Genomic DNA, 57,671 nt, shown 5'->3' on the forward strand with positions numbered 1-57,671 from the left:
GCTCTTCATAGAGTCTGTTTTTTTTATATTTTCTTTTAAAAGAAGGAGCCCCACTCACGAATGAGTAGGGCACATGTAAACAAGTAAATTAAATGGTAAACAAAGTGTATCACATAATATAAAAATAAGCACCCGATTATTCGGATGCATACTTAATTATACCATGTAAATAAACTGAGTATTCTCTCTGTACATATTCTCTTAATTTAATTTTTTGTTCAATCTCTAATACTCTAACCAATTCTTGAATCTTCTTTTCATCTTCTTTTGTAGTAGGAATCTCTAATGAAAACATATTACCTCGACTACCACTTAATAATCTTTTTAATAACTCAACTTTATTCATTGGGTCATCCCCTTTAGCTGTTATATTCGACATAAAGTGGACTTTTTCCTTTGAATATCTTACATTGTTTCAAATTTTACCGACTTTCCCCTAAAGGAATTTACAGAGTCATTAGACATATACAGTCCCAAAACCCATGTGATTAATGGCAAATGGACAGATCATCAAGATTGTGAAAGAGTGTAAAGGGGGCGATTGTTCAATAGAAGCAGTCGCTTTTTTACTCATTGGGAGGTTAATTGAAGAAGGAATTACTCTTTTATTGGGAGAATTTAATAAAGATAATGTGTAAAAGTAACATGGAAATGGGGCATTTTTTTGTTGTTAATTATTATCGCAGCTTTATTTTTTCTAGGGATTACTTCTATTTCCTACCAACAAGAAGGTTTTTGTTTATTTGTATTTATGGGATTAGTGATTTTGTTATTACTTGTTAAAAAAGAAGAACGATTCGTTATATCATTACTGTTATCGTTTCTAATCGGTTTTGTGATATTTATGATTTCTAATCATTTCGTTGGAACGATGAACATATCAAAAGAAATAAAAATCATTCTTAATCGTCTTTTTCTTGTTTTTATCATTATTGGAATCGTTTTTAACCATCTCTTATTTAATAAAAAGGTTACTTGGCACAATAACAAACCTGATTGGAACAATCCTATCGTCTTACCGTTTCATAAAATTAATACATTTTGGTTTTGGTTGATTGGAATAATCGTTAATGTAATAATATATGTGTTTTTTATTGTTCAAAAGGATATAGAGTATATTCAAACACTATTATTGTTTTGTTTATTTTTTTCACTTATTAATGCAGTTTTTGAGGAAGTTATTTGGAGAGGGATATTGCTTTCTGCTCTTAAGGAACACACATCAACAGGATTTGCTGTTATCGTTACAAGTGTTGGTTTTGGACTTCTTCATCTCTCAATTGGTTTTAGTATTTTTCTTGGTTTGTCAATTTCAGTTGCCGGGGTAATTTATGCCTTAATAACACTTAAAACAAACAGTATCTATCCGAGTATCGTTTTTCATATCGTAATAAATATTGGAATGGTATATAGCGGATTTATAATCTAACACAATAAGACTACAAATGAAAATGGAGGAACTTTACGCTGTTACCAAATGCTTCGTGTGTAAAGACAAGAAAACAGGTTAAAAATGGTCAACAAAAAGCAAATTGCTTCATGTAATAGGAGTCCTTTTGCGAAAATTCTTTAAAATTATGAAGTGTAAGAGATTCTCACGTAACTACCACCAATTTTTTTTAGTGAAATCTTCAAGCGGATAAGAGGGTAGGAGAATTTTTTATTTCTTTTCTCCAGTTGTTCCAACTTCTTTGAATCCACAACCTGCTAACAAGAAGAAAAAAGTTAGAACAGAGGTAGATTTAAGTGTAGATATTTTTATAAATCACTTTTTTGCTATAGTTAAATTTTTTTATAGAATGCTATAAAACGAAATAGTTAGGTTATACATTATGAAATAAAATTATGAGGTTGTAAATAAATTTAGGAATCATTTCGATTTATATTTTTAAAAGGTGCAAACAGGTTTTGGCAGGACTTTTCCTCCGGAGATCTCCATCTAGATAGAAACGAGGCTGTATGTGAAGAGGTTAAAAGAAGTGTTACGGACTTATTTATTGACTAAATTGAGTAATGTGATTTCTTAATCCTTAATAAATGCGATTTCTTGAAGAGGAAAAATTAATTCAACTGGAGGTTTTTTTAAGAAAGTTACAGCCTGCAGCGAAGTTTCATTATTCCATAAAGGGGAATATTCACCTATCAGAGATTTTAAATACAGGTTTGTATAATTTTGAAGATTGCCAGAAGAAGAGATGTTAGACGCTTTGAATAAAGTTGGTGAGCCATTCGTATGGAATATTACTACAGTTAAATTAAATGAACGAGCCTACAAAATATGAATGTAGGACATTGATTTTATTTTAGAGACCGTCCTTTCAATTTTATTCTTGATAAAGAAGGTCTACATTTAGCCATCAAAACACTTCAAGGAGGAATTAAATTTAATAAAGTAAGATTAAGAAAAACTGGAGAATTGTACATTCCTAAAACTCTTATTAACATATTAAATATTGAAGCAGGTGACAGAATCAATATATTTATAGATGGTAACAATATTGTGTTAACAAGTAAAGCAGGGTTTGAAAAAGAAAATAAGTGTACTTATAATCAAAAAGGAACCATTCATATACCGGCAGAAATAAGAAGATTAAGTAATATCGAAACAGATACAGTTTTTACTATTAATTTCGATGAAAAGGAAAAACGGGTATACCTTATCCCGGATTTATCAGGTTGAATGGGATGGTGCTACAATCAGACTTACTCTCCAATGAGTCTGTTTTAAGACTCTCGAAATTTCGTTCTTCATGATTCTTCCCCTCATTTAATAACTCATCAAAAAGGATTCTTGTTTATTAATCTTATAACATTAAAAAATGTCATTAGAACGTGAAGAGCGAAGAGTAAATTAAACGGGGAGAGGGGAGCCAAAAGGATTCACCCCACCCCGAAGCACATTCTTATAAAGTAGATTCCCTTTCCAAATAAGAAGTCTTCATCTTTGTTTTAGTGATCTTCAGATTCCCTGCCATAATCCCGGCTAATATTAATACAACGCCGACCCATTGGGACATACTTACCTGTTCTGTTAAGACTAGCGCAGATAAGATAACAGCAATAGGCAGTTCTGCGGATGTTAAAATGGTCCCAAGACCTGGTCCGATATGTGGCATGCCGATGGTAAATAGAATTGGCGGCAAGACTACTCCTAATAATCCAAGATAAAAACCGTATGGCGCAATTTCCAATAAGACTGGTAATTGAAGTAAATCCGTTGGCGGACTAAGGAGGAAAACGGTAATCATACCTCCGGTGGTAAATAGCGCACTTTTTTGCACGGCGGGTGTATCTGTCTCTACACTACTACTAAGAAAGATGAAAGTAGTATACGTTAGTGCAGAAAGCATGCCCCAAATGGTACCTTGCCATGTCATTCCTCCACTGCCTTCGGCCATAATTCCTGAAGCAAATATTGAACCAATTACCAATATGCTAATGGAAACGACTTTCCCCATGGTTGGTTTCTTTTTATAAAAAAACCATTCAAATAAGCTGCCAATCCAGACAAATTGAAATAAAAAGATAATTGCAAGGGAAGCATTTAGAGATTGCAGTGATTGATAATAAAATAGACTGGTTAACCCAAGCGGTATTCCCGATAATAGTAATTTTCCTATTTTTGGCAAAGTCAGTTTTTTCTTTTTCGAAAAGAAAGCTACAATCCAGATTAAGAGAGCCCCCATTAAGAATTGACTTCCTGTCACCGTGGAGGAGGTAAAACCTGCTGAATAAGCTAACTTTACAAAAGTCGATAATGCACCGTAACTGCACCCCCCCAATAAAACAAGTAGTGCGTAATGCCAAGTTTTCATTATTTATACCCCTTTCATTCTATAAAACATAAAAAGCCACACAGCTATAGCAGCTGTGTGGCGAAAATAGAGATTTCTCTAGAAAAGTCCACAAACAAATTTTTTGAGTTCAATATTACTTTGTCTATTTTAATGTGATTCATCATGAATGTCAATCAACAACTTTTCATGGCAAGATCTCTTCCGTGAAAAAATCAAGTACCATACATCCAGCTCCTTGAGCTACGATGTTGTAGGCAGCGGTTGATTTGATAATCTGAACATGACTTTTAGGATAGTGCAAGAGTCGATTCTGCGCTGTTTCTGAGGCTACCTCGTAAAAAAGAGGTTTCGGCACCAACGTACCTCCACAGACAACAATATCCGGTCGCAACAGCAAAATCAGATTACTAAGGCCAACGCCAAAATAAAAAGCTGCATCTTTCAAGACATCAAGGCAAAGAGGGTCTTCATGCTCTAAAGCATTTAAAATATGATGGAAATCGGTATCTTCTGTATCTTTAACTGAATCTTGAAGTATAGAATTATGACCTCGTTTAAGCCGCCGGACCACTTCGTTACGGATTGCAGGCAAGCTGCTGTATGCTTGTAGACATCCATACGAGCCACATAAACAACGCCGTCCATGTATATCCACTACCATATGGCCAAGGGTATCATCCATTTCCATATTTTGACGGACCAATCTACCTTGTAAAATAGTACCGCACCGAATTCCCATATCACTGGAGACAAAAACTAAATTGTCTGTTTCTTTCCAATAATTTTTACGGTATTCCGCTAATGCAGCCAGATTTGTTCCGTTATCGATGAATACCGGTGAATGATGATACTGTTGTAAATAGTCGACCATATTAAGATTATCCCAGCCCCCGGAAGGAAACAGAAGTGGGTTTAAGAAAACCCCTGTTTCTTTATCGATAGGATCAAGGACTCCTATTCCAATGCCCAGCAATTTCTCCCTTTGAATATTGTGTTTAGACAGAAGTTCATCAACACTTCTTGATACAAAGTTTAATGTATACTCTCCCGTGCATTGTGAATCCATCCTTAATTTCTCAACGTCGACCATATCTAATTTTAGATCAAGGAGTAACACTGTAGTATATAAGTTTGTGATTTCTACTCCAATTAAATAATAAGCGTCAGGTTTTATAACGTACATAAGTGGTTTACGTCCTCCACTAGATTCCCCAATTCCACTATCATAAATCAAGCCTTCCTGTACGAGCTCGTCCAGTAAACGTGTGCAGGTCACATGTTTATATCCTGTTATTTCAGTAAGTGTATTAATCCTGACGGGACCTAACTTACGAACAAGGCTATATAAAAGTTTTAGGTTCTTTGTTTTAGGTGATAGTAAGCCCGTAAATTGCTTTAACATAAACTGCCTCCAGAATGAATAAGGGTTATTTTACATTTTAGCGGATTCCTTCATAAAGGAGAAGGTCATACAACAAACTTTCTTCCTTTTTGAAAAAAAGGAATTTGATAAATAAGGATGAATAGTTTATTTTAAGATGATTATTAGAAACTTTTTTTCAAAATGATTTTTAGTGATTTACAATCGCCTCAAAATCTATTAAACTTTCTATATAAATTGGTTTGAAAAAAGGAGATAATTTTAATGCATTTGATGCAAGATATTTTAGAAGCTAGAGATTTCATCATTAGTAAGACTGGTGTTACTCCAACAATTGGTATGATTCTAGGATCAGGATTAGGACCGCTTGCAGATGAAATTGAGAACCCTGTCACCATTCCTTATAGCGAGATACCTCACTTTGCAAAATCGGAAGCGATCGGCCACTCAAATGAATTAATAATTGGGAATCTAATGGGTAAAACGGTAGTTTCCATGAAGGGACGCTTTCATTATTATGAAGGTTTTACTTTAGATGAAGTCACTTTTCCAGTACGTGTAATGAAGGCGCTGGGTGTAGAGAATCTACTTATCACGAATGCATGCGGTGCGGTTAATACAAGCTTTAACCCTGGAGATTTAATGTTAATTACCGATCATATTAATTTAGTCGGTACCAATCCATTAATTGGTCCAAATAATAATGAATTAGGAACCCGTTTCCCTGATGTTTCTCAAGTATATAATCGTGATTTACGAGGTATTGCTGTAAATGTAGCAAAAGAACAAAACATCACCTTACAAGAGGGTGTGTATGCTTGGTGGAGTGGACCGGCGTACGAAACTCCAGCTGAGATCCGTATGATTCGAACATTAGGAGCGGATGCTGTTGGTATGTCAACTGTCCCAGAGGCGATTGTAGCGATACATGGGGGGATGAAGGTACTCGGTATTTCCTGTTTAACCAATATGGCATGTGGGATTTTGGATCAACCATTAAGTCATGATGAAGTCATTGAAGTAGCAGCTTTAGTAAGAGATAAATTTATCAAACTAGTGAAGGAAACTATTAACAGAATGTAATACACTTTTTCATGCTGACTTTTTATCATTTAGATAAAAAGTCAGCTGAAGATAAATAATCTTTCTCTACTATTAAGAAACTAGTTTTAGTCCAATGGTTGCACTCAAAATCAATGCAATACATGCTAACCTTCGCCAATCTTTTGATTCCCCGTATATTATGATTCCTAAGATGGCTCCGCCAGCTGAGCCGATTCCTGTCCAGATTGCATAAGCGGTTCCCATAGGCAGAGTTTTCATGGCGTAGGCAAGAAAAAGAAAACTTGCTCCAAATCCTAAAATTAATAGTAAGAATGATTGCCAATTACGACTGTTGTTTAATTTATTTATGGTAACCACACCAAATGCTTCACATAATCCAGCTATGATTAATGTTATCCACGCCATTAGGACTCAGCTCCTTCGTGAATATCGTCTTTTGTTAACAACTTCAATCCAAGAACTCCGACAAGCAAAAGTAATATCAACGTTATTTTTTCCAACTTGATAGGTTCTCCGAAGAACAAGATTTCAGAAATGACTGTTCCTGCAGTTCCTAATCCTACAAAAACTGCATATACCGTACCGACTGGAAGTTTTCGTCCGGCCATTATGATTAAGTAAAAACTCACCATAATCGAGATCACCGTACCAGTCCAAGTCCAAAAATCATCTGCATGTTTTAGACCTATCACCCAAAACACTTCGAAAAATGCTCCAACAAACACTTTCATCCAATTGGCATTCACATTCATCCCTATTACCTCCATTTAAAATGTTTAGAAAACAAAAAAGCCTGAGAGAACACTGTTTTAAAACAGTATCTCCCAGGCTTTTATCCTTCCGTGACACAGCATAAGCTGTGAGTTTTCTCTCGGACCAAACCAGTAAAGTGACTGCGGAACCCTAGAAAACATTTACATATACAATTACCATTCATTATAAACATATTAAACATTTATTCAATAGTAAAATGTGTAAAAATGGTGTTTTTCCATTAACAGCTATTCTTTAATTGTGATTTTCCGGTTTTTAAATGATCCCGCATGCTGAAGTGTGATGTGCACTTCAAAGGATTTTATACTATCTTCACGGAGCAGGGTATCCTGGTCATTTTGCTTTTTCCATTCGAGGTTATATTTGCGGTAAAGCTGGTGCTGCAAGTTTAGAAAATCTATATTATGTTCTAACCCTAATTGATAAAGTTGCCGTATTTCCGATATGATTCCTTTCCTTACAAACTCCTCCATTGCTTCTACATGAATCGTGTTGTTTCTCATGCGATTACTTACTATGCCATTCGCAAAGTAGAGGATGTTGAAGCGAAAGTCCCCATTTTGCATAACTGGTTGGATTTGGAACATTTGATCTTCAAGTACCGTAATAAATTCAGGGTTATTTTTAGTTGGTAATAGGATCGCAGCACGAACCGTTTCGGGGGTCAGCCAGCGCAACCCTTTCAATTTCTCAAGTGCAAAAAAACCTTTATACTCGTTATCGTGTAAAACAAAAGCTCCATCAATGGCTAGTTTCGCTTCGTTCTTTTTATTATTCTTCCACTGGGTATCATCCACCGTGAGGGAAGGTAAATAAGTGGTGCGGGCAGGCTCAAAAAATTCACGTGCAAATCGATTTAACTTTATAGGCCTTAGGGATGAACTTTGCTCATATGAACTTTCTGGACTATGCAAAATGGTATCCAATGGGCTTTGATTAAAAAATCCAGTCGTTGAGAGTATGTCGACGACGGAATCCTTAGTCCCGAACATCCATGGAGTTGGTCGGAATTCATAATAACGAGTCAACCCATCAAAGACACTCCCCATTCCTTTTTTTAGTACATTTTCGCTTAAAACAATCGCTGTCACATTTGCCCAAAGAAACCGTTCTTGTGCCGTGTGATAAGCCTTGAAAAATCCATCAATAAATGTTTTTCCTCTTGTTTCTGAAACATAAACCTCAGGTGGCGCTTTATCAATGCCTTCCTTTTTGGCAACAGCACTCAATCCGATCATTTGAATATAAACATAATACTCCCCATCTCGATAGTCGACACCAATGGCCGTTGCAAAGTTTTGGTTTTCAATCTCACCGATGTCATGCGAACAAGCATTTAAAAAGAGGAGACAAAGAACAAGAATGGTCAAGTAATCCATCATTGATTTTCGTTTCATGCTATTTTCTCCGCTTCTGGATAAATGAAATTCCGAATTTTTTTCGATCATATGGATTCACAAACAATGCTGCTAAATATTCACTGAATGTTAACGAGGCAATCGGTTCCAGATAAGCGATTTTAAATGATTCCAAAGTAGAAAGGTAAATAAGAATGCTAAAGAATCCAATCACTAGCCCGTACACGCCTAAAAAAATGGATAGAATTAAGGTATATACACGGAGGATACTTACGGTTCCAACCAATGATTGGTTCACCAGTGTATAACTTGCCACCGCTGTTAAGGCAATCACCACAATCATCGTTGGGGAAGCGAGCCCTGCACGAATTGCCGCATCACCAATGATTATACCTCCGACAATGGAAACAGTCTGTCCAAGAAAAGTAGGCATTCGGATCCCGGCTTCTCGTAACAATTCAAACAAACCTAGTATAAAAATCGCTTCTAGACCTATAGGTAACGGCAGCCCCTCACGCGAGACAACAACAGTGGCTAGTAAGGCAAACGGCAATTGGTCAATATTGACGGAAGAAAGTGAAACCCAAAATCCAGGGAGGAAGATTGCTACCCCTAGGCCAATCATTCGAATTAACCGTCCAAAAAGAACAAAATAGTAAGGGAAATGAACATCTTCAGGCGATTTAATTAACTCAAAAATATTAACCGGCCCAATTAATACAGAAGGTGAGCCATTTACTATTAAAATAAATCTTCCTCGGAGCATGCTTTCAATGACAAAATCTGGGCGTGTTACATAATCGAATAATGGAAACAAAGAAAAGGTGTAATCGGATAGCCATTGCTCTAGTTGACCACTGCTCACAATACTTTCGCCTCTAAAATCTGTAAGTCGCTTTCTGATTTCCTGAATTAGATTTTGATTGGTTTTATCATTTAGATATAGCAGCGACACTTCTGTTTTACTTAGTGAACCTAGGATAAACGATTCAGAGTAAAGCTGTTCCGACTTCAATCGCTTGCGAATTAAAGCAATGTTTACATTTACTTCCTCAGTAAAACTATCCTTCGGTCCTTTAATGGAAACCTCTGTATTCGATTCTTGCGGATTCCGCTGAGGGATTTTGCTAATATCAAACACATGAAAAAACGGCGTCCCTTCCTGAAACACTATCAGCGAACCTGAAAATATAAGATTCACGAGTTCATTCATTTTTTTGATATGCTGGACGGGTGGGAGCATTTCGGAATGACTACGTGGTTCTTTGTTACTAATACTAAGAAGTATACGGTTAAAATACTCATTTAATTGCGTTGAATCAAGCATTCCTTTGCAATAAAAGGCTTGCAATTTTTCGTCTATTTCATTTGTTATAAACCTTACATCGGCATAATGATAAAAAAAACTCTTTACCTGATCGCAAGTCAATGTCCCTTTTGCTAAATCCTCGTTTAAAAGTTCAGTGTTCATATGTGCTCAGATTCCTTTCTTGTTGGCAGGAGGCCAATGATTAATAGCGCCAACGAAATCAGAACCGCACTTATTAAAGCAGTTGGATAAAAGTACCTTCCGACTATGGTTTGCACCCATATATCACTTAACGGAATGATTGTGATTAATCCTAAAAGAAGTGTAGAAACGGAATACACATGTTTTTTGTTTGAAGTTGAAAGTCCCTTCATCATATCTGCAAGCAGAAATAGTCCTAATGAAACCCGGATGAGTTCGCCGCTTAAAAATTGAAATACCGCTAAAAAGTCCACATGAGATATATATTCTCCTAAGGTAATAAGTCGCCATTGTTCAAAAGCTGGGAACCGCATATCAGATGCAACAGCTGGTCCAAATGAAGACAAGGAACCCATGGTGGGACCAAGAATTAGACCTGCTAAAATGGTGATAAGAATGAAAAGGTTGAGTAAGGTAAATGATTTTTTTAAATGTTGCTGAAGGAGTAAAAGAACAAGCAAATCTGCGCTTCCACCAAGAATAATGATGGTCCCTTTTATTACGGGGTGATAGCCATTCACAAGTATTGGAAACAGATAGGAATAATCTTTCTCACTCATAGTAAAAAAAGCGACAAATATGCCAAGCATCCAAACAAATGGCAATAGGACAGCTGAAACATAGACAATTGATTTTAAACCACTATAGGCTGACCACGCACAAATCAGTAAAAATGGCAGCATTATGATAAAAGCTGGTGTTCGTGGCAGAAAATAAATATTAATGGATTGAATTAAATCATAGAAAGATATCGCACTGATCGCAAAAACATAGGCCGCAAAAATGCTGATGAGAAAAGTAGAAATGGTCCTTCCTGCACGTTCTTTTACCCATTCAAATAGACTTAGGCGCTGTTGGTTTTTTTTCATAATCAAATAAAGGATAAATCCCCAAAACAGTAGGAAAACATAAGAAACCAAAACACATAACCATGCGTCTCGTTTTCCGGTCGCCAGCAAATGAGGCATGATGAGTACATGATTAGAAATCCCAATAAAAAGGATGATAACAAATGATAATTGAGCCCGAGAAAACTGCATATATACACCACCATAAATTCCACTCTAGTTAGGTTTTGTTAGTGCTTCCAAATTATGCATAAGAGGGCAGGAAGACAAAACTTTAGTACGCTGGGTTATAATATCTAACGGAAGGTTTAAGCAAACTAACTTGTTACAAGCATACGAATGCATACTATTATTGATCAATTACATAACGTTTATGTGAAAGAGGGATATGATGAAACTATCAGGGAATACAGTGCTCATTACGGGCGGGGCAGCAGGAATCGGGTTTGCATTTACCGAGAGATTCATAAAAGAAGGCAATAAAGTCATTGTTTGCGGCCGACGTGAAGCAAAGCTCCAGGAAGCAAAGGATAAATATCCTGAACTGATTACACGCGTATGTGATGTCACTAAAGAATCTGACCGGATTGCTTTGTTTGATTGGATAACGAGTGAGTACCCGGATGTGAACGTACTTATAAACAATGCAGGCATTCAGCAGCGCTACCATGTTCTTAAAACGAACGGGAAGGAAGATTGGAACTATTACAGTCAAGAAATAGCCTCCAACATCGAGGCGCCATTTCATTTTGCGATGCTATTTGCACCGTACTTTGCCAATAAAGCCTATGCCGTGATCCTTAATGTATCTTCAGGTTTAGCCTATACCCCAATTGCGATTGCACCGATTTATTCAGCTACAAAAGCGGCGGTTCATTCTTTTACCATGAGCTTACGGCACCAGCTTGAAGATACGCCCATTGAAGTGATCGAAATAGCGCCGCCTGCTGTTAATACCGATTTAGGCGGAGCAGGACTGCATACCTTTGGCACTCCTGTAGATGAATTTGCCGATGCGATATTTAAGGACCTTGAAGCTGGAAAAACCGAAATTGGATACGCACGTGCTGAAAAAGCGATGAGGATGTCGCGAGATGAAATTAATGAGACTGTAAAGGCGATGTACGCCAATATGAAAAACACAATACTTTAATAATATTTGGAGCTACCCATGAAAGTAGCTCCTTTTTGTTTTATTAACCAATTATTTTATTTTTAGGTTGTGTATTTAATTTCGAATACATGAAATGGAAGGAGATACTATTTATATCCTTTTCAGATAGAATCCCAAACACTATTAGCTATGTTCACCAGATGTTTAATCTTGTTCCATTGATCTTCTTCTGTTAAAAGATTTCCTTCTTCTGTACTAGCAAAACCACATTGAGGGCTTAATGCTAGGTTTTCTAAAGGAATAGACTGGCATGCTTCCTTGATCCTGGCTTTAATGGTTTCAGGATTTTCCAGCTCTGGCGATTTAGAGGTAATTAATCCTAGAACAACAGTCATGTCAGGTCGTTTAAAGCTTTTTAATGGTTCAAAATCACCAGAGCGTTGATCATCATATTCTAAGAACAGTCCATCTACATTTAATTCAGCAAAAATCGCATCAGAAATCTGGTCATATCCACCACTTGTAATGTAGGTGGATTTAAAGTTTCCACGGCAGATATGCATGGTAATTAACAAATCATCCGGTTTGTCCGCAATCACGTCGTTGATACAAGATACTCTAGTTTTAATAATATCTTGTACGTCCATGCCTTCTTTTTCAACAACTGCCGAAATCCGTTCTTCCGAGACAAAATCAATCCAAGACGTGTCATCTAATTGCAAGTAACGACAGCCTGCATCATAGAATGCTTGAATTGCCTTTCTGTATGCAGCAACAGTATCGTCATAAAACTGTTCTTTATTGCCGTTATAATACTCATCACCTTGAATTCTAGTGAATAGCATGTTTGGACTGGGAATCGAGAACTTCGCTACTTGGCTTCCATCCCCATATTTTTCTACCACTTCTTTTAAAAATTGAAAGTGTTCAATCATATAGTGGTGATTGAAGTCGACCTTACCAACTACTTTAATTGCATTATTCCTTGTTTTCGCGCCTTTGAAGGCACTAACATATTGGCTTTCAAAGAATTCCACGCCTTTTAGACCGGCTAAAAAATCCAAATGCCACCATGAGCGTCTAAACTCGCCATCCGTGATGGATTTAAGACCTGCCTCTATTTGTTTTTGTACTAACTTCTCAATTTCTATATCCTCTACTTCCTTTAGGGCTCCTCTATCAATCTCACCGTTTGCAAAAGCCTTTCTCGCTGCTTTAATCGGTTCTGTTCGAAGGAAACTCCCTACATGATCGGCTTTAAACGGAGCTTTAACTAGTGTTTTTGTCATCATTCTTACCCTCTTTCTGAAATATAAAAAAAACCCCTCTTCTTTAAAATAAGAAGAGGGTGAAGTCCATAACTAAATCTCTTCTTATCTTCAAGTAATCACTACTGGAATTGGCACAGTACCATTGATAAGTCTGCTGCCGAGGCTTCACAGGGCCAGTCCCTCCGCCTCTCTTGATAAGAGTATTCTCGTATATTTAATTACCTGTAAAGTTACACGTATATAGATAATCTGTCAACAAATAACTTTTACGATATCGCTTTCGTTTCAAATTACGAACAAAATTATAATTTTATCAAACATCGTTCGTGTATTGATAAAAATATATGCTTGTAATCGGAAAAAATATAGGGTATTATAAGCAAAAGACAAACGATAGGGGTTGTATTTGGTGTTTGGTACCCAGAAAAAAAAGATAATGTTACTTGGATCAGGTGAACTTGGAAAAGAGACGATTATTGAGGCACAGCGAATAGGACTTGAGACCATTGCGGTTGACCGTTATGAAAATGCTCCAGCTATGCAGGTGGCTCATCGTTCTTATGTGGTGGACATGCTTGATGGAGAAGAACTTCGTAGAGTGATAGAACGAGAGAAACCAGATTTAGTGGTTCCAGAAATTGAGGCGATTGCAACGGAAACACTAGTGGAACTTGAGGATGAAGGATTTCATATCGTACCGACAGCGAATGCCGTGAACTTAACAATGGATAGAGAAGGAATCCGCCGATTGGCGAGCGAGAAACTAGGGCTCCCTACAGCGAAGTACGCTTTTGCAGACACACTTTACGAACTTAGGAATGCCGTCCAGAAAATTGGGACACCTTGCGTTATAAAACCGATCATGAGTTCTTCTGGAAAAGGGCAAACGATTTGCCGTTCCATGGAGGATGTAGAATGGTCTTGGAATGAGGCAATGGCAGGTGGTAGAGGCAAGAAAGCGCGAATGATTGTGGAGGAATTTATCCATTTTGAATCTGAAATCACGTTGTTAACTGTACGCTCCGCTTCCGGAACAACTTTTTGTGCACCTATTGGACACGTGCAAAGAGAGGGTGACTATATTGAATCCTGGCAGCCACATGACATGTCAGAGGCGCATATCCTAGAGGCGCAGGATATCGCCAAAAAAATCACCGATGCGCTTGGCGGGTACGGAGTTTTTGGAGTGGAATTATTTCTTTCCACACAAGGTGTCTATTTTAGTGAAGTGTCCCCACGGCCGCATGACACGGGGATGGTTACAATGGTTACACAAGATTTATCAGAGTTTGCCTTACATGTAAGGGCGATTTTAGGTTATCCGATTCCAGATGTTCAGCTAGTCAAATCAGGTGCAAGTCATACGATTAAGGCCACAAAAGAAAGTAAGAACTACCACCTATCTGGAATTGCAGACAGCTTAGCGGTTCCTCTTACACAGGTTCGTGTATTTGGAAAACCGGAAACAAAAGTGGGACGACGGATGGCGGTTGTGTTAAGCAACGGAGCAACTGTGAATGAGGCTAGAGAACGAGCTCAGACAGCAGCTTCTAAATTAATGTTAACCTATGAAGATTAACCTATTAGGATCATCAAGATTATACAATTTGGAAAGAGGGATGGTTGAATGCATACAAAAAATCGTTGGTTAATCGCCTTATCGGCGGTTGGCATACATATTTCGATTGGTTCGGTTTACGCTTGGAGTGTTTTTACAAAACCCATGCAACAAGAAATGGGATGGGGGTTAAAGCAAATATCCTTCACCTTTAGCTTGGCTATTCTTTTCTTAGGATTATCTGCAGCCTTTTTAGGACATTTTGTCGAGAAGTTTGGTCCAAGAGCAGCTGGAACATTAAGCGCTGTGTTTTTTGGAGTTGGAGTTGCAGGGGCAGGTTTTGCGATTCAAGTTGAATCATTGCTATTACTCTATTTATTTTATGGAATGATCGCTGGAATTGGGTTGGGAGTGGGATACATTACTCCTGTTTCTACGTTGGTAAAGTGGTTCCCTGACAGAAGAGGTCTTGCAACAGGACTCGCGATTATGGGATTTGGATTTGCTTCCATGATCAGCAGTCCGATAATGAATCATTTAATCGTGAACTATGGGATTTCTAACACTTTCTATATACTGGGAGCGGCTTACTTCATTATTATCTTTTGTTCGGCTCAATATCTTGCACCGCCAAAAGAGGGGTGGCTGCCGAAGGATATTAAGGCAGCGGGACAAAAATCAGGCGGTATGAAAGTAAAAGAGGATTTGCGTCAGTTAACCGCCAATGAGGCAGTCAGAACAAGACAATTTTGGGCTTTATGGTTGATGTTATTTATCAATGTTACATGTGGTATTGCGATTCTTTCGGTTGCATCACCGATGGCGCAAGAGCTAGTGGGTATGACAGCAACTGGAGCAGCAACAATGGTTGGAATCATGGGGTTATTTAACGGAGGGGGTAGAATTGTTTGGGCTACCATTTCTGATTACATCGGAAGACCAAATGTCTACACACTCTTCTTTGCTTTTCAAATTGTCGCCTTTTTCATGCTTCCAAATATAACAGTAGGGATACTATTTTCGATTATCGTTTATATGATTATGACCTGTTATGGAGGAGGTTTTTCCTCAATACCAGCTTATATCGGCGATTTGTTTGGTACCAAGCAGCTTGGAGCCATCCATGGATATATTTTGACAGCATGGGCAGCAGCTGGTCTAGCAGGACCAATATTTGTATCATGGGTCAGAGAAACTACAGGCAGTTATCAAGGCACATTAGTCATTTTTTCGGGAATCTTTATTGTCGCGCTAACGGTTTCACTCCTTATACGTCTTGATATCAGGAAAATAAGGGCTATGAGCGAAAATCAAATGATGAAAAATGTGGAAAATCTTTAGATTAAAATAGAATGAGAAAAGCTGCCGATTGGCAGCTTTTTATGTAGATTAAGGTGTAGGATCTCAAATATCCTGTGTCATTCCAAGCTCTATTTACTAATAATAATGGATAACTTGTAGTTAACATATTTGTTTAAGCGTACTAAAAATGCATCTAATACCTCATTGGAAGGAAATTTGCATTCTAATAGATAACAGCTATCTCCGCCGATTTTGTAGTTGTTAATTACGTATGGTTCCTGTGTTTTAATAAAAGATAAATAAGGTTCATGATGAGTGCTTTTTGTAAAGATGCTTATCATTGCGTGAACAACATACCCTAATTTTATTTGATTGATTTTAATGGTATATCCCTCTATAATTCCGCTATCCTCTAACTTTGCCACTCTTGCTGAAGTTGCTTGTCCAGTTAAATGGACTTTCTCACCCAACTCCTTCATTGTAATACGACTGTTTTTAGAAAGTTCATCTAATATACGTATGTCGGTAGGATCTAACATTTATTCAACTCCTTTCATTAATCAAGTAAAAACGGCCAAAGACTTGATTTAATCTATGTAACTGTTTATGGAGATAGTATAAACTACATCTAGATTATAGAAAAGGAGTTAAAAAACATGAATATACAACTAATTCGAAATGCTACCCTTGTTGTCCACTATGCGGGGAAAAAGTTTTTAATAGATCCATTTTTAGCAGAGAAGGGGACGTACCCGCCTTTTCCTAATTCATTAAGACAAGATCAAAAAAATCCTTTAGTCAGCTTACCAACATCGATTGATAACGTTCTTAAAAATATAGATGCAGTCATTGTTACGCATCTTCATTTAGACCATTGGGATGACACGGCTAAAGAGGTGTTGCCAAAAGATATAAAAATGTTTGTTCAGAATCAAGAAGATGCCAAAGCAGTTCGAAACGATGGTTTTCAAAATGTAGAAGTTTTACGGGAAGGTACAGTTTTTGAGGATATTAGGTTGATTAAAACATTAGGCGAGCATGGAAGAGGAGAAATCTTAAAACTTGCTGGTGAAGTGTGTGGCGTTGTTTTTAAACATCAAAATGAGAAAACGTTATATGTAGCAGGAGATACAGTTTGGTATGGACCTGTTCTAGAAGTAATTGAAACTCACAAGCCAGAAATTATTGTTGTAAATGGCGGCGATAATCAATTTCTACAAGGCGGCTCTCTTGTGATGGGGAAAGAGGATATCTATGAAGTCTGTAATGCTGCCCCGAACGCGATGATTATATCTGTCCATATGGAAGCTGTAAATCATTGGACTTTATCGAGAGTAGAACTAAAAAGCTTTATTAAAGAAAAAAACATTTCTTCAAATATTTTAGTTCCAGATGACGGGGAATCATACTCATTTTAAGTTAAGTAACGGAGAGTGTTCTAAACCAATACACAAAGCTAAAGGAACACTTGTAAGACACTAAGTCAAATCACGTGTAAAATACTCGCACAACTCCTATACTATATGTGAATAACGAATTGGAGGGACAAGTATGCATATTGAAATGTGGACTGACTTTGCTTGACCATTTTGCTATATTGGCAAAAGGCGTCTGGAGGACGCTATTAAACAGCTTGACCATCCTGTTGAAGTGACATATCGATGTTTCGAATTGGATCCGACAATGGGACGTGATATTAAAGAAAACATTTATGAAGGGTTAGCCAAGAAATATGGCATGAGTATCGCTCAAGCCAAGGCTAATACGCAAAGAATGGTACAGATGGCGAAGGAAGCTGGATTGGATTATCAGATGGATACGTTAATCTTAACCAATACCTTCGATGCGCATCGTTTGACCATGTATGCTAAACATAAGGGACTAATGAAAGAGATTACGGAACGGATACTACATGCGTATTTTACCGAATCCAAACATATTGGAGAACATAAAACCTTAACGGAGCTAGCGGTTGAAGTAGGGTTGAACAGGGAAGATGTAGAAAAAATGCTCGCCAGTGATGACATGAGTGATGTTGTCCGTGCGGATGAGCAGACTGCCAAACAATATGGGGTTACAGGTGTCCCGTTCTTCCTGATTAATAAAAAATATGCCTTGACTGGTGCTCAACCTACTGAGACATTTGTTCAAGCGTTGAAAAAAGTGATCGCAGAAGATCAAATCACCGTTTTAAACAGTGAAGACGGTCTAAATTGTGATGAGGATGGCTGTGAAATCCCTAATAAGTAACGTTTTGGTAGTGTAATGTGTCAATAAGCACTTTTCATAGCAAATATCTGTTTCTCTTGATTTTTTTGAAATGGTAAGGTATTATTTAAATTGGTAAAAGAAAACATAATAATTAAATATTCCCATTTGGAAGATGGTATAGACAATATTTATATTGAGCTCAAACATAAGCCAAAATAGATACACCCTGTAAAAGGGTTATTCTATTTTGGCTTTTTCTATTATCGGAATTAATTTAAACAGAGGTCGTCTTGAAATAACAAAAATGAGTATGGAACTTGGAATTGAACTCCAGAAAAAAGTAGCTGCATAGGTACATAAATCAGGTAATCAATGAGTACAAAACTGAATTAATTCTGATTAACAGAATAAGGAGAATTAGTAATATGATAAAAATCGGAATAATTGATGATAATGTTCCATTCACAGAGATACTTATAGATTTTCTCTCGACTATCAATGATATGGAGGTGATTGGAGTTGCGCACGATGGAAGGAAGGGGATGGAGTTAATAAAGAATCAGAAACCAGACTTAATCATTTTAGATTTGATTATGCCATTTTCCGATGGACTTTCTTTATTAAAAAATAGATATGAAGAAAACATAACCACAAAGGTGATAATACTTACCTCTTTAGGAACTGAGGATACCATAACACAAGCAAAGGAATTAGGTGCATCCTACTTTTTGATGAAACCAATTGAACTAAGCCATTTACCAAAAATGATATTGTCTATTTGTTCAGAGTATGTTTCAATGAAACCAGCTTTAAAAAAGGTAATACATAACCCAAATCATGATGAAAAATTAGAATTAAAAATCACAGATATTTTACGTTCCATAGGTATTCCGGCAAATCTAAAAGGATATTTTTTTTTAAGAGAAGCTATTCAAATGATAAATAATGGATCTGAATCTAGTTTTTCAAAGGTAATTTATCCTGCTATTGCATCCAAATTTCATACCACTCCAAGTCGTGTAGAAAGAGCCATAAGACATGCAATTGAAGTTGGATGGAATCGAGGAAGTATGGAGCAATTAAATTTTTTATTCGGAAATACAGTTAGTCCATTAAAAGGGCGTCCGACTAATGGTGAATTTATTGCTTTGATTGGGGAGCATTTAAGAGTGCAAAAAGGGTTGGAAGCCGGAGGTTTCACCTCTGTATAATCCCTCTTTTCCTGTATCGATTTTGTGTAGGTATGAGTATTCATAGGCGGAGAATTTCCTGCTAATGTAAATGGGGAAACTTAAGAAGCGGATATTGGCGGAGAAATTCCGATTAACTGCTCTAATAATGACAAAATCCAAAGATTTAGATAAGATAAACGGAAAAACTCCGGTTATTTTAAAGGAAATATGGGTATTTCCCAATTTAGGAGGAATTTTTCCGCTTATAATTTTTATCAACAATAGCTCAGTCCTACTTCGACTGAGCTACAGCTTCTTTTAGTAAACTGCTAATATTAAACTTCTACTTTTTGGAAAAATTGTGGTAAATGCTCTTTGTGTGCCTCTAGCATTTCATCCAAAATCACTTTACCCACTTTATCAGAAGGAACGAGTGGATTTATGGTCATAGCAAGTAAAGCGGTATCGTAGTTTCCTGTAACTGCTGCCTCAGCCGCTACCCGTTCAAATGATTTAATTTGTTGTACGAGCCCTCTAACAGCAACTGGTAAATCTCCATTGATGATTGGTTTTGGTCCCTCTTTTGTGATGACACAACTTACTTCAACGGCTGATTCATAAGGAATACTAGCAATCGCTCCATTATTAATGGTATTAACAGGCTGAATGTCTCGTTTATCATTATAAATGGATGAAATTAAACGAACGGCTGCATCACTGTAATATGCTCCGCCACGTTCTTCTAACTGAGGAGGCTTGATGGCCAAATTAGGATTTTTGTATAGCTCGAATAATTCTTCTTCTAACTTCTTCACGACTTCCGCTCTTGTCGTGCCCGCTTTAAAATTTTTTAGCTCTTTTTCGAGCATTTCGTCACTCTTATAATAGTAAAGATGATATGGACAAGTAAGTGCATTTAATGCGCGAATAAATTCTGGCTCCCAACCTTGACCTTCAACGTTTTTAACAAAGCTGCTGTTCTTTGGACTCGTTAACAGTTCAATTACTTTATCTTTTACACTTACCCCGTCTAAATACACATCTAATCCATAGACCATATGATTTAAACCAGCGAAATCAATCCGTATTCGAGAATGGTCGACATCCAATAACTTTGCCACTCCCATCTCAATTCCGATTGGAACATTACATAAACCAACGATTTTCTTGTGGTCCGTATAGCGAAGAACCGCTTCTGTCACCATGCCGGCAGGGTTTGTAAAGTTGATTAGCCAAGCATTTGGACATAGCTCTTTGATATCTTTTACAATGTCTAAAATGACTGGAATGGTGCGTAATCCTTTGAAAAGGCCACCAGGTCCATTTGTTTCTTGACCTAATACCCCGTGGCTTAAAGGAATTCTTTCATCTTTCGCACGAGCGTCCAATAATCCTACGCGAAATTGTGTTGTAACAAAATCGGCACCTTTTAATGCCGTTTTTCGATCAAGTGTTAAATGAACCGTAATCGGAAGACCTGCTTTTTCAATCATCCTTTTTGCGAGACTCCCAACAATCTCCAATTTTTCCTTACCTGCTTCTATATCAACTAACCATAATTCCCTTACAGGTAATTCATCGTATCTTTTAATAAAACCTTCCACTAATTCGGGAGTATAACTTGAACCTCCGCCAATCGTTACTATCTTAATTCCGTTACTCATGGTCATCCTCCTAATAAAAAACGAATTTATAAAACCTATTTTAGAAGAGAAAAAGGGGAATTGATATAGGGTTGAAAGCGATAGATTTCTTTTTCACCGAAAGAAATTTGTTTCACAAAAATAACACTGTGTTTCTCATTTGATGTATACTACTAACAAAAGATCCAATGTTCACATGAAGGGGAGAGAAGACTTTGTTTACAAATGAGGTCATTGCAACATTCAATGAACTTGAGTTGCTGCTTTACAAATACATCATGCAAAATAAAGAAAAAGTTGTATATATGCGTATACGTGATTTGGCGGATGAAGCGCATGTGTCCACTTCCACTATCATGCGGTTCTGTAGGAAATTGGATTGCGAAGGATTTTCGGAGTTTAAAGTAAAACTAAAGCTTTTATTTGATGAAAAAAGTACCCCAAAGATTAAAAGTGGTCAGCATGTGCTAACTGAGTTTTTTGAACGTACTCAAAATGAGAATTTCATTTTGAAGTTAGAGGAGGCTGCGGGAGCCATTTCTAAAGCAGAACATGTATTTTTCATTGGAATTGGCAGTTCAGGAATCCTTGCAGAATACGGTGCAAGATATCTTTCAAGTTTAGGGAAGTTCTCTACGTACTTAAAAGACTGGTATATGCCGGTTCATGCTGACTTACATAATAGTATTACAGTGGCACTTTCTGTTTCTGGAGAAAGTGAGTTTACCACCTCTCACGTACATAAATTAAAAGAAAAAGGCAGTATGATATTAAGTATTACAAATAATGCACAGTCCATGATTGCTAAAATGTCAGATAAAAATGTTTCTTATTATGTGACAGAGGAATTTTTTGACACTGCGAATATTACCACGCAAATTCCAGTTGTTTATATTTTAGAAGAAATGGCACGGATAGTGTATGAAAGGGGTAGAATGAATGATTGAGACGTCAGTAATGGGCACAAAATATTCATTAAAAATTACCTCACTTCAGAACTTATTTAGGTAAGATGATTTACTAAAACTTTACAAAATCACCTTGTTTGATTTGATTCTTTGCAAACCATCCAAGATTGACCTCAAGTGCATAATGATATAAAAGTTTAGGATCATAAGTAGGACAAATTTCTTCTTTACAGGGTACCATATCAAGTATTTTTAGAATTTTTCCTTCTGAATCTAGGAAAGCAATAGATAATGGTATTAAGGTGTTTTTCATCCAGAAACCGCCATATGTTTTTGTTGAAAATACAAATAACATCCCTTCGTTATCCGGTAATTTTTCAACAAACATTAAGCCTTTATCTCTTTTTTTAGGAGTATCTGCAATTTGAACGGTTAATTTGACAATCCTTTTTCCACTAAAAACGTCAATCATCTTTGTTTGAAGCCTTGCTTCTTTTTTTTGAGGAAAAAGAAAACCGATTAATTTTATTGTATTTTTTAACATATTGCACCCTCCTCTTTATCATAATAAAATGACTATTAAATTAGTTTACAAATATCCAGTCATTTTTGTTACATTGGTTCGTTGGATTTTTATAACACAATTTTTCGTGATATCCTAATGATGAGTGAAGAAAGTAGGAGGTAAGCTAATGGCAATTGTCGATATTACAGTGATTCCAGTTGGGACAGGCACACCTAGTGTTAGTGACTATGTAGCTGAAATACAAAAAGTGCTTCAACAGTATGAGGGACGGGTGAAGTATCAATTAACCCCCATGAGTACGTTAATCGAAGGTGATTTAAAATTATTGCTTCAGATTGTTCACGAACTTCATGAAGTTCCGTTTCAGAAAGGTTTACAGAGAGTATGTACGAACGTTAGAATTGATGACCGACGTGACAAGGAAAATACCATGGAGCGGAAGTTACAGTCGGTTCAAGCAAAATTATAAGTCCATCGTATTTAATTTAATTATATTATGTTAACTAAAAGGAAACGCTAGGATGCATAATGTTAAATTGGGGACTGGCTTTTTTTATGTATGGAAGTAATCCCAGATGAATCTGAACAAAAAGAAAATCGTTTTTTTCTTCCTAATAGTCATCTGCGAATCTTGTATCCAATGGGATATTTAAATCAAAATACTGTGTGCTTTGTAGGCAGCCGAAATCGTTTGTGAATTTCGGCTCTATTTCATTGATTAATAAACTTATATTCTTGAATAATCGAGTTAACAATATGCATAGATTCCCACTCTCCTGAAGAAAGAAAGGTGATGGGATATTTTTTTGGAAAAAGGGCTTTGCTAATTTGACTAGGTGTCAAACCATTATCATGAAGATTGATAATATTCCCCTGGAGTTCTAATAAATAATCTAGCTTTCTCTGTAACGACGTACGTCCATCCTTTAGAAAACCAGCATGGCAGCAAAAAACATCACCGAAATCACAAGTTAATACCCTCTTTATCGAAGCAATGATGGTTGGGATACTCTCCTCTCGTAATGCAACCTTTGTTTTTTCCTGGCAATATAGGTCTCCAGTAAATAGCTGGCCCGTTTCACGATTTAAATAAGCTAAATGGTCGATGGCATGACCTGGTGTGTCAATTACGTCCCAAGTAGCATGTCGCGAAGAAAAGGTTTTTCCAATGGGATTTGCTTGAAAAGGACGTCGCTTCCCCCAGAAAACCTTCCGATACATAGGATAATCCGGCTTTTTTTTACAGTAATCCAGCTTCCTTTTACTCATATAAATAGGAAGATTCAGCTCATTTTGTAAAAATGCTGCACACCCGGTATGATCTTCATGAAAATGTGTGATGACTACTTGATCGATATCTTGTTGTTTGAAAAATGGGTGAAACTCCTTTTCTAATGAAGCAGAACCCGTATCAATGAGAACTCCATCCACGACGAAGCAATGAACATTTAATTGTACCCCTTGAAATGAAACCGTGCCGTTTCCATCTTGAACACCATTTATCGTCTGTTGGTTAAAATTCTTCTTAAGCAACATAATATGAAACCTCCCATTACCGAACCCTTTGTAAAATTTTAACACAAAATGAATTGTTATTCATTAATTAATAAAAGAATATGAACATCGTTTTATAAATAATAATATTATGTTAACTAATAATTTTACTAGTGATGGTGTTAAAAGTTAGTCTTGTATGCGCTTTTTAATTTTTTTGAGTTGGAGATCTTAAATCATGCAACCCTGAAGTTACTTGTTCTTGACAAGCAACTTCAGGGTTGCTTATACTCTATATATGAATTGGGACAAAGACGTCATATTTAAAGCACTAAGTGATTCCACTCGACGGCTCATTTTAGACGAACTAACCGAACGTAACGAGTTGACATTGTATGAACTTACGGTTCGACTTATTATGAAGCACCACCTAGCCATTTCGCGACAGGCAATCGCTAAACATCTTTCTGTATTGGAAGGTGCAGCGCTCGTAAAATCAAAAAGAAAGGGAAAATATCGAGTAATTCAATTCAACAATGAACCACTTAAAGATTTGTTAAAAGGATGGATAGAGTAATTTATAGATCAGCATAGGACTTCTGACTAATGTATGGGTTTTATTACTTAATACCAGGTTATTAACACGGCACACTACCACATATCAAAGGAGACAGAAAAAGTATGAATATTATTGTTACTAGTATTTTTGTAGAAGATCAAGACAAGGCATTAGAGTTTTATACTACAAAGCTAGGCTTTGTAAAAAAGCATGATGTTCCCACCGGAGAATATAGGTGGATAACGCTTGTTTCTCCAGATGAACAAAATGGTACTGAACTTTTGCTCGAACCGAATGTCCACCCTGCAGCAAAGGAGTATCAAAAGAAGATATCTTCTGAAGGCATCCCAGCAACTATGTTTGGAGTTGCAGATATTGATGAGGAGTATAAACGGTTATTGGAAAACGGCGTGAAATTTACGATGGAGCCCACAAAAATGGGTGAGGTTAGAATAGCTGTCTTTGACGATACATGCGGCAACCTTATTCAAATAATTCAGCAATAACATCATGTCATTCTATATCAAAATAACCAGTTTACTTAACCCTGTCCTATATTAAAGACGGGGTTAAGTGAAGTATTTTTAAAATTATAGAAATAACTGAAATTATCTTCATGAAAAAGATATAGCTAGTCAGAAGGCTGTATCTTTAAGTTAATTAATTATTATCTAGGTTTAATAATTCAGAAACGTAAGTATAACAACGCTCAAGTTCATCAAGTGATACTAATGAAGGGTTATGCTCAAACGTTACATGGAATGAATTGTTTTTTTTAGCTAAGTACTTTAGATATGTAATGGAATCTCCATAAAAATCATTTTTCTGGTGAAAAGGAAGTACTGGTAAATGCCTTTTCACTTTATTCCCATAGTATGTATTACTATAATGAAGTAAATAGACAGATTGATGGATTTCATCAATAAGTGAACAAGGATTAAATCCTGGAAACGCCCTTTTATGATAATCCATCCGTTGTGTATCCAAAACTAATCCGATTTCTGGATACTTTTTGAACATTTCTACATATACCTCTTGAAATTCACCAAAAAAGTCATATTCTAATACGATTCTTTGTTTATATTTATTTTGAAATTTGATCAGGTTTTCAAATAAATAACAGCTATAATCTCTTAGTTGTTCTTTGGAATAGTCACTATACTCAAAGTAAGGATAGTCCTTTGGTGCTTCCCAAAGCATTTTGTTTTTCGCCTTAGGGAATATAGGAGGAAATGGATAATGAAATAAAATATATTCGGCATTCACTATAGTTGAATCTACTATTTGTCTCTCCAAATCCAAAATTGCATTTTCTCTTTCATGTTTGTTGGCACTTGAAAGCAGCGGATAGTCATGATTAGAATAAGTAGGTGCGTGTATGCCTATTTTCAAGTTTTGTTTAGTAGCAAACTTGTTTAATAAAATATAATCCTCCTTAGAATTGAATTGGGAGACTTCCAAGCCTGTAATGGAAGGATGACTGTATCTTTCCCATAAAGATTGATCGAAACGATGCCACATTCCAATTTGTAATCGCCTCATTTGTGAATTCTCCTCAAATGTAATATTTTTACACTTTTAACCTATCAATTGGATTATCTCAAAAACCTTATAATTAAACAATTCTTTTATGATTTATATGGGTGCTTCAAACAAGAAGACATTTTAACCCCAAATTAAAAGAATTTGGAAAAATCGGCTAGTAGAGGCCTCAGAAATTAAGGAGTCAAGTAAGGTTTTGAAAAATACAATAAAATGTATAATGGAAAAACTGTAAAAACAGTCACAAAGTTATACATACAAAAATTTAAAATGAATGGATGAGGAGCTGCTAAATACGGCGGCTTTTTTTGTGGTCTAATGGGACAGTGTAATCGAAGAACGTAAATTGTTATAGGAATCATAAAGAACTAAATAATCTAATTAATATTAGGTAGAATGATTGGAGATATTATTTAGAAAGGAGTGGAAAAAATGAGTCATCCAATAAATAAATTGCCTTTTATAGAATTAACCGCAAATGAGGTATCTAATCTATGGTCTTCCTATTTAATGAACAGTATGGAACAAAGACTTTTGCAATATTTTTTTGCAAGTACGGAAGATAGCGAAATAAGGCAAGTGATAGAACAGATGTTAAATCAATCACAAAAGAATATAAATGAACTCCAGGAGATTCTTGTCAAAGAGAATCTTACGGTCCCTATTGGTTTTACCGATGAAGACGTAAGGGTTGACGCACCAAAAGTATTTTCGGATACATTTATTATGCATTTTTGTTTTGATTTAACACACCTCTCAATGAGTACATATCCAGTTGCATTATCGGATTGCACCAGAAACGATGTTCGAGATCATTTTCAAGTAAACATTGCATTTTCTGTAAGAATACAGAATGAAATTGTCGACATAATGTTATCAAAAGGTATATATTTGAAACCACCACAAGTAGCAATAGATAGTAAGGTCGAAATTGCTGATAACTTCTTCTATCTTAATGGTTTTTTTGGTGCTTCAAGACCTTTAAATGCTCCTGAAATCGCTAATGTTTCAAGGATTATACATAGGGCACAGTTTTCAAAAATGGTTTTTGTCACTTTTAGTAAATTAGCCCAAACAAAAGAGCTGAAACAACATTTTGCTAAAGGGAGGGATGGAATCGAAAAAGTTTTAGATTCACTTCAAGAAGTTCTTGAAAAGGAAAATATTCCGATTTCATCCTCAGGGGACTTTCAAATCTCCAATGTTGAAATGTCTCCATTTTCCGATAAGTTAATGTTGTTTTTTGTGAATACATGCTTGGGTATATTTTGTTTTGCTATGATAAGTCAGGCAATGACTTCCAGTTTAAGAACGGATATAACCTCAAAATTAAGTAAAATATCAGATGATATGAAGAAGTTTTACGGAATCGGTTTACTTTTAGCGATCAAAGAAAAGTGGTTTGAACAACCTCCCCAAGCAGTGGATAGAAAAGTTTAGTTGTTAATAAAACAAATCCATCTATAACCTTAAAGAAAACCCCTAATTATTATGTAATGAAGATGAGGAATTTTCACTTAAAAGTTAATAAACAAACTGAGGCGACGTGTTAATAGGCGTCGCTGTTTTCTTTTAAACATGGTATTTATACATAGGTTTAATTATTTAAACACCAATACTTTTTTCTCTTTGTTGAATTAGAATAGAAGAAAAGTAATCTTTAAGGTTGCTTTTCTTTTTTGATAAAATACTAGAAAAATATAGTAAAACGTTATATAGTTGGAAAAAACAATTAAAATATTCTTAATATAGTAGACAAATAAAAAATAAGGAGCTCAAAATGAACACGAAAGACAAATGGAATTTAAAACATCTTGATCGAATCACTCAGCTAAAGGAACCACAACCCAATCCAAGATTAAAGAAGCTTGCATCATACTTTAAGGAAGGCGGTACTGCTCTAGATATAGCATGTGGTCTTGGTGGAAACAGTTTGTTTCTTGCAGGAATGAACAACCAAGTCGAGGCAGTTGATATTTCAGACGTTGCGATCAACTATGTTCAAGAACAGGCTGCCAAAGATAATTTAAGTGTGCAGCCTCGAGTAACGGATTTAACAAATTTAGATACGCTAAATTGGCCGAGTAATCCCTTTGACTTCATTGTTATGTCCTATTACCTAGATCGCTCACTTTTTCCAATTGTAAAGAACGTTCTAAAAGATGGGGGTTATTTCTTTATGGAAACCTATTATCGGTCACCGTTCACAGAGGAACAAGGAGTATCTGACCAATACAAGCTAAGGTCAAATGAGTTGTTAGAAGAATTTGGAGATTGGAAGGTTCTTTATTTTGAAGAGAACGAACAAGAAGGCTGGCAATCGATATTTTGTCAGAAACGTTAAGTATAGTTTGAACCGCATTTTTATATGCGGTTCCCTATTAGGACATTTTATTTTCGCTAAAATCAGAGGAGTCGTTGTAATCATAACGAAACCCATCTTCTTGTGCAGGAATACTCTTGTTTGTTTCCATGGTGTCTGATTCATTTGTTAAGATCGGTTTATTGTTTTCTTTATTTGATTTGCCACTCTTTGAATTCACCTTTGTTAGCCTCCTACAATCAATTTCAATCTCCTCTAGTATTCCTAAAGGTTTTCTTCTTATACATCCGTGTTTTTCCTAGAAAACGGCATTACCCAAATCATCGTATTATGATGAAAGAAGTTGGTATTGCTGATTCATTATCACTAACGCCCCGTGTAAAAGGTAAAGTGAACGACTTGAATGCAACACATCATTTTTGATTAAAAGGTATTTTTTTCTTTTAGGGGCGAAAACACATACAGTAAATTTTTTCATATTTTATTTTATAAATAGTGAGACAGAAGGGATGGACCAATGTGAAAATCTCACTTCGAGATCAAGTTTTAAAAAAGGAAGGTACGTCTTTTCCTTCAAAAACCTATACATCCATGGTGCTCCAACCTGCCTATGATGAAGCAAAGCACCAATTCATAGACTCAATGCTGGAAATTCATTACGCTCATTTAATCATGCTTGTGGAGCAGGGGCTGGTTGGAAAAGAAGAAGCAGAAAAAATTGCTAAAGCAGTTTCAAACTTAGATCAGGAGGATGTTAAAAAAAGAAGTTATACCGGTGAATTTGAGGATTTGTTTTTTGAAGTCGAACATTTTTTAATTCAAGACATAGGCGATATTGCAGGAAACCTTCATATCGCAAGAAGCCGAAATGATATGGGAATAGCCATTTACCGCATGACATTACGGAAAAAGCTATTATTATTGATAGAAAAGGCGTTAACACTTCGAGAGGGCCTTATTGAATTGACCAAAGAGCATAAAGAAACCGTGATGATTGGCTATACACATACTCAACAGGCGCAGCCAACCACATTAAGTCATTATTTAAATGCGATGACTGATATGCTTACACGTGATATTTATCGACTACAAGCAGCCTATAAAACGGTGAATCGGAGCAGTATGGGTGCAGCAGCATTAACAACATCGGGGTTTCAGATTAATCGTGACCGTATGAAGGCTCTTCTTGGCTTTGAGGATATGATTGATAATGCCTGGGATGCGGTTGCAGGTGCAGATTATATTGCCGAAACAGCGACTGCAGTTCAATTATCCGCATTAAATTTAGGAAGATCGATGCAAGACTTCTTATTATGGGGTACACAGGAGTATGGTGCATTTCTACTTTCGGACCCATACGTCCAAATTAGTTCCATTATGCCCCAAAAAAGAAACCCTGTTTCGATTGAGCATATGCGAGCTCTTTTATCTAGTGTAGCAGGAGATTGTCAAACAGTCTTACTCATGCTCCATAATACACCATTCGGAGATATTGTGGACACAGAGGATGATATGCAGCCCTATATATGGAAAGCAATAGAAAGATTAGGGGACATTTATGAATTGTTAACATCGGTTTTACTTACTATGGAGGTTAATAAAGATACCCTGCTGAAAAGAGCCAAAGAAAGCTTTGCGAACGTGACGGAGCTGGCCGATACCATTGTCCGTAAGGATGGATTGTCATTCCGTCAGGCACACCAAGTTGTAAGTAATATGGTTAAATCGTTAGTGAATAATGGAAATACTTCATTGAACTCATTAACATTGAAACTGTTAAATGAGCAATTCAAAATGGTAGCAGGCAAGAAATCTGCTCTTACGGAAGAAGAATTAAAACAATGTTTGAGTCCCGAATATTTTGTTAAAATCCGTGATTTACAAGGTGGACCAAGTCCAACAAGGATGGAAAAAACAATCAGAGTACGATTACAGGAGCAAGAAGAATTAGCAAGTTGGTTGAAGGAAAGACAAAAACACCTTCTCACCGCAGCTACAAATGTTAAGGAGATTATTACGAAATGGACGGGAGCAAAAAAATAACCCCCCCAAACGGCTTGCGGTCGATGGGGGAGGTACGAAACATTGACATTCTTGTCTGTATAGTTGGAATCATCCTTGGCAATAGGTTTCGCTAAATGTCCAATTATAATTTTATAAAAACTCAATTGATCCAACACAAGTGAGACACTTAAGCCTCTTTTGTCACTTCCTCACCTACTACCTGATAATATAAGCCCCTTCTTTACCTAAAATTTTTGGATTATTATGGTCATTGGACATACCGACAGACTTTTCACTATATACAAGCTTTTAAATAATTTATAATTATCATATAATAGTATATAGTTATTTTATAAATAATATAATTTCATATTGATAGTGTAAAAATAAAGAACTAAAAAGTGTGTGACTAGGTTGCGTCCTAAGCTTGGCGTTACCCTGTATCTTTCTAAAATTTTTAAAAGAAGGTTGGTAAAAATGAGCAACGGAGAAACTAAAACAGACGTCATATTAATAGGCGCCGGAATCATGAGTGCCACTTTGGGGACAATTTTAAAAGAATTAGTACCGGAATGGGAAATAAAAGTGTTCGAGAAACTCGAAAACGCAGGTGAGGAAAGTTCTAATGAATGGAATAATGCTGGAACGGGGCATGCGGCACTCTGTGAGCTTAACTACACGACGGAAAAACCAGATGGATCTGTAGATATTAGTAAAGCAATTAATATTAATGAACAGTTCCAGGTTTCCATGCAATTTTGGTCATACCTTGTAAACAGCGGTCTGGTACAGAATCCACAGGAATTTATCAGACAATTGCCACATATGAGCTTAGTGCAAGGAGAAGAAAATGTAACTTTTTTAAAGAAACGTTTTGAAGCGCTCACAAACAATCCGCTTTTCCAAGGAATGGAATTTTCTGAAGATCCGGAAAAACTGATGGATTGGATCCCACTTATCATGGAAGGCCGCGTATGGAATGAACCTATTGCAGCAACAAAAATTGACTCTGGAACAGACGTCAACTTTGGTGCATTAACGCGCATGTTGTTTAACCATTTAGAAAATAAAAATGTAGATATTAAGTATAATCATAGTGTTTCAGATCTTAAACGCACTAGCGATGGCTTGTGGGAATTGAAAGTTCAAAACCAGTTTAGTGGTAATGTCAAACGCCATACGGCAAAATTTGTCTTCATCGGCGGCGGAGGAGGCAGCCTGCATTTACTGCAAAAGTCTGGTATTCCTGAGGGGAAAAATATAGGTGGATTCCCTGTAAGCGGAATATTTATGGTATGTAATAACCCTGAAGTTGTGGAGCAGCATCATGCAAAAGTATACGGAAAGGCAAAGGTTGGTGCTCCGCCAATGTCTGTTCCTCATCTTGACACAAGATTTATTGACAATAAGAAATCATTGTTATTTGGACCATTTGCCGGTTTTTCACCAAAATTCTTGAAAACAGGTTCAATGCTTGATCTAGTAACCTCTGTTAAACCAAATAATGTGTTAACGATGTTAGCGGCAGGCGCAAAAGAAATGCCCCTAACCAAATACTTGATTCAGCAAGTAATGTTATCAAAAGAACAACGTATGGAAGAGTTACGTGAATTTATCCCGAGTGCTAAAAGTGAGGATTGGGATTTAGTCGTAGCCGGCCAGCGTGTACAGGTTATTAAAGATACTGAAGCTGGTAAAGGAACGCTTCAATTTGGAACCGAAGTCATCACTGCATCTGATGGATCCATTGCAGCATTGCTAGGTGCTTCTCCTGGTGCTTCTACTGCTGTTCACGTTATGCTTCAGGTAATTAAAAAATGCTTCCCGCAACATATCAATGAATGGGAACCGAAAATCAAGGAAATGATTCCTTCATATGGTGTATCACTGATGAAAAATCCAGAACTGCTTCGTGAAATTCACTCTTCGACTGAGCAGTCGCTCGGTTTAAAAGAAAAAGAACTCGCTTACAGTTAGTTCCTTAAATATTTGTTGCAATGAGCACAATATAGAGCAGAAAATTTGCAAATTTTTATTCAAAACTTGTAAATTTTCTGCTTTTTTATAACTATAATGAACTTAGCCTCCATAAAAGTAGAGCTTGTTCCAATTTAAATAAAATAAAAGAATTTCTGCCATTTTATGTTACTATAAGATTGCATATGAGTGGAATAAAATCCCCAGCGTCATCCCCACTGGTATCTTCCTGTCATCACTTAACTGTAAATTGGTACCAACCCTAAAAAAAAATTACATAGGTATTCCGTTTATTCAAATGAATTTAGAATCAGGAGGAACTTCATATGAAACCAACAGATAAATTCAATGGGAAGGCAGATGTGTATTCAAAATCCCGCCCTAGTTATCCCAATGAGTATATTGATTATTTATTATCAGCTAATATCTTTACTGAGACTAGTAGGATTGCAGATATCGGTTCAGGGACGGGAATTTTGACCAAGCAGCTATTGGAAAGAGGAGTCAGCGTGACAGCGGTAGAACCAAATGATGACATGAGATCAAAAGCAGAACATGACTTACATCGGTTGGAACAATTTACTTCAATTAATGGCTCAGCTGAGAAAACTACATTACCAGCCAATAGTGTGGATCTGGTGGTAGCAGCTCAGGCATTTCATTGGTTTGATAAGGAAAAGTTTAAATTAGAATGCAAACGGATACTGAAGCATGAAGCAAAGGTAGCACTGGTTTGGAATAGTAGAGATTTCAAAAGCCCTCTCATTAAGGAAAATGCTGAGATTTTTAATAAATATTGTCCGAACTTTTATGGGTTTAGCGGTGGAATTGGTGAGGATGAAGAAATTTTTAATCAATTTTTTCGGGAAGGTAAATACGAAATTAAAAGATTTCCCAATGATTTAGACATGGACTATGAAGCATTCCTTGGGAGGAACCTCTCAGCATCGTATTCACTAAAAGAGTCAGACAAGGATTTTAAGTTTTTTGTAGAAGCCATTGCAAATCTTTTTTATAAATACAGTCAAAATGGAACAATAGTTATGCCTAATTTTACTCGAAGCTACTTAGGTAACGTGTAAGGAATAAGCATTATTAATCCATAGTAAAAATATTTGCAGAGTAATTCAGATTTGCATTTGCTCTGCTTTCTTTTTGAATAAGAGGACAGATTTTATCTGGAATTTACTATAGCTCCTTCTCTAATCATTAAGTAGAAGATATTTATTCGTGCAATATTCTTTATTATGGACTATTGAACTGGATGGGAGAATTCCTACAATTGCTTGGTTTTGAATCTACTGGTTTAACAAAATATCAAACGGAAGAGGATACTGAAAATGAACAAACAGGAAAGCAGCTATAGATGGGTGGTTTTTAGTACCGTCTTATTGGCTTACTTTTTAATCATTAGCCAAAGAACGGCTCCGGGACTTATAACGGATCAGTTAATGAAGGATTTTCATGTTTCAGCTGCTGTTATAGGTCTTATGAGTAGTTTTCAATTTTTTGCTTATGCAGGATTTCAAATTCCGATTGGTTTATTATCAGACAGATACGGACCGAATCGCTTTCTTATTATAGGTACCATTCTTACTGGAATTGGCTGCGTAATTTATAGTTTTTCTCCAAATGAATATGTTTTGATAGTCTCTCGATTTATAGTTGGAACAGGGGACGCGATGATTTTTCTTAACTTGGTTATCATTTTAAGCCAATGGTTCAAAGCGCAGGAATTTGTAAAATTGTTGGGTATGGTTTCCCTTGTTTCGAGCCTTGGTTCATTAACAGCCACACTTCCTTTTTCTGTGTGGATTTCATTCGCAGGTTGGCGTACACCATTCTTAATTCTAGGTATCATTTTAGCGATATTCTCTTATGTACTATATACTATACTTGTTTTGAAACCTAACAAAATCTATAAAGATAGTATTGATATTAAAAAAAGGAACCAAAATCGAGAAAGTGTATGGAGGATTCTCCGACGAACCATTTCTGCACGTCAAGCTTGGGCAACGTTTTTATGTCACTTTGGGTTGGTTGGTGCGTATGTTGGGTTTATCGGTTCCTGGGGAGTGCCATATGGAATCCATGTACTGGAGTTATCCCGTTCAGAAGCAAGCCAGCTAATGATGTATGGTCTTTTTGGAGCCATTCTTGGAGGTCCGTTAATTAGCTGGATTACAAGCAGATTAGATTCTATAAAAAATGTTTATACCTATGTACACATCATTGCTTTATTAAGTTGGGGAGGATTGTTTTTTTTAGGTGTGAACCCTTCATTTATACTAGTAGTTATTTTATTTTTCCTCATAGGTTTTGGAAATGGTGCAAGTGCATTGACATTTGCAGTGGTACGGAAATCCTTTCCTATAGAAGAAGTAGGGGTTGTAACAGGATTCTCCAATATGGGAGGTTTTTTAAGTGCCGTTTTGTTACCTATTTTGTTCGGAAAGGTATTAGATTTATCTCCTCATGATTTTCATCTTGGATATCATTATGGATTTATCATTCCAGTCTTATTTTCTTTGATTGGACTGTTAGGAGTTATAATGATTAAAAAGGAACGAAGGGATGAAAAAAACGTCTTAAATGCAGTGTAATTCAGAAGAGAACACACCTTTTTCTATTGGGACTTTTTTACATATACTTCAATACTTTAATTTGAAACATTAAGGATATCAAATACGTCTAAATTTTGTTATATCCTTTTTTGGATGACATCGTTTGATCAAAATGGTAAGGAATAGTAAATAGATAGAAAGTAGGTAAGTTCGAATCGTGAAGGTTATTACATTATGCGGGTCAACGAAGTTTAAGGAACAATTTGAAGCAGCAAATGCTTATCTTACCTTACAAGGAAATGTTGTTATAAGTGTTGGATTCTTTGAACAGAGTGAAGGCATAAGCATTACAAAAGAACATGAAGCCTTATTTGAAATCATACATCTGCAAAAAATTGATATGGCAGATGAGATTTTTGTTATTGATGTTGATGGTTATATTGGCAGCAGCACGAGGAAAGAAATTGAATATGCGAACAACTGTGGGAAGAAAGTTAGTTACTTCTCAGAAAGTAAGTTATCTATAGGGGGATATATATATGAAAATTGTAGAGCTTCAAAAGGGGAATGAATTTTTGGAGGAAGGGATTGAGGTATTTTGGAACGTTTGGGGGACAGAAGATAATTATAAGTTTTACGAGGACTGTATTTATCATTCCGCTGAAACTTCAGAAGACCTGCCAAGATTTTTTGTAGCAGTAGAAGATGAAAATATTATTGGGACGTATGCCATCTTGAGAAATGATATTAATAGCCGCCAGGATTTATGTCCTTGGCTTGCATGCCTATTCGTTGATAGAGAAAACCGGGGGAGAGAAATCGGGGCGCAGCTATTGGAACACGGCTTAAGAGAGGCGGCAAAAAAAGGGTATAAGAAGCTTTATTTGACTACTGATCTAGAAAATTATTATGAAAAATATGGATGGGAACATAACGGGGTGGCCTATAGTCCAAGTGGTGGTCATTTGAAAATTTATGAAAAAGGCACCAATATTTAAGAGATGGGCGGTATGAAAATAGTTGATTCCAACACCATGCAACACTCCATTAGAAAACTACTTGCTTTAGCCACTTCAAAGGAAAAAGTCGAAATAGAATATGAGCGTTATTTAAAATACCCGAACAGGACTCTATTTGCATTTGAGTTGGAAGGTGAAAATGCAGGCTGTATTGGTGTTGAGATTAATAGTTTAAAGCTATGCGAAATTAAACATATTGCAGTTTCTTCAGAACATAGAGGTAAAGGGATTGGAAGTAAAATGATCCGTTTTATTTTGGAGATGCACCCTTCGGTATTTGCAGAAACAGATTCAGACGCTGTTGAATTTTATCGCAAATATGGCTTTAAGATAACGAGCTTAGGAGAAAAGTATCCTGGTGTCGAAAGATTTTTATGTGAGTACTAGGGGGAGTTTTTTAATATGAAAATAGTTGAACTCCTATTAAATTGAATAACGATTAAGAATGTGTACTTTATTATAAAGGGAGTCTCTAAAATATAGAAAGAGTGTTTCATCGGTGCCAGGCACCATGAAACACTCTTTTTTATTATTTAATTAAATTAAATCCCATGGGGAGTGTAAATCCTAGAGCAAAAAGGATAACAAGAACGATAGAAAATGCAATCCATATGATGTCCGTTTTCTTTCCTCTTTGTTTTCGGACAATCACGATTTCAAAAAGACCAATCATGACGACTCCAAGTATTGCTTTCAAATAGTAGGATAACGGAATGGAATAAGCTGCAAAGAAGAGTATACCTCCTGAAACGATAATAAGAATGTATGTAGCTCGTAAAACCATATGCCATATTTTGATGTTTTTTCCCTTGTTTTGCATAACCACAATGATGATTAGAAAAATAAGCGATAATACCAGTGATGATAAGTGTACGTGTGTCATTTAAGTTGACTCCTTTTTATATTGAATAATCCTTCTATAAACATAGTCTAATAGGAAAATATAAAAGGATTCTAAATTAAGTATTAAATTTTTCTTAAAAAGGTAAGGTTTAAAGAATCTAAATTTTCAAAAAATGGTTTACATGTGTTTTGACTATATGGTAATCTATTTGTATATATACCGTAATTAGATTTCATATATCACATATCGGTATTTTGTAAGCGTTGTTATTCTAACAAACTCTTTATCTGGAAAAAGCCCTACATATACTATTGTATCTAACTCTATTTTTCTAGATTCAACAGGAATTATGCTCCATCGTAACGAATGTATATGCTTTAATTAAAAGATGCTGCCATGCCAATTAGAAGTCTTTATTTAGCCGATTAAAGAAAATAATCAGTGTAAGGGGGATGATAAGAATGGAAAAGGAAGGAGTCATTCGCGGAGTGCACCATACTTCGTTCACAACACAAAATTTTGAAGGTATGTTGAGTTTTTATCGTGATTTATTAGGGTTTAAGGAACTAGCTAAATCGGAAATTCAAAGTGAGATTTTAGATAAAATCACTGGTATTCAAAATACAAATTTAAAAAATGCATTGTTATTGGCCGGTAATACGGTTATTGAAATTTTCGAGTATGTTAGTCCAGAAGGACAACCTGCTAACCTAAATCGTCCAGCCAATGATGTAGGTATTACCCATGTTTGCTTCGATGTCGTCGATATTTTCCCGTTATATCATCGTCTTAAGGAGGCTGGTGTCGAATTCAACTGTGAACCACAAAATTTTAAAGATAGGGTTATCGCAACATATGGTCGTGATCCAGACGGGAACTTATTTGAATTACAGGAAATTATTTTTGAAAACCACCCTGCCCGGTTGAACTGGGAGTAATTATAGGAGAAATTACGTGCTGGAGGGGAATTATGGCAAAGATTGTCGTTTTTTATAAACAAACAAAAAGACAAGCTGAATTTGAAGATTATTATTTTAATATCCATCTACCAATTGTCCAAAAGATTTCGCAAATCAAAAGTTTAAAAATTTCTCGAGTGGTTCACCACAATAATACCATTCCTGATTTATATTTACATGGTGAAATAGAATTTGAAAATATGGACGCATTGAATCAAGCTATAGCCTCCCGAGAGGGTAAAGCGATGTTTGACGATGCAGCGATTTTAAGAAAATTCTTTGACTCACCACCTATTACCGCTTTTGTTGATTCGGTAGAGATAGGTTCTTTAACGAAAGTAGATTAATAAATATTAATTATACAAGAAATAAGGAGGAAAATGATGAAATATACTACGTTAAAAAAGACAGATATGAAAATATCAAAGATTGGTGTTGGAACAAACAAAATAGGTGGTCATAATATTTTCAAAGGTTTGGATGAAAATGAAGGAAAAGCTTTTTTAATTGAAGCAATTAACCTAGGTATGAATTTTATTGATACCGCAGATATATACGGTCCGGCACGTTCAGAGGAATTGATAGGAGAAGTTCTTCAAAATAGTGGTTTTAAAAGAGAGGAACTTGTCATCGCTACCAAAGGTGGAGTGGAATGGAATATACCTGGTGGAGGCACTAGGAGAAACAATAAACCTGAATATTTCAGATCAGCAGTAGAGGCAAGCTTGAGGAGACTCCGTACAGATTATATCGATTTATATTATCTCCACTGGCCAGACAATGAAACTCCTTTTTCAGAGTCAATTGGGGAATTAGCTCGACTTAAGGAAGAAGGAAAAATCAGAGCCATTGGCGTATCTAACTTACCAATCGATCAATTAAGAGAAGCGGCTCAAGTTACAGAAATTGCTGCAGCACAATCTGATTACAATATGTTTGATAGAAATGTTGAAAAAGATGTACTTCCATTTTGTGTTCAAAATGAAATATCGTTCATCCCTTGTTATCCATTAGCCTCAGGTCTTCTTGGAGGACATTACAAGATGGGAGACCCAACCCCGAAAGGACTGACAGAGGAACAATTTCATAAAAGGCTAGAGGTTGTAGAAAATCTAAAGGTTGTGGCTGAAGAGAAAGAAGTAACATTGTCTAATTTAGCCCTCGCTTGGCTTTTAGCTCAAGATGGTGTTGATTCTGTTATCCCAGGAGGAAGACACCCAGGGCATGCCCAAGGAACTGCGAAAGCTGCAGAAGTAAAATTGTCTCAAGGTGAACTTGATCGCATTCAAAAGATTTTAGGATAGTATTGGTCAATAGGAATATTCAAAAGGATCGAAAGGTGTCTCATCTTCCGATCCTTTTCTCTAGCAATTAGGGAATATAGTTATTAATGATCATAAACATATTGCTATATAAGAGGAGGAGAAAGATGGAATTTACTAATCTAAAAAAAACAGACATCCGGGTATCTCAGATTGGAATTGGTACAAATAAGGTTGGCGGCCATAATATCTTTAAAAATCTTAATGAGGATGATGGGAAAAATTTTATTAAAGAAGCACTGTATCATGGTGTGAACTTTATTGATACCGCGGATTATTATGGGTTGGGTCGATCTGAAGAGTTAATAGGGGAAGTCATACGAGAAATCGATCTGAAGAGAGAGGAACTTGTCATTGCCACCAAAGGCGGTATGGAATGGGACGCAGAAGGAAAGATAAAATTTAATAACCATCCAAACTACCTCAGATCTGCACTTGAAGCCAGTTTAAAAAGACTTGGTACGGATTATATAGATCTCTATTATTTGCATTTTCCGGATAACCAAACACCTTTTTCTGAGTCTATCGGTGAGCTTGTACGACTAAAGGAAGAGGGTAAAATTAGAGCAATTGCTGCTTCTAACCTGAAAATTGAACAGCTCAGGGAGGTAGTGAAAATCACGGAATTATCGGCTTTTCAGACAGTTTATAATCTATTTGAAAGAGAAGTAGAAGAGGATATCCTTCCGTTTTGTTTAGAAAATGAAATATCGTTCCTGCCTTATTATCCACTGTCTTCGGGTCTACTAGGCGGGAACTACAAGATTGGCGATCCTGCTCCAAAGCGATTTTCTGAAGAGGAGTTCCGTACAAAAATAGAGGTTGCTGAACAATTAAAGAGCGTAGCTGAATCAAAAGGAACTTCGTTACCCAATTTAGCACTTGCTTGGCTTTTGGCACAGAAGGGAGTAGATGCTGTAATCCCTGGAGGAAGACGTCCAGATCATGCTAAAGGAATTGTAAAAGCTGCTGAAATTACGTTAACCTCAGAGGATTTAGTAGCAATAGAAAAAGTTTTAAAGCATACGATTCAGTCTTAGAGAAAATATAACCAAAATAAATAAATTTTTAGGAGGAGAAAATATGCCTTTTATTCAAATTAACTTAACGAAAGGTCGCTCTGATGAAACATTAGAGACATTAATTCATGAGGTTACCAAAACCGTTTCAGAAGTTGCAGGGGCACCGACAAACTCGATTCAAGTTGTGATAAATGAAATTGAACCAAAGCACTGGGGGTTATCAGGAGAATCCGTCAAGAAAAGAAGAGAAAAACAATCTTAGACTAGTTATAAGAGAAAGGATTGCAAAAAGCTGATGGGATTCCATCAGCTTTTATATTTAGACCTAAAAGTTTAAAATTTATTTAAAATGGTGACACCAGTTGTTTCGAAATTAGTCATTGCTTCTAAAACCGAATTCACTTCATGTACACTAATGGTACTTGTGATTAATTTCTTTGGCTGGAAGATACCTTTGTCTACCATATCTAACATATCTCCATACCGATAAGCAGGGGAGCCATAAGAACCTAAAATGTCAAGTTCTGTTGCTACGATTAAATCACTTGGGAAGGAGATGAATCCTTGTTCTTTTTCAGTTGTCATTCCAAGCTGCAAGTGACGACCTCTTTTTCTCAAACTTAGGATTGAGGATTGAGCAGTGGCAGCGATACCAAGAGCATCAATGGAAACGTGAGCGCCTCCCTTTGTGATTTCACGGACAACTTCCGGTGCATTCTGATTTCTTGAGTTAATAGATGCTACAGCACCACATTGTCTGGCAAACTCCAGTTTCTTATCGTCGATATCTACAGCAATGACGTTTGCACCAATTGCGGCTGCTATTTGAATAGCAGAGAGTCCAACACCTCCGCAACCTGTTACGACAACCCATTCACCGCCTTGAACTTTAGCACGGTCGAGGACACCATGAAAAGCAGTGGCAAATCGACAGCCAATCGCCGCTGCTTCTAAAAAGTCAACATTTTCAGGCAAAAGGGCTAAATTAAAATCTGCTGATGGAACATGGACATATTCGCCGAACCCACCCCAATAGGCTACACCAGGGGATTGTGGGTGATCACATATATTTTGATGTCCACGGCGACACATTTCGCACACTCCGTCACCACCACTAACAGGTACAACAACTCGGTCATTCTTTTTGAAGTTCTTTACATTTTTACCAACTTCAACAACAACACCGCTAAGTTCATGTCCAAAAACATGGGGAGTACTCATTGTTAATCCTGCCCAATCAAAGTGCCCCTGCCAAAGGTGCCAATCACTTCGGCATATTCCGTTAGCCTCTGTTTTGACGATTACCCCTTCGGGTGTAAGTTCAGGGTCGGGCATGTTTTTTACTACTAGGGGTTTACCGATTTCCTCCATAACCGCTGCTAACATATTATCTACTCCCTTTCACTTTTTATAGTAATATAGTTTGATAGAATCATTTCAGGCAGAAGGAGATTATCGCACAATAATCTCCAATCCCCACTACAATTAATTTAAATCAATCCAGACACTTTTAATTTGTGTGTACGTATCGATGGAAGCAGAACCATTTTCCCTGCCTAATCCACTTTGTTTATACCCGCCGAATGGTGAAGCGGGATCCATGAGATTGTAAGTATTTACCCAAACGTTACCCGTACGCAGTGCATGGGCTACTTTATGAGCTTTACGTAGATCTGTAGTACAAATTCCTGCACCCAGTCCATACTCTGTGGCATTGGCAACTTTAATAACTTCATCTAGGTCATCAAACATCATAGCACACACAACTGGACCAAAAATTTCTTCTTGTGCAACGGTCATGTTATTTCTTACATTCGCTAATAATGTTGGTTTTACATAATAGCCATCTGCTAATTCGGAAGATGTCGCATTCCCGCCAGTTAACATTTCCGCTCCTTCTTGTTGTCCAATATTTAAATAATTTAGCACTCTATTTTTCTGTTTTTCGGAAACAAGTGGACCTAAAGTAGTACTTGGATCAAAACCGTTGCCTAGCTTATAATTCTTTGTATAATCTATTAAATCACTTACGAAGTTATCATAAATTTTCTTTTCCACAAATAAACGAGATCCAGCAAAGCAGACTTGTCCAGAATTAAATAAAATTGCATTTGCTGCGTTAGCAAGGGCTGATTCATAATCTGCATCTGCACAAATAATATGTGGAGATTTTCCTCCTAATTCAAGCGTCACTTTTTTTAGGTTACCAGCAGCAGAGCGCATGATTTCCTTCCCAACTGCGGTTGAACCGGTAAAGGTGATTTTATCGACATCAGGATGTTGTGTTAAAGCTGCACCGGCTGTTGGTCCAAATCCTGGAACTATGTTTACCACCCCATCCGGGAAGCCAGCCTCTTGAATAAGCTCCGCTAATCTTAATGCGCTCAATGGCGTTTGTTCAGCGGGTTTAAGGACAATCGTATTTCCCACTGATAATGGTGCTGCCAGTTTCATAGCGGCTACACTGACTGGCGCATTCCATGGACTAATCTGTCCACAAACCCCAATTGCTTCTCTTCTGGTATAGTTAAAAATTTCACCAGGAAGTGACACAGGAATGGTTTGCCCAGTAATCTTTGTTGCCCATCCTGCGTAATAACGGAATAACTCTATTACTGAACTAGCAAAAGCGGTTGTTAATCCCACAGGTTGACCATAATCAAGCGTGTCTAAATGAGCCAATTCTTCAACATTTTCTTCTACGAGATCAGCAAATTTCAGGAGAATTTTAGCTCTCTCCGCTGGTTTCATTCTTGGCCAAGGACCTTCATCAAAAGCTTTACGTGCTGCAGCTACTGCTCGATTAATATCTTCTTTATCCCCCTCAGCAACTGTTGTAATTACTTGTCCATTTGCTGGGTTAATCGTTTCAAATCTCTTTCCTGAAACAGCCTCAACAAATTGTCCGTTGATAAATAAATTTTTTGGTGAAGAAATAAACTTGGCTGCTTTGGGATTTAAAGAAATCATAGTTTGAGTAGACATACAAAACCTCTTTTCTTTTAATGGGGTTGTTGGAAAACGCTTCCATGTGTAGTTATATCAGAGAATTCTGAAAATTGTCAACATAAAAATTTAATAATTTTTAAAAATTAGGCACAAAGAATTAGAAATTCAAGTTAAATTAATTATCTGACAATTTTGAATTGACCAAAAGTGTTTGAGGGACTATAATATTAATTATAGGTAACTATTATCAATTATCGGTATAATATATCAGAAGCAAATCAGTAAAGAGGTGGTTATTAGTGAAAGTTTTACAAATTCCTGTTGCAGTACTACCAAAAGAAACTGAAATTTTAAGAAAAGAAATTAGAGAATTTATCAGTGAAGAATTAAATAACGGTTCTTTTATTCCGAGAAGTGATTGCTGGCTAAGTGGTTCTTCTTTGGAATTTTCGAAAAAGTTAGGTGAACGTGGATGGATTGGCATGACATGGCCAACTCAATATGGAGGTAGAGGACTGACTGCGATAGATCGATATGTGGTTACCGAAGAATTGTTGGCAGCTGGAGCACCAGTTGCAAGACATTGGATTGCTGATAGACAGTCTGGTCCACTCTTCCTAAAGTTTGGTACTGAAGATCAGAAGAATTTTTTCCTGCCTCGTATAGCAAAAGGTGAATGTGCCTTTGCTATTGGTCTAAGTGAACCGAATGCAGGGTCAGATTTGGCTGCCATTCAAACGAGAGCAACGAAAGTGGAAAACGGATGGCTATTAAATGGCAGTAAGACTTGGACAAGTGGTGCACATCATGCTGATTATATGATTACGCTTTGTCGTACTTCTTCTCAAGATCCAAAAAGTCGTCATGCAGGAATGAGCCAATTGGTAGTAGATTTGTCATCACCTGGTGTCACGGTTCGTCCTATCCATTTAATGACTGGTGAGCATCATTTTAATGAAGTTTTCTTAGAAGATGTCTTTGTCTCAGATGAGATGCTCATCGGTGAATTAGGAAATGGATGGAATCAAGGTATGACAGAATTAGCGTATGAAAGAAGTGGACCTGAGCGGTTTTTAAGTACCTATCCACTTCTCAACGAACTTACAAATATTTTAGTGGAAAAAGAGGATAGAAAAGGATTAAACAAAGTTAGTCGCTTAGTTTCTAGACTTTGGACACTCCGTAAAATGTCACTCGGTGTTGCTCAGCTATTAGAACAAGGGGTACCGTCCAATATTATTGCTTCATTGGTAAAAGATATGGGAACGAAGTTTGAACAGGATATTCCTGAAGTTGCGAGGTTACTAGTGTCTGTTATGCCGGGACAAAAATCCGAAAATAAATTGGAAAGACTGCTGGCTGAATCTATCCTACATTCACCTGGTTTTACTTTACGTGGAGGTACAACAGAAATACTCCGGGGGATTGTTGCAAAGGGGGTTATTCAATAATGAGTGAGATGCAAGAGTTGATTAAGGAAACAACATCAAAATTAATGCAGAGATATTCTTCAAAAGAGGTTATAAATGATACAGAAAATGGACAATGGGCAAGTGATTTATGGAACTTTTTAAACGAGTATGGAATGTTGACAGTAGCCATTCCTGAAGAATTAGGAGGAAATGGTGGAGATTATTCTGACGCCCTCAGTATTCTCCGATTAGCTGGTAAATATTCAGCACCTATACCTATTGCGGAGACGTATCTTGCCAATTGGTTATTATCTGGTTTAGGTGTACCTGTTTCAACTGAAATCATAACCATAGCTTTTGAAAAAGATTGGAAATCTTTTCAATTCGTTAAAAATGGTACAGGATGGGTGGTAACAGGTAAAGCAAGGAATGTACCATTTGCAAGGTTTGCTGAGAAATTCTTCATCCTTGGGGAAACATCGGATGGACCAATCCTTTCTCTCATTCCTTTAAAAGGTGCTAAGATTGTCTACGGTCAAAATCTCGCAGGGGAAGCTAGAGATGAAGTGATTTTTGATAATGTTTATATTGATGATTGTAAGGTTATTCCAATATGTCACAATGAAATGAACAACAAAATACTCTATGGTGGGGCTCTTACAAGAATTGTAATGATGTCGGGGGCATTAGAAAACATTCTAGAAATAACCGTGAATTATGCATCAGAGCGGTCACAATTCGGAAGGCCGATTAATCGATTTCAGGCCGTGCAGCATCATTTAGCTCAACTAGCTGGTGAGACTGCTGCAGCAACTGTAGCAGCAAATTGTGCTGGTGATTCGTATGACATAGAAGGTTTTTCACAAGAAATAGCCATGGCAAAAATACGTGTAAATGAAGCTTCTGGAAGGGTATGTCAACTGGCTCACCAAGTTTTAGCTGCTATTGGTTTTACTTATGAACATACATTACACCATAGTACTAGAAGACTTTGGTCATGGAGAGACGAATATGGAACGGAAAGTGATTGGGAGAATGTTCTAACGGAAGAATTAGTTACATTACAAGAAAATGGGCTATGGTCGATGATTACAGGTGTTAATCATGAAAAGAGGGTGCAAATATAATGAAGGATTTATTATTTACAGTTGAAAAAGATATTGCCAAAATTACCTTAAATCGACCTGAACGATTAAATGCATTTAGTGTAGAAATGATTGACTTATGGATTCATGCCTTAGAACATGTGCGTGATTCTGAAAGTATACGAGTATTGGTCATAGCAGGTGAAGGACGTGGATTTTGTTCTGGTGGAGACATCAAATCAATGCAAAATGGCCAAGGATTTCTGCATTCAGATGGAAAGGAAGATTTAACTTCAACGGCCTTAGCTAGAAAAAATGCAATCTGGAAAAAAGTACAAAGGATTCCACTTATTTTACAAGAAATCGATAAGCCAGTTATAGCGGTTATCCATGGATTTGCCTTTGGTGCAGGATTTGACATGGCCCTCGCGTGTGATATTCGTATTGCTGCCGAAAGTACGATTATATCTGAAAGTTATGTGAAAGCTGGTCTAGTACCAGGGGATGGGGGTGCTTATTTCCTTCCTAGATTAATTGGTGTAGATAAGGCTTTGGAGCTGCTTTGGACTGGTAAGGTTCTATCTGCACAAGAAGCAAAGGAACTGGGTTTGCTCACACATGTAGTTGAAGATGATAAATTAGCAGAATTTCTTGATGATTATGTACAAAAATTATCTTCAGGACCACAAGATGCTATTCGACTTACGAAAAGGGCTGTATATCAAGGGCTAGATATGAATTTGCGATCTTCTTTAGATATGATTTCTTCTTCATTGGGGATTGTTACAGAACTTGAAGATTACCATGAAGGGATTAGGGCTATTATTGAAAAGAGAGTACCAACTTTTCGGTAGCTTGTAAAAGTATTAAAATATGTAAATGAAGAGCAACCTCAATCAAAGAAAAGTTGCTCTTTTAGTTTCTTATTAAACATCATATATAATGGAAGGAACTCGGATTATTGGTGAAAAAATAATATTCTTTCTACTAGCTATATTGCTGCTTTACTGGTAAATTATATAGGAGTATATTTGCTTGCAAAAAAATTGACTCATTTATTTTATGAAAATATTAATGTCATTAGGGTGTGATTAGAAAATGGATGAAATTAACTTCAAGAAGAACTATTCCATGCAAACGCTCCATCGATCGATTCAAATTCTGAGGGCCTTTTCTCTTGAAAATAAAATGCTTACATTAACGGACCTTCATAACAGAACTGGTTTATCTAAATCCAGTTTACAAAGGATTCTATCTACCCTTGTATTTGAAGGGCTGTTACATAAAAATGAGGAAACCAAAAAGTATCAATTAGGATTAGAATTGTTATTTTTGGGTAACCTAGTCGAAAAAAATTCTAGTTTATTATCGATTGCGCAGCCTATTATGGAAGAAATTCAGGTGAAAACGGGTGAAAGCGTCAGTTTAAATGTTATTGAAGATAATAAGCGTAAATGTATTGGTTATATAAAAAGTAAACACGAGTTGCAAACGCTTACATTTGTAGGGCAGGAGTCACCACTTTATGCCGGGGCATCGGCAAAAGTCCTGTTAGCATTCTTTTCTGGAGAGGCATTGGAGAAATATATCGCTGAAAACGATCTTGAAAAATTAACAGAAAAAACGATTATAACGAAGGATTCGTTGTTTTCTGAGATTATGAAAATTAGAGAGCAAGGTTATGCAATAAGCTTTGGTGAAAGACTAAAAGGTGCGGTTTCTATAAGTGCACCGATTTTTAACCCGTTTAATGAAATATTAGCTGGGTTATCCTTAGTAATTCCTTCGCCACGGTTTGAAGAGTATGACGAACAAATGATCATTGAATTGTTAAAAGAAGGCGCAAATAAAATTACACAGGCTATTAGAACTTTTAACTAACTATTAATAAAGAAATGATGTTAACTCATTTTTAAACCGTTCCGTTTGGGGGCATATCTTTTATAAAAAAAAATGAAAATGGCGTGTGAACTGACAACAGTTTTTACACGCCATTTTTCATTCTTTATGAAGTTTAAGAGATTGTGTTCATCATTAAGCTAACAGGTGAGTAAGGTGTAGTGGCGAAAGGGACTGCTATTTGAATGTTTCTATTATTTAAGTTTTAGAAATTTTCAGATAAGTATTGTGATTCGAAAAGAATTGTAATATGATATCAATGTATGATAATAAATATCGATTATCGGTTTTGTGTGGCGTGCAAATTTTTCATAATTTAGCTCTTTCCTAGTAGGATAATATGGTTGATGAGGCGGAGTTGATGTGGATATATAATTAATTCGATTTGTGAATGCATGAAAGAAGACTTTTTAGATATGCAAATTAAAAGGGGGATCATTTGTGACAAAACTTGCAAGTAAAGTGGCCATTGTCACTGGAGGAAGCCGGGGAATTGGCAAAGGGATTGCAAGGAAATTGGCTGAAGAAGGTGCTAAGGTTGCTTTGCTGGATACAAATGAAAGCGCTTTAAATAAAACAGTAGAGGAATTGCGTGACAAAGGCTTTGAACTTACATCATACATAACGAATGTTGCTGATCCAGAACAGGTTGAAAGTGCTGTAAAAGAAGTCGCTTCTCAATATGGAAAGGTTGACATTCTTGTTAATAATGCAGGTATTCTCCGGAACAACTTACTGTCTGAAATGACAGATGACGATTGGGAAATAGTTATGGATGTACATTTAAAGGGTTCATTTAACTGCGCGCGTGCCGTTCAAAAGTATATGGTAGAGAACCAATTTGGACGCATCGTTAATATTTCTTCAACTAATGCATTGGGAGGTGCTGGTAAATCGAATTATTCTGCGGCAAAAGCAGGCATCCAAGGCTTAACAAAAACTTTAGCAATTGAGCTAGGGAGATACGGTATTACAGTCAACTCTGTTGCACCTGGCTTGATAAATACACAGATGTCGAAAGATTACGCCAAGAGCCTTGGTATGTCTTTTGATGACTTTGTGCATCAAAGTGCTGCCAAGATACCAGTCGGACGTATTGGTAAGCCCGTTGATATAGCACACGCAGTTGCTTTTTTTTGTGAAGAAGCATCTTCATTTATTAACGGACAAGTCATTTATGTTGCGGGCGGTCCAAAAGCATAATAAAAAAATAATAAAGGAGAGGTAAAAAATGACCAATTTTAATCAGGTTTCGCAAGTTGCGAACACAAATCAAATTCCCCAAGTAAACGGAAAAGCCTACAATCCGCTAGATTTAGAGCAGATATTAAAACCATGGCCGTGGTTAGAAGTTGCACGCAAAGAAGCACCAGTGTTCTACTTGCCCATGTTTAACGTGTGGTGTGTTTCACGATATGAAGATGTTCAAAATATTTTCAAAGATTATAAGACATTCTCAAGTAAGGGGAATGCTGAAGTCAGAGAACTTTCGCCAAACCTTCAAGTAGCATTTCCTAATGGTCACCCTTCAAAGAAATCTATTACTCGTATGGATCCCCCCGAACATACTCGGGTCCGAAAACTCTTAAGCAAAGTAATGATTCCAAGTATTATCACTAAGCTCGAACCCAAAATTCGCGAGCGGTCTAACACTTTGATAGATACTTTCATCAAGGATGGCAGCTGTAATTTCGTGACCCAATATGCCAACCGACTTCCTGTACAGGTAATTCTAGACTTTATTGGTGCTCCCGCCGAACTCGAGGACGATGTTATCCATTGGGGGAAAGATTTCTTTTACCTTGTGCAAGGTGGCCAGAAACTTAATGAAATGGAAGGTGAGATTGCCAAACGCGGTAAGCGAATAGTACAATGGATAAACGAATTCATTGAGGAGCGCCGTGTTCAAGACAAGGGTGATTTAATATCAGAACTGATTCGTGTTAAGGGTGACGACGGTGAACCTGTATTGAGTAACGAAGAAATTATCGGTATTATTAACGCATTTATCGTTGCTGGTCATGAAACGACAGCTGCTACCTTATCCCTGCTCATGCGTGAGTTAATGAGACATTCAAATCAGTTGGAATTGGTTAAAAACAATCGTTCGCTTATTCCTAATGCAGTTGAAGAGACCTTGAGGTTCTGGCCACCATTACGCGGGATGTTTCGAATGGCGAAGAAAGATACCATGATAGGTGGCGTGTCGATTCCAGAAGGAGCAAAGGTCCAACTATTAATAATTTCTGCTAATCACGATGAGACGGTTTTCGATGAGCCGGATATCTTTGATATACAAAGGAAGAACGCTAATAAAAATTTGACGTTTGGCCATGGTATTCATGCTTGTATTGGGGCAGCTCTGGCCAGACTTGAAGGACGTGTCGCACTTGAGACAATACTCGATCGTATCCCAAACATTCGCCTTGCCGAGCATCAAGAAGAGTGTTGGATGCCTCACATTATTTCCCCACGGCCTGAATCAATTTTAATTGAGTGGAACTAGTATTATCGCTGATTGTTAGTGGAGTCAGTTGGTTTATAAACCACGAAAAATGAATATTCCAATAATGATTTGCATTAACGTCCGTAGTACACCCGAGATTTGTTTAACAGCTTGGCAGAGCATAATATATATGTCTGACCCCCAATTAAGTACTGGGGATCAGACACTTCTAAAAGATAATATAGTAGAAAATTTGTCACTACCACAGTCCTTGATACTGGGGTGTTTTTTGTTTATGGAGACAAATAAAAATTTTAAAATATATTTTTTTGACCAACATCAAATGTTCCCTATCATGTAAAGGACTATATTGCATCATATGGTTTGTTGGAAAGAATATTAAAAAGGCGAAATAGTCTAAAAATTTAAAAAGTAATTTACATTTAATTTAACCATGTGTTACTATGTTATTGAGATACCGTATTAAGGTTGTATAAACCGAATATCGGTAATTTATTCAAAATCTATCAAGTTAAATAGATACGAGGTGTAATTATGAATAAAGAAGCAATTAAAGAAATACTTGCTTTAATAAGGGAAAGAAATAGTTTGGTGATACCTGAGTCCTACTCTAAAAAAATTTTTGAACATCTTGGGATGGGAATACCCAAGCAGGGATTAGCTAAATCAGAAGAGGAAGCCATTTTTTTAGCTCAAGAAATTGGTTTTCCGGTGGTATTAAAAGTTCATTCATTTGAGATTACCCATAAAAGTGATGCAAAAGGTGTTTTAGTAGGTGTAAAGACTCCAAATGAGGTAAGAGCAGGATTTAGAGAAATTATGAGCAATGCCAGTGATTATCTGGGTACCAATACAGAAATTCAAGTTTCTGTACAGCAAATGATAGAATCGGGGACAGAGATCATAATTGGAATGAAAAGGGATGAAATATTTGGACCTACCATCCTCTTTGGTCTTGGAGGAGTATGGGTAGAAGTGTTGAAGGATGTCTCCATAAGGGTGGCTCCACTAACAGAGAGAGATGTTGATGAAATGATTTCAGAGATAAAGGGTAAGCGCTTACTTGGAGAGTTTCGCGGTGCTAAAGCACGGGATCGTAAAGCCTTAAAATCATTACTTTTTCAAGTGGAAAGATTAGCCTTAGAATTCCCTGAAATTAGTGAGATAGACTTAAACCCTGTGTTCCTCCATGAAGAAGGAAAAGGTGCAATGGTTGTAGATGCTAGAATCATCCTTTCGTCTGAGAGTCTAATATCTGAAGGAGCGGTATGATATGAATTCAAAAAGAATGATGGCGATACAAAAGCTACTATATCCAAAATCAATTGCGGTGGTCGGAGCATCGAATAACACTAAAAAGACTGGCGGGAGATTGATGTCCTATATCCTAAAGCATCAATACCCCTATAATATTTATCCTGTAAATCCTAAAGAAGAAGAAATTCAAGGCAGGACATGTTATCGTTCGATACGGGATCTTCCAAAAAATATTGATTTAGCTCTCATCGTTCTTCCTGTCCATCTCATTTTTTCTGCCATGGAGGATTGTGCTGCGAGAGGAATAAAAGTGCTAACCATTTTCTCCTCCGGTTTTGCTGAATTAGGCGAGGAAGGAAAAGCGATACAAGAGAGACTTCTTACAAGGGCGAAGGAACTCGATATCCATATATGTGGTCCTAATGCAATTGGACTTGTTAATACTCATCATAAGTTTTTCGGTAGTTTTAGCATGTCGATGGAGACTCCTGAGATACCTGTTAATGGAAAAATAGCTTTTGTTAGTCAAAGTGGTGCTATTGGAGGAGGTTTGTTAAGTAGAGTTTGGACTGAAGGAACAGGAATTAGTCATTATATAAGCTCAGGTAATGAGGCTGATTTAGATTCAGCAGATTATATCGCTTTCCTAGCTGACGATCGTAATACCGAAGTGATATGTGTGTATTTGGAAGGTATAAAAGATGGTCGAAAATTTATTGAAGCACTAAAAAAAGCGTTTGAACGAGAGAAACCAGTTATTGTCTATAAGAATGGCCGAACCTCTCTTGGAAAAAAATCTGTGCAATCCCATACTGGAAGTTTAGCTGGGGATCATCAGGTTTACGAAGCAGTATTCAAGCAATATGGTGTAATTTCTGTTCAACATTTAGAAGAATTGTTTGATGTTGCTAAAGCGATCCTTACCGTTAAGGATATTAAAGGTAATAATGTCGGCGTAGTTTCTACTTCTGGAGGCTGCTGTACAATCATAGCAGATTCTTGCATTCAACAAGGACTTAATGTTCCCGCCTTTTCCTCTCAAACTCAGCTAAAGTTAACTGAAATTATACCTAACTTTGGAATTGTTCAAAATCCATTTGATACAACAGCTGATATTATTAATAATCCAAAAATGTTTCGCCAATCAATGGAAATTCTTATGGAAGCCCCAGAGATTGATTCTATTGTCTTAATGTTGACTACTGTAGGAGAGCCTATCGCTTCTATTATTGCGGAGGACATTATACATCTATCAAAAAAGAGTAGAAAAAGTTTGATTATCACATGGCTTATATCGGAAACCCTTGCTTCAAATGCCTTTCAATTATTAAGAAAAAATCAAATTCCAATATTCTCAAATCCTGAGAAGGCGGTTGATATACTGTCTTATATTACGAACTATCAAATAAATAAGAGGATTTCATTAAAAGAAAAAGAATATAACAACTAATAGATTTTTTTCTACTATAATTATCAAAATATTTAGAATAAAATATTGAAATTTTACCTCGACTGTATTATGATTTAATTATGATTTAACGATACGTATTATCGATATACGGTAATAAACCATTGTATATATGAAACAAAGAAACGTAAAAGGAGGAGTGATCATGTCAAAACTTTCTAGACGGGCAGCCATAGTTGGGGTTGCCGAGTCAGAGTTAGGGAAAGTTGGGGATAAAAATCCTCTTCAATTACAGGCACTTGCTGCAAGGGATGCATTACGTGAGGCTGGCATTGAAAAAAGTGAAGTGGAGGCAATCTTTTCTGCGGGTCCGTATGCTTATTTACAAACTATGACAATTGCAGAGTATATAGGGATTACACCAAAATATTCAGACTCTACAAGTCTTGGTGGATCTTCTTTTGAAGCCCATGTTGAGCATGCCGTTGCTGGAATATATGCAGGTTTGTTCGATGTAGCGTTGATTACATATGGGAGCAATCAACGGAGCAAAAGAGTTCGTCCAGGCAGTAGTATCGCTGTCAATCCTTTTGAAGCACCGTACGGAATGCCCTTTCCTGTAGGGGCATATGCACTAGCTGCACAAAGACATATGGAACTTTATGGAACAACTTCTGAACAATTAGCCGAAGTTGCTGTAGCGGCACGAAAATGGGCAAACTTAAATCCGAAAGCGTTTGCAAAAGGTGAATTAACAGTGGATGATGTCCTTAAATCTCCTTTAATTAGCAGTCCTTTACATGCCCTAGATTGCTGCTTATTAACAGATGGTGGAGGTGCCATCGTTATTGTTTCTGAAAGGAAAGCTAGGGAGTGCCGAACCAAACCAGTATGGGTACTTGGTACAGGTGAAACCCATACACATTTAAACATCAGTGAAATGCCAGATCTGACCATTACAGGAGCAAAAGACTCTGGTGAACGTGCATTTGCTATGGCAGGATTAAGACCTGATGAAATCGATGTTGTACAATTATATGATTCATTCACCATTACTGTCATTCTCCAATTAGAAGACTTAGGTTTCTGTGAAAAGGGAGAAGGTGGTGCTTTCGTGGAAAGCCAGCGGATAGCTCCAGGTGGAGCATTTCCGTTGAATACAAGTGGTGGAGGACTATCGTATTGTCATCCTGGCTTGTTTGGAATTTTTCTGCTCATTGAAGCCGTACGTCAACTTCGAAATGAGTGTGGGGAACGGCAAGTACCAGATGCAAGAACAGCATTATGTAATGGTATGGGCGGTGTACTTTCCTCTTCGTGTACTGTAATTCTAGGGAGGGATTAAGATGGTATTAGATGATGTCTTATATACGATTGATAGTGACACTCGTCCTTTCTGGGAAGCGACGAAACGAAGTGAATTATTAATTCAACATTGTCCTCAGTGTAATTCATACCAATTTTATCCAAGGGTTATATGTAAAAACTGTTTATCAGATGTAGAGTGGGTTGTTTCAAAAGGTAGAGGTACTGTATACAGCTTCAGTGTCGTACATAAAGCTTTTAATCCTGAGTTTAAAGAAAAGGTTCCCTATATTGTTGCACTTATTTCACTAGAAGAAGGACCTAGAATGATGACGAATCTAGTAGGTGCAGCTATTGAAGATGTGAAAATTGGCATGCCAGTTGAAGCAGATTTTAGCAAAAGCTTTGGGGAATACAATTTAGTCCAATTTAGGCAGGCTTAGGGTTGGGCTCAAGGGGAGGGGAAATTGGTTGATTAATAAAATTTATAATTCAGTTGATGATGCGGTAAAGGACATAGTTGATGGGAGCACAATTTTATTTGGTGGCTTTGGAGGCGCAGGTGTTGCCAATGAATTAATTTCTGGATTATCTAGGCAAGGTGCCAAAAACATTACAGCAGTTAGTAACAATTGTGGATATCATGAAATAGGTCTAGCAAAGTTAATAAAAGATGATAAAGTGGCTAAAATCATCTGTTCCTTTCCTTTGATGAAAGAAAGTCATATTTTCGTAGAAAAGTATAAAGAAGGAAAGATAGATTTAGAATTGGTCCCACAAGGAACCTTAGCTGAGAGAATTAGAGCTGGAGGATCAGGAATTGAAGGTTTTTATACTCCTACTGGGGCAGGGACAGAGGTTGCTATTGGTAAAGAGGTAAAGGAATTTGATGGTGTACCATGTGTACTTGAAAAGGCAATTAAGGGAGATTTTGCTCTAATCAAAGCCAAAAAGGCAGATCGTTGGGGAAACCTTGTTTTCAATAAATCTGGGCGAAATTTCAACCCCATTATGGCTATGGCTGCAAAGGTTACGATTGCAGAGGTGGATGAAATCGTTGAATTAGGAGAACTAGATCCCGAAAGTATTGTTACCCCAGGGATTTTTGTTCAGCGTGTGGTTGTAAAGGGGGGCTTGTAGTGGAAAAAAGATTGTTAACGAGAGATCAAATAGCTGAGCGAATCGCACAGGATCTACATGAAGGAGATGTAGTCAATTTAGGAATTGGCATACCAGTGTTGGTCAGCAATTATGTATCTAACGATTCTGAAATTATTTATCAAAGTGAGCAAGGGGTTCTTGGTATGGGTTCAATAGCACCACCAGGGGAAGAAGACCCTGACCTGGTAAATGCTTCAAAACTCCCCGTTACACTCGTTCCTGGAGGAAGTTTCTCTCACCATGCTGATTCCTTTGCTATGCTTCGTGGCAAACATATTGATGTGGCGGTTATGGGAGGAATGCAAGTATCAGAAAAAGGAGATTTGGCAAATTGGAAAGTAAAGGGGGCTCAGCTGGGAAGTATTGGTGGCGCAATGGACATTGCATTAGGCAGCAAAAAGCTTTATATAGCGATGACCCATACAAGTAAGAATGGTGAATTTAAAATCGTGAAAGAGCTAGACTATCCAGTGACCGCATTGCGCTGCGTAGATCGCATTTATACTGATATGTCAATCATTGACGTTACCGCTGAAGGTTTAGTCCTGCAGGAAATTGCTCCAGGGTACTCAATTGAAGAAGTACAACAAGTTACGGAACCTAGATTAATTATTTCTAAGAATTTAAAGGAAATTACTATTTAAGATGGGATCTAGGAAACTTTAGTTAAAATAGTCAGAATTATTATATTTTTATAAAAACAAGGGGGAGAATTAGTGAAAACGAAAAAATTTGCTCTTTTATTCAGTGTTATTTTAGCTTTACTCTTCATTTTTACTGGGTGCGGTTCCAACAAAAATACAGCAGGAAATGAATCAGAGAACAAAAGTGGTAAAGAAGAAAAAACGTATACATTCAAAGTTGCCACTGCAAGCGCAGAGCCTGATCAAGACTCACAATTGATCTATAAAGGATTTCAGGATAAAGTAACGGAATTAACGAATGGCAAAGTTAAATTTGAATGGTACCCGGCACAACAGTTAGGCAGTATTGGTGATTACATTGATATGGCTTCTAGTGGAGCAGTAGATATTGCAATGTTTGCTGTAAGCGTTTTTCCAAATGAAATGCCTCTAGGAAACTCAGTTACTGGTATTCCAGGTATCTACGAAAATGCTCGTGAAGGATCGATTGCCTATCATAATCTTACCCAAAAAAGTCCAATGCTAGAAACAGACTTCTTAAGTCACGGTGTTCGTCCATTAGTGGCAATTACAACAGCTCCATATAATGTGTACACAAAAAATATCAAAATCAAAACTCCAGATGATTTAAAAGGTGTAAAGCTGCGTACAAGTGGAGGCTTACATGCTGAAATGGTTCAGTTTATTGGGGGGATCCCTGTAGCCATTCCTTCTGCAGATATGTATGAAGCTTATGAAAAAGGAGCAGTAGATGGTCTTCATGGTTTTGCTTCATCTGATACTTCTGGGGGTTACAGAGAAGTAAGTAATTATGGTACTCGTAATCTTGCTTTCTCCGGAGGAACAACTGGTTTAATGATGAATGCAAAGAAATATGATGAGCTTCCAGATGATATTAAAAAGGCATTTAAAGAGGCTGGAGATTATATTGCTGCAAATGGTTCTGACGCCTATGAAAAAGATGTTAAGGCGAGAGAAGAACGTTGGATTAAAAATGGCGATGTTGACCTTTATGAGCCTACAAAAAGTGAAAAAGAGCAATGGAAAAAATATTATGACGACTTCACTAAATATTTCTTAGAAAAGAAAAATAACAAGGATTTAAATAAAGTGATCGAAATGTTTAAAGAAGAAGTGGAAAAAGTACGAAAAAGCTAATCTAAATTTCTACTTTTTTGTAAGGGTTTTCTTACAAGAGAAGGTCAAATACTAATGAAAAAATTTAGAAGAAAGGGTTGATTACTATGAGTAGTAGTACTCAAAAAAAGACAAGTAACACCAAATTTGAGGACATGATCGAGGAATTACGTAAAACCAACCGGCAAATTAATCCAGTATTAAATGACCCAGAAGATTTCGTCATTGAACCGAATGGAAAACCAGGCTCTTTAGATGCAAAATCGCCTAAACGATTAAAGGAGCTATATCCAGGTATTGAACATTATCGTAGAATCCGATCTGAACTTTACTACAGTAAAGAAGTGATGGAGCTTGAATGGGAAAAACTTTGGAAAAAAACATGGATTTTGGCCGGGCGGGCATCTGATTGTGCTGAGGCAGGGGACTGGTTTAAGTTTGACTTTGGCAGAGAGTCTTTTTTGATTGTCCGTAGTGACAAGGATAGGATAAATGCATTCTATAACGTTTGTAAACATAGAGGAAACCAGCTTGTTCATGAAGAATCTGGTAAGGGAACGAAGAGTTTCATCTGCAGCTATCATTCCTGGATGTGGAAATGTGATGGAGAAATTGCCCGGGTAACCGACCGAAACACATTTGCACCAGAATTGTTATGTGATGATCTAAATTTATCTCAAGTACATGTTCATGTTTGGGGCGGCTTTATCTTTATTAATATGGCTAAAAATCCAGTGCCATTTGAAGAGTATTTTGATCCAGCATTAATGCGTACCCTAGATGCTTATCAGTTTGAAGATTGGCATATCGTCAAAGATGTTAAGGTAGCAGTACCTGCTAACTGGAAAACCAATCTAGACGCCTTTGCAGAAATGTACCA

General features: G+C 36.8%; 59 protein-coding genes, 1 pseudogene and 2 riboswitches (1 of these 62 cut by a window edge). Of the genes and pseudogenes, 42 read left to right on the plus strand and 18 right to left on the minus strand.

Annotation, left to right across the window (positions count from 1 at the left end; translation table 11 throughout):
- Positions 1–136 precede the first annotated feature (136 nt).
- The gene (locus ACN6MT_RS16975) at positions 137–346 is read right to left on the minus strand and encodes a hypothetical protein (RefSeq protein ID WP_419887186.1); all 210 of its coding nucleotides are present in this window, start codon (positions 344–346) and stop codon (positions 137–139) included.
- 318 nt (positions 347–664) lie between these two features.
- Here ACN6MT_RS16975 and ACN6MT_RS16980 point away from each other — a divergent pair, with 318 nt between their 5' ends.
- The 3 genes and pseudogenes from ACN6MT_RS16980 (at position 665) to ACN6MT_RS16990 (ending at position 2,680) form a co-directional block, all read left to right on the plus strand.
- A complete protein-coding gene (locus ACN6MT_RS16980) occupies positions 665–1,429 on the plus strand; it encodes a CPBP family intramembrane glutamic endopeptidase (protein ID WP_419887187.1) in 765 nt (254 codons plus the stop codon).
- A 987-nt stretch (positions 1,430–2,416) separates the two neighbouring features.
- Positions 2,417–2,473, plus strand: a pseudogene (locus ACN6MT_RS16985) (hypothetical protein); the annotation flags it as partial.
- Between the two features lie 27 nt (positions 2,474–2,500).
- Positions 2,501–2,680 (plus strand): hypothetical protein, encoded by a 180-nt coding sequence (locus ACN6MT_RS16990; protein ID WP_419956557.1) that lies wholly within the window; start codon positions 2,501–2,503, stop codon positions 2,678–2,680.
- A 223-nt stretch (positions 2,681–2,903) separates the two neighbouring features.
- Here ACN6MT_RS16990 and ACN6MT_RS16995 read toward each other — a convergent pair whose 3' ends face one another.
- Positions 2,904–3,815, minus strand: coding sequence for an EamA family transporter (locus ACN6MT_RS16995; protein ID WP_419887188.1), 912 nt, complete (start codon positions 3,813–3,815; stop codon positions 2,904–2,906).
- 166 nt (positions 3,816–3,981) lie between these two features.
- Positions 3,982–5,199: an ROK family protein gene (locus ACN6MT_RS17000; RefSeq protein WP_419887189.1), complete on the minus strand. Its 1,218-nt coding sequence runs from the start codon at positions 5,197–5,199 to the stop codon at positions 3,982–3,984.
- 243 nt (positions 5,200–5,442) lie between these two features.
- On the opposite strand from ACN6MT_RS17000, the gene ACN6MT_RS17005 reads away from it, so the two are divergent.
- Positions 5,443–6,261 (plus strand): purine-nucleoside phosphorylase, encoded by an 819-nt coding sequence (locus ACN6MT_RS17005; RefSeq protein ID WP_419887190.1) that lies wholly within the window; start codon positions 5,443–5,445, stop codon positions 6,259–6,261.
- Positions 6,262–6,333: 72 nt separating this feature from the next.
- On the opposite strand, the gene ACN6MT_RS17010 is transcribed toward ACN6MT_RS17005, so the two are convergent.
- From ACN6MT_RS17010 to ACN6MT_RS17030, 5 genes are all read right to left on the minus strand, one after another.
- Entirely contained in the window at positions 6,334–6,648 is a 315-nt protein-coding gene (locus tag ACN6MT_RS17010; protein ID WP_419887191.1) for a DMT family transporter, read from the minus strand.
- The gene (locus ACN6MT_RS17015) at positions 6,648–6,989 is read right to left on the minus strand and encodes a DMT family transporter (protein ID WP_419956461.1); all 342 of its coding nucleotides are present in this window, start codon (positions 6,987–6,989) and stop codon (positions 6,648–6,650) included. The genes ACN6MT_RS17010 and ACN6MT_RS17015 overlap by 1 nt, the downstream gene beginning before the upstream one ends.
- Positions 6,990–7,062: 73 nt before the next feature.
- Positions 7,063–7,161, minus strand: a riboswitch (guanidine-I (ykkC/yxkD leader).
- 83 nt (positions 7,162–7,244) lie between these two features.
- Positions 7,245–8,414, minus strand: coding sequence for a Ger(x)C family spore germination protein (locus tag ACN6MT_RS17020; protein WP_419887192.1), 1,170 nt, complete (start codon positions 8,412–8,414; stop codon positions 7,245–7,247).
- 1 nt (position 8,415) lies between these two features.
- Positions 8,416–9,846 (minus strand): spore germination protein, encoded by a 1,431-nt coding sequence (locus ACN6MT_RS17025; RefSeq protein ID WP_419887193.1) that lies wholly within the window; start codon positions 9,844–9,846, stop codon positions 8,416–8,418.
- Positions 9,843–10,925, minus strand: coding sequence for a GerAB/ArcD/ProY family transporter (locus ACN6MT_RS17030; RefSeq protein ID WP_419887194.1), 1,083 nt, complete (start codon positions 10,923–10,925; stop codon positions 9,843–9,845). The genes ACN6MT_RS17025 and ACN6MT_RS17030 overlap by 4 nt, the downstream gene beginning before the upstream one ends.
- A 199-nt stretch (positions 10,926–11,124) precedes the next feature.
- Here ACN6MT_RS17030 and ACN6MT_RS17035 point away from each other — a divergent pair, with 199 nt between their 5' ends.
- Positions 11,125–11,886 (plus strand): SDR family oxidoreductase, encoded by a 762-nt coding sequence (locus ACN6MT_RS17035; RefSeq protein WP_419956462.1) that lies wholly within the window; start codon positions 11,125–11,127, stop codon positions 11,884–11,886.
- A gap of 122 nt (positions 11,887–12,008) precedes the next feature.
- On the opposite strand, the gene ACN6MT_RS17040 is transcribed toward ACN6MT_RS17035, so the two are convergent.
- Entirely contained in the window at positions 12,009–13,136 is a 1,128-nt protein-coding gene (locus ACN6MT_RS17040) for a 5-methyltetrahydropteroyltriglutamate--homocysteine S-methyltransferase (RefSeq protein ID WP_419956463.1), read from the minus strand.
- Positions 13,137–13,217: 81 nt separating this feature from the next.
- Positions 13,218–13,319, minus strand: a riboswitch (SAM riboswitch).
- Between the two features lie 235 nt (positions 13,320–13,554).
- On the opposite strand from ACN6MT_RS17040, the gene purT reads away from it, so the two are divergent.
- Together purT and ACN6MT_RS17050 are read left to right on the plus strand one after the other, a co-directional pair.
- Complete coding sequence (gene purT, locus ACN6MT_RS17045) at positions 13,555–14,697, plus strand: formate-dependent phosphoribosylglycinamide formyltransferase (protein WP_419956464.1); 1,143 nt, start codon at positions 13,555–13,557, stop codon at positions 14,695–14,697.
- Between the two features lie 48 nt (positions 14,698–14,745).
- Entirely contained in the window at positions 14,746–16,017 is a 1,272-nt protein-coding gene (locus tag ACN6MT_RS17050; protein ID WP_063251778.1) for an L-lactate MFS transporter, read from the plus strand.
- A gap of 89 nt (positions 16,018–16,106) precedes the next feature.
- Here the strand turns inward: ACN6MT_RS17050 and ACN6MT_RS17055 are convergent, their stop codons facing one another.
- Entirely contained in the window at positions 16,107–16,517 is a 411-nt protein-coding gene (locus ACN6MT_RS17055) for an Lrp/AsnC family transcriptional regulator (RefSeq protein WP_063251779.1), read from the minus strand.
- 117 nt (positions 16,518–16,634) lie between these two features.
- Between ACN6MT_RS17055 and ACN6MT_RS17060 the strand changes: the two genes are divergently transcribed.
- The 3 genes from ACN6MT_RS17060 (at position 16,635) to spo0A (ending at position 19,400) form a co-directional block, all read left to right on the plus strand.
- On the plus strand, positions 16,635–17,396 hold the full coding sequence (locus ACN6MT_RS17060) for an MBL fold metallo-hydrolase (RefSeq protein WP_419887195.1): 762 nt from the start codon (positions 16,635–16,637) through the stop codon (positions 17,394–17,396).
- 205 nt (positions 17,397–17,601) lie between these two features.
- Positions 17,602–18,228: a DsbA family oxidoreductase gene (locus tag ACN6MT_RS17065; protein ID WP_419956465.1), complete on the plus strand. Its 627-nt coding sequence runs from the start codon at positions 17,602–17,604 to the stop codon at positions 18,226–18,228.
- 386 nt (positions 18,229–18,614) lie between these two features.
- The gene (gene spo0A / locus ACN6MT_RS17070; protein ID WP_419887196.1) at positions 18,615–19,400 is read left to right on the plus strand and encodes a sporulation transcription factor Spo0A; all 786 of its coding nucleotides are present in this window, start codon (positions 18,615–18,617) and stop codon (positions 19,398–19,400) included.
- A gap of 296 nt (positions 19,401–19,696) precedes the next feature.
- On the opposite strand, the gene ACN6MT_RS17075 is transcribed toward spo0A, so the two are convergent.
- Entirely contained in the window at positions 19,697–21,025 is a 1,329-nt protein-coding gene (locus ACN6MT_RS17075) for a 6-phospho-beta-glucosidase (protein ID WP_419887197.1), read from the minus strand.
- A 194-nt stretch (positions 21,026–21,219) separates the two neighbouring features.
- Between ACN6MT_RS17075 and ACN6MT_RS17080 the strand changes: the two genes are divergently transcribed.
- Positions 21,220–21,951 carry a MurR/RpiR family transcriptional regulator gene (locus ACN6MT_RS17080; RefSeq protein WP_063251784.1) on the plus strand — a complete coding sequence of 244 codons (732 nt, stop codon included), beginning with the start codon at positions 21,220–21,222 and terminating at the stop codon, positions 21,949–21,951.
- A 73-nt stretch (positions 21,952–22,024) separates the two neighbouring features.
- Here ACN6MT_RS17080 and ACN6MT_RS17085 read toward each other — a convergent pair whose 3' ends face one another.
- Positions 22,025–22,456, minus strand: a complete 432-nt coding sequence (locus ACN6MT_RS17085) for a DUF192 domain-containing protein (RefSeq protein WP_419887198.1) — start codon at positions 22,454–22,456, stop codon at positions 22,025–22,027.
- A gap of 148 nt (positions 22,457–22,604) precedes the next feature.
- Between ACN6MT_RS17085 and ACN6MT_RS17090 the strand changes: the two genes are divergently transcribed.
- Entirely contained in the window at positions 22,605–22,907 is a 303-nt protein-coding gene (locus ACN6MT_RS17090) for an MTH1187 family thiamine-binding protein (protein WP_063251786.1), read from the plus strand.
- Between the two features lie 242 nt (positions 22,908–23,149).
- Here the strand turns inward: ACN6MT_RS17090 and ACN6MT_RS17095 are convergent, their stop codons facing one another.
- Entirely contained in the window at positions 23,150–23,974 is an 825-nt protein-coding gene (locus tag ACN6MT_RS17095; RefSeq protein WP_419887199.1) for an MBL fold metallo-hydrolase, read from the minus strand.
- 256 nt (positions 23,975–24,230) lie between these two features.
- On the opposite strand from ACN6MT_RS17095, the gene ACN6MT_RS17100 reads away from it, so the two are divergent.
- Both ACN6MT_RS17100 and ACN6MT_RS17105 read left to right on the plus strand, forming a co-directional pair.
- Positions 24,231–24,509, plus strand: coding sequence for an ArsR/SmtB family transcription factor (locus ACN6MT_RS17100; RefSeq protein ID WP_419956466.1), 279 nt, complete (start codon positions 24,231–24,233; stop codon positions 24,507–24,509).
- Positions 24,510–24,613: 104 nt separating this feature from the next.
- Positions 24,614–24,997, plus strand: a complete 384-nt coding sequence (locus tag ACN6MT_RS17105; protein WP_419887200.1) for a VOC family protein — start codon at positions 24,614–24,616, stop codon at positions 24,995–24,997.
- A 154-nt stretch (positions 24,998–25,151) separates the two neighbouring features.
- Here ACN6MT_RS17105 and ACN6MT_RS17110 read toward each other — a convergent pair whose 3' ends face one another.
- Positions 25,152–26,033, minus strand: coding sequence for a sugar phosphate isomerase/epimerase (locus ACN6MT_RS17110; protein WP_419887201.1), 882 nt, complete (start codon positions 26,031–26,033; stop codon positions 25,152–25,154).
- Between the two features lie 432 nt (positions 26,034–26,465).
- Here ACN6MT_RS17110 and ACN6MT_RS17115 point away from each other — a divergent pair, with 432 nt between their 5' ends.
- Both ACN6MT_RS17115 and ACN6MT_RS17120 read left to right on the plus strand, forming a co-directional pair.
- Positions 26,466–27,473: a DUF3231 family protein gene (locus ACN6MT_RS17115; RefSeq protein WP_419887202.1), complete on the plus strand. Its 1,008-nt coding sequence runs from the start codon at positions 26,466–26,468 to the stop codon at positions 27,471–27,473.
- A gap of 340 nt (positions 27,474–27,813) precedes the next feature.
- Positions 27,814–28,377 carry a class I SAM-dependent methyltransferase gene (locus ACN6MT_RS17120; protein ID WP_419887203.1) on the plus strand — a complete coding sequence of 188 codons (564 nt, stop codon included), beginning with the start codon at positions 27,814–27,816 and terminating at the stop codon, positions 28,375–28,377.
- 37 nt (positions 28,378–28,414) lie between these two features.
- On the opposite strand, the gene ACN6MT_RS17125 is transcribed toward ACN6MT_RS17120, so the two are convergent.
- The gene (locus ACN6MT_RS17125; protein ID WP_419887204.1) at positions 28,415–28,576 is read right to left on the minus strand and encodes a hypothetical protein; all 162 of its coding nucleotides are present in this window, start codon (positions 28,574–28,576) and stop codon (positions 28,415–28,417) included.
- Between the two features lie 299 nt (positions 28,577–28,875).
- Here ACN6MT_RS17125 and argH point away from each other — a divergent pair, with 299 nt between their 5' ends.
- From argH to ACN6MT_RS17160, 7 genes are all read left to right on the plus strand, one after another.
- Positions 28,876–30,399, plus strand: coding sequence for an argininosuccinate lyase (argH, locus tag ACN6MT_RS17130; protein ID WP_419887205.1), 1,524 nt, complete (start codon positions 28,876–28,878; stop codon positions 30,397–30,399).
- A 438-nt stretch (positions 30,400–30,837) separates the two neighbouring features.
- Positions 30,838–32,337, plus strand: a complete 1,500-nt coding sequence (locus ACN6MT_RS17135; RefSeq protein WP_419887206.1) for a malate:quinone oxidoreductase — start codon at positions 30,838–30,840, stop codon at positions 32,335–32,337.
- A gap of 326 nt (positions 32,338–32,663) precedes the next feature.
- Positions 32,664–33,419, plus strand: coding sequence for a class I SAM-dependent methyltransferase (locus tag ACN6MT_RS17140; protein ID WP_419887207.1), 756 nt, complete (start codon positions 32,664–32,666; stop codon positions 33,417–33,419).
- Positions 33,420–33,677: 258 nt separating this feature from the next.
- Positions 33,678–34,940, plus strand: coding sequence for an MFS transporter (locus ACN6MT_RS17145; protein ID WP_419887208.1), 1,263 nt, complete (start codon positions 33,678–33,680; stop codon positions 34,938–34,940).
- A 178-nt stretch (positions 34,941–35,118) separates the two neighbouring features.
- On the plus strand, positions 35,119–35,472 hold the full coding sequence (locus ACN6MT_RS17150; protein ID WP_419887209.1) for a DUF4406 domain-containing protein: 354 nt from the start codon (positions 35,119–35,121) through the stop codon (positions 35,470–35,472).
- Positions 35,441–35,899 carry a GNAT family N-acetyltransferase gene (locus ACN6MT_RS17155; RefSeq protein ID WP_419887210.1) on the plus strand — a complete coding sequence of 153 codons (459 nt, stop codon included), beginning with the start codon at positions 35,441–35,443 and terminating at the stop codon, positions 35,897–35,899. Before ACN6MT_RS17150 ends, ACN6MT_RS17155 begins: the two co-directional genes overlap by 32 nt.
- A gap of 12 nt (positions 35,900–35,911) precedes the next feature.
- Positions 35,912–36,307 (plus strand): GNAT family N-acetyltransferase, encoded by a 396-nt coding sequence (locus tag ACN6MT_RS17160; RefSeq protein WP_419887211.1) that lies wholly within the window; start codon positions 35,912–35,914, stop codon positions 36,305–36,307.
- A 142-nt stretch (positions 36,308–36,449) separates the two neighbouring features.
- Here ACN6MT_RS17160 and ACN6MT_RS17165 read toward each other — a convergent pair whose 3' ends face one another.
- The gene (locus ACN6MT_RS17165; protein ID WP_419887212.1) at positions 36,450–36,803 is read right to left on the minus strand and encodes a DUF1516 family protein; all 354 of its coding nucleotides are present in this window, start codon (positions 36,801–36,803) and stop codon (positions 36,450–36,452) included.
- Between the two features lie 422 nt (positions 36,804–37,225).
- On the opposite strand from ACN6MT_RS17165, the gene ACN6MT_RS17170 reads away from it, so the two are divergent.
- The 5 genes from ACN6MT_RS17170 to ACN6MT_RS17190 all read left to right on the plus strand — a co-directional run bounded on the left by ACN6MT_RS17170 (position 37,226) and on the right by ACN6MT_RS17190 (position 40,329).
- Entirely contained in the window at positions 37,226–37,702 is a 477-nt protein-coding gene (locus tag ACN6MT_RS17170; protein ID WP_419887213.1) for a VOC family protein, read from the plus strand.
- Between the two features lie 32 nt (positions 37,703–37,734).
- Entirely contained in the window at positions 37,735–38,070 is a 336-nt protein-coding gene (locus ACN6MT_RS17175; RefSeq protein ID WP_419887214.1) for an EthD family reductase, read from the plus strand.
- A 36-nt stretch (positions 38,071–38,106) separates the two neighbouring features.
- Positions 38,107–39,027: an aldo/keto reductase gene (locus tag ACN6MT_RS17180; RefSeq protein WP_419956467.1), complete on the plus strand. Its 921-nt coding sequence runs from the start codon at positions 38,107–38,109 to the stop codon at positions 39,025–39,027.
- Positions 39,028–39,152: 125 nt separating this feature from the next.
- Complete coding sequence (locus ACN6MT_RS17185; RefSeq protein WP_419887215.1) at positions 39,153–40,085, plus strand: aldo/keto reductase; 933 nt, start codon at positions 39,153–39,155, stop codon at positions 40,083–40,085.
- A gap of 43 nt (positions 40,086–40,128) precedes the next feature.
- The gene (locus ACN6MT_RS17190) at positions 40,129–40,329 is read left to right on the plus strand and encodes a 2-hydroxymuconate tautomerase (RefSeq protein ID WP_419887216.1); all 201 of its coding nucleotides are present in this window, start codon (positions 40,129–40,131) and stop codon (positions 40,327–40,329) included.
- 71 nt (positions 40,330–40,400) lie between these two features.
- Here the strand turns inward: ACN6MT_RS17190 and ACN6MT_RS17195 are convergent, their stop codons facing one another.
- Entirely contained in the window at positions 40,401–41,453 is a 1,053-nt protein-coding gene (locus tag ACN6MT_RS17195; protein ID WP_419887217.1) for a zinc-binding dehydrogenase, read from the minus strand.
- A 99-nt stretch (positions 41,454–41,552) separates the two neighbouring features.
- Positions 41,553–43,052: an aldehyde dehydrogenase family protein gene (locus ACN6MT_RS17200; RefSeq protein ID WP_419887218.1), complete on the minus strand. Its 1,500-nt coding sequence runs from the start codon at positions 43,050–43,052 to the stop codon at positions 41,553–41,555.
- A gap of 263 nt (positions 43,053–43,315) precedes the next feature.
- On the opposite strand from ACN6MT_RS17200, the gene ACN6MT_RS17205 reads away from it, so the two are divergent.
- From ACN6MT_RS17205 to ACN6MT_RS17270, 14 genes are all read left to right on the plus strand, one after another.
- A complete protein-coding gene (locus ACN6MT_RS17205; protein WP_419887219.1) occupies positions 43,316–44,467 on the plus strand; it encodes an acyl-CoA dehydrogenase family protein in 1,152 nt (383 codons plus the stop codon).
- Positions 44,467–45,555 (plus strand): acyl-CoA dehydrogenase family protein, encoded by a 1,089-nt coding sequence (locus ACN6MT_RS17210; protein ID WP_419887220.1) that lies wholly within the window; start codon positions 44,467–44,469, stop codon positions 45,553–45,555. Before ACN6MT_RS17205 ends, ACN6MT_RS17210 begins: the two co-directional genes overlap by 1 nt.
- On the plus strand, positions 45,555–46,367 hold the full coding sequence (locus ACN6MT_RS17215) for an enoyl-CoA hydratase/isomerase family protein (RefSeq protein WP_419887221.1): 813 nt from the start codon (positions 45,555–45,557) through the stop codon (positions 46,365–46,367). Before ACN6MT_RS17210 ends, ACN6MT_RS17215 begins: the two co-directional genes overlap by 1 nt.
- A 244-nt stretch (positions 46,368–46,611) precedes the next feature.
- Positions 46,612–47,394 carry an IclR family transcriptional regulator gene (locus ACN6MT_RS17220; protein WP_419887222.1) on the plus strand — a complete coding sequence of 261 codons (783 nt, stop codon included), beginning with the start codon at positions 46,612–46,614 and terminating at the stop codon, positions 47,392–47,394.
- Between the two features lie 459 nt (positions 47,395–47,853).
- On the plus strand, positions 47,854–48,615 hold the full coding sequence (locus ACN6MT_RS17225) for an SDR family NAD(P)-dependent oxidoreductase (protein WP_419887223.1): 762 nt from the start codon (positions 47,854–47,856) through the stop codon (positions 48,613–48,615).
- 28 nt (positions 48,616–48,643) lie between these two features.
- Complete coding sequence (locus ACN6MT_RS17230; protein ID WP_419887224.1) at positions 48,644–49,918, plus strand: cytochrome P450; 1,275 nt, start codon at positions 48,644–48,646, stop codon at positions 49,916–49,918.
- A 495-nt stretch (positions 49,919–50,413) separates the two neighbouring features.
- Complete coding sequence (locus ACN6MT_RS17235; RefSeq protein ID WP_419887225.1) at positions 50,414–51,151, plus strand: acetate--CoA ligase family protein; 738 nt, start codon at positions 50,414–50,416, stop codon at positions 51,149–51,151.
- 1 nt (position 51,152) lies between these two features.
- Positions 51,153–52,586: an acetate--CoA ligase family protein gene (locus tag ACN6MT_RS17240; protein ID WP_419887226.1), complete on the plus strand. Its 1,434-nt coding sequence runs from the start codon at positions 51,153–51,155 to the stop codon at positions 52,584–52,586.
- A gap of 163 nt (positions 52,587–52,749) precedes the next feature.
- The gene (locus ACN6MT_RS17245; RefSeq protein ID WP_419887227.1) at positions 52,750–53,889 is read left to right on the plus strand and encodes an acetyl-CoA acetyltransferase; all 1,140 of its coding nucleotides are present in this window, start codon (positions 52,750–52,752) and stop codon (positions 53,887–53,889) included.
- Between the two features lies 1 nt (position 53,890).
- On the plus strand, positions 53,891–54,292 hold the full coding sequence (locus ACN6MT_RS17250; protein ID WP_419887228.1) for a Zn-ribbon domain-containing OB-fold protein: 402 nt from the start codon (positions 53,891–53,893) through the stop codon (positions 54,290–54,292).
- Positions 54,293–54,320: 28 nt separating this feature from the next.
- Positions 54,321–54,989, plus strand: coding sequence for a 3-oxoacid CoA-transferase subunit A (locus ACN6MT_RS17255; protein ID WP_419887229.1), 669 nt, complete (start codon positions 54,321–54,323; stop codon positions 54,987–54,989).
- Positions 54,989–55,654, plus strand: coding sequence for a 3-oxoacid CoA-transferase subunit B (locus tag ACN6MT_RS17260; protein ID WP_419887230.1), 666 nt, complete (start codon positions 54,989–54,991; stop codon positions 55,652–55,654). Before ACN6MT_RS17255 ends, ACN6MT_RS17260 begins: the two co-directional genes overlap by 1 nt.
- Before the next feature lie 72 nt (positions 55,655–55,726).
- Positions 55,727–56,812, plus strand: coding sequence for a TRAP transporter substrate-binding protein DctP (dctP, locus tag ACN6MT_RS17265; protein WP_419887231.1), 1,086 nt, complete (start codon positions 55,727–55,729; stop codon positions 56,810–56,812).
- Positions 56,813–56,898: 86 nt separating this feature from the next.
- Positions 56,899–57,671: the 5' portion of an aromatic ring-hydroxylating oxygenase subunit alpha gene (locus ACN6MT_RS17270; RefSeq protein ID WP_419887232.1), read on the plus strand. The gene runs 712 nt beyond the window's last position; 773 of the gene's 1,485 nt are visible here — the first part of the coding sequence; it begins with the start codon at positions 56,899–56,901; its stop codon lies off the right edge, out of view.

It is taken from the genome of Neobacillus niacini (genome assembly GCF_048572935.1).
Taxonomy (GTDB): domain Bacteria; phylum Bacillota; class Bacilli; order Bacillales; family Cytobacillaceae; genus Neobacillus; species Neobacillus niacini.

Coding starts and splice junctions, on each gene's coding strand:
- ACN6MT_RS17210 (WP_419887220.1), top strand. CDS start 44,467: ATGAGTGAGATGCAAGAGTTGATTAAGGAAACAACATCAAAATTAATG.
- ACN6MT_RS17110 (WP_419887201.1), bottom strand. CDS start 26,033: ATGAGGCGATTACAAATTGGAATGTGGCATCGTTTCGATCAATCTTTA.
- ACN6MT_RS17050 (WP_063251778.1), top strand. CDS start 14,746: ATGCATACAAAAAATCGTTGGTTAATCGCCTTATCGGCGGTTGGCATA.
- ACN6MT_RS17000 (WP_419887189.1), bottom strand. CDS start 5,199: ATGTTAAAGCAATTTACGGGCTTACTATCACCTAAAACAAAGAACCTA.
- ACN6MT_RS17250 (WP_419887228.1), top strand. CDS start 53,891: ATGGTATTAGATGATGTCTTATATACGATTGATAGTGACACTCGTCCT.
- ACN6MT_RS17215 (WP_419887221.1), top strand. CDS start 45,555: ATGAAGGATTTATTATTTACAGTTGAAAAAGATATTGCCAAAATTACC.
- purT (WP_419956464.1), top strand. CDS start 13,555: ATGTTACTTGGATCAGGTGAACTTGGAAAAGAGACGATTATTGAGGCA.
- ACN6MT_RS17090 (WP_063251786.1), top strand. CDS start 22,605: ATGGCAATTGTCGATATTACAGTGATTCCAGTTGGGACAGGCACACCT.
- ACN6MT_RS17175 (WP_419887214.1), top strand. CDS start 37,735: ATGGCAAAGATTGTCGTTTTTTATAAACAAACAAAAAGACAAGCTGAA.
- ACN6MT_RS17170 (WP_419887213.1), top strand. CDS start 37,226: ATGGAAAAGGAAGGAGTCATTCGCGGAGTGCACCATACTTCGTTCACA.
- ACN6MT_RS17200 (WP_419887218.1), bottom strand. CDS start 43,052: ATGTCTACTCAAACTATGATTTCTTTAAATCCCAAAGCAGCCAAGTTT.
- ACN6MT_RS17020 (WP_419887192.1), bottom strand. CDS start 8,414: ATGAAACGAAAATCAATGATGGATTACTTGACCATTCTTGTTCTTTGT.
- ACN6MT_RS17185 (WP_419887215.1), top strand. CDS start 39,153: ATGGAATTTACTAATCTAAAAAAAACAGACATCCGGGTATCTCAGATT.
- ACN6MT_RS17155 (WP_419887210.1), top strand. CDS start 35,441: ATGAAAATTGTAGAGCTTCAAAAGGGGAATGAATTTTTGGAGGAAGGG.
- ACN6MT_RS17030 (WP_419887194.1), bottom strand. CDS start 10,925: ATGCAGTTTTCTCGGGCTCAATTATCATTTGTTATCATCCTTTTTATT.
- ACN6MT_RS17100 (WP_419956466.1), top strand. CDS start 24,231: ATGAATTGGGACAAAGACGTCATATTTAAAGCACTAAGTGATTCCACT.
- ACN6MT_RS17190 (WP_419887216.1), top strand. CDS start 40,129: ATGCCTTTTATTCAAATTAACTTAACGAAAGGTCGCTCTGATGAAACA.
- ACN6MT_RS17195 (WP_419887217.1), bottom strand. CDS start 41,453: ATGTTAGCAGCGGTTATGGAGGAAATCGGTAAACCCCTAGTAGTAAAA.
- ACN6MT_RS17035 (WP_419956462.1), top strand. CDS start 11,125: ATGAAACTATCAGGGAATACAGTGCTCATTACGGGCGGGGCAGCAGGA.
- ACN6MT_RS17230 (WP_419887224.1), top strand. CDS start 48,644: ATGACCAATTTTAATCAGGTTTCGCAAGTTGCGAACACAAATCAAATT.
- ACN6MT_RS17245 (WP_419887227.1), top strand. CDS start 52,750: ATGTCAAAACTTTCTAGACGGGCAGCCATAGTTGGGGTTGCCGAGTCA.
- ACN6MT_RS17105 (WP_419887200.1), top strand. CDS start 24,614: ATGAATATTATTGTTACTAGTATTTTTGTAGAAGATCAAGACAAGGCA.
- ACN6MT_RS17025 (WP_419887193.1), bottom strand. CDS start 9,846: ATGAACACTGAACTTTTAAACGAGGATTTAGCAAAAGGGACATTGACT.
- spo0A (WP_419887196.1), top strand. CDS start 18,615: ATGATAAAAATCGGAATAATTGATGATAATGTTCCATTCACAGAGATA.
- ACN6MT_RS17095 (WP_419887199.1), bottom strand. CDS start 23,974: ATGTTGCTTAAGAAGAATTTTAACCAACAGACGATAAATGGTGTTCAA.
- ACN6MT_RS17085 (WP_419887198.1), bottom strand. CDS start 22,456: ATGTTAAAAAATACAATAAAATTAATCGGTTTTCTTTTTCCTCAAAAA.
- ACN6MT_RS17075 (WP_419887197.1), bottom strand. CDS start 21,025: ATGAGTAACGGAATTAAGATAGTAACGATTGGCGGAGGTTCAAGTTAT.
- ACN6MT_RS17140 (WP_419887207.1), top strand. CDS start 32,664: ATGAAACCAACAGATAAATTCAATGGGAAGGCAGATGTGTATTCAAAA.
- ACN6MT_RS17235 (WP_419887225.1), top strand. CDS start 50,414: ATGAATAAAGAAGCAATTAAAGAAATACTTGCTTTAATAAGGGAAAGA.
- ACN6MT_RS17115 (WP_419887202.1), top strand. CDS start 26,466: ATGAGTCATCCAATAAATAAATTGCCTTTTATAGAATTAACCGCAAAT.
- ACN6MT_RS17240 (WP_419887226.1), top strand. CDS start 51,153: ATGAATTCAAAAAGAATGATGGCGATACAAAAGCTACTATATCCAAAA.
- ACN6MT_RS17005 (WP_419887190.1), top strand. CDS start 5,443: ATGCATTTGATGCAAGATATTTTAGAAGCTAGAGATTTCATCATTAGT.
- ACN6MT_RS17135 (WP_419887206.1), top strand. CDS start 30,838: ATGAGCAACGGAGAAACTAAAACAGACGTCATATTAATAGGCGCCGGA.
- ACN6MT_RS17165 (WP_419887212.1), bottom strand. CDS start 36,803: ATGACACACGTACACTTATCATCACTGGTATTATCGCTTATTTTTCTA.
- ACN6MT_RS17220 (WP_419887222.1), top strand. CDS start 46,612: ATGGATGAAATTAACTTCAAGAAGAACTATTCCATGCAAACGCTCCAT.
- ACN6MT_RS17120 (WP_419887203.1), top strand. CDS start 27,814: ATGAACACGAAAGACAAATGGAATTTAAAACATCTTGATCGAATCACT.
- ACN6MT_RS17145 (WP_419887208.1), top strand. CDS start 33,678: ATGAACAAACAGGAAAGCAGCTATAGATGGGTGGTTTTTAGTACCGTC.
- ACN6MT_RS17160 (WP_419887211.1), top strand. CDS start 35,912: ATGAAAATAGTTGATTCCAACACCATGCAACACTCCATTAGAAAACTA.
- ACN6MT_RS17060 (WP_419887195.1), top strand. CDS start 16,635: ATGAATATACAACTAATTCGAAATGCTACCCTTGTTGTCCACTATGCG.
- ACN6MT_RS16975 (WP_419887186.1), bottom strand. CDS start 346: ATGAATAAAGTTGAGTTATTAAAAAGATTATTAAGTGGTAGTCGAGGT.
- ACN6MT_RS17040 (WP_419956463.1), bottom strand. CDS start 13,136: ATGACAAAAACACTAGTTAAAGCTCCGTTTAAAGCCGATCATGTAGGG.
- ACN6MT_RS16995 (WP_419887188.1), bottom strand. CDS start 3,815: ATGAAAACTTGGCATTACGCACTACTTGTTTTATTGGGGGGGTGCAGT.
- ACN6MT_RS17055 (WP_063251779.1), bottom strand. CDS start 16,517: ATGTTAGATCCTACCGACATACGTATATTAGATGAACTTTCTAAAAAC.
- ACN6MT_RS17180 (WP_419956467.1), top strand. CDS start 38,107: ATGAAATATACTACGTTAAAAAAGACAGATATGAAAATATCAAAGATT.
- ACN6MT_RS17010 (WP_419887191.1), bottom strand. CDS start 6,648: ATGGCGTGGATAACATTAATCATAGCTGGATTATGTGAAGCATTTGGT.